The sequence below is a fragment of the Nocardia sp. NPDC051981 genome, from assembly GCF_040680715.1.
Classification (GTDB): domain Bacteria; phylum Actinomycetota; class Actinomycetes; order Mycobacteriales; family Mycobacteriaceae; genus Nocardia.
Genome location: NZ_JBFAXK010000024.1, coordinates 1 through 54,691, shown reverse-complemented (window position 1 = coordinate 54,691; position 54,691 = coordinate 1). Strand labels below are relative to the sequence as shown.

Annotated in this window: 60 protein-coding genes, 1 rRNA gene and 4 pseudogenes (1 of these 65 cut by a window edge); 31 read left to right on the top strand and 34 right to left on the bottom strand. The window is 68.3% G+C overall.

Going from position 1 to position 54,691, the window contains the following annotated elements; translation table 11 throughout:
* Positions 1-481, top strand: partial view of a VIT family protein gene (locus AB0L60_RS32300; RefSeq protein ID WP_364621739.1) — the 3' portion only. The gene continues 248 nt to the left of window position 1, outside the view; 481 of the gene's 729 nt are visible here — the last part of the coding sequence; its start codon lies off the left edge, out of view; the stop codon is at positions 479-481.
* Here AB0L60_RS32300 and AB0L60_RS32295 read toward each other — a convergent pair.
* From AB0L60_RS32295 to AB0L60_RS32285, 3 genes are all read right to left on the bottom strand, one after another.
* Entirely contained in the window at positions 478-900 is a 423-nt protein-coding gene (locus tag AB0L60_RS32295) for a hypothetical protein (protein WP_364621736.1), read from the bottom strand. The two genes, AB0L60_RS32300 and AB0L60_RS32295, sit on opposite strands and share 4 nt — an antisense overlap.
* Before the next feature lie 33 nt (positions 901-933).
* A complete protein-coding gene (locus AB0L60_RS32290; protein WP_364621733.1) occupies positions 934-1,497 on the bottom strand; it encodes a hypothetical protein in 564 nt (187 codons plus the stop codon).
* Between the two features lie 157 nt (positions 1,498-1,654).
* Positions 1,655-2,698: an NAD(P)-dependent alcohol dehydrogenase gene (locus tag AB0L60_RS32285; RefSeq protein WP_364621730.1), complete on the bottom strand. Its 1,044-nt coding sequence runs from the start codon at positions 2,696-2,698 to the stop codon at positions 1,655-1,657.
* Positions 2,699-2,830: 132 nt separating this feature from the next.
* Here AB0L60_RS32285 and AB0L60_RS32280 point away from each other — a divergent pair, with 132 nt between their 5' ends.
* The 3 genes from AB0L60_RS32280 to AB0L60_RS32270 all read left to right on the top strand — a co-directional run bounded on the left by AB0L60_RS32280 (position 2,831) and on the right by AB0L60_RS32270 (position 5,765).
* Positions 2,831-3,628: a helix-turn-helix transcriptional regulator gene (locus tag AB0L60_RS32280; RefSeq protein ID WP_364621727.1), complete on the top strand. Its 798-nt coding sequence runs from the start codon at positions 2,831-2,833 to the stop codon at positions 3,626-3,628.
* Between the two features lie 85 nt (positions 3,629-3,713).
* On the top strand, positions 3,714-4,376 hold the full coding sequence (locus tag AB0L60_RS32275) for a PadR family transcriptional regulator (protein ID WP_364621724.1): 663 nt from the start codon (positions 3,714-3,716) through the stop codon (positions 4,374-4,376).
* A 189-nt stretch (positions 4,377-4,565) separates the two neighbouring features.
* The gene (locus AB0L60_RS32270; protein ID WP_364621721.1) at positions 4,566-5,765 is read left to right on the top strand and encodes an NAD(P)/FAD-dependent oxidoreductase; all 1,200 of its coding nucleotides are present in this window, start codon (positions 4,566-4,568) and stop codon (positions 5,763-5,765) included.
* Positions 5,766-5,837: 72 nt separating this feature from the next.
* On the opposite strand, the gene AB0L60_RS32265 is transcribed toward AB0L60_RS32270, so the two are convergent.
* Positions 5,838-6,071: a hypothetical protein gene (locus AB0L60_RS32265; RefSeq protein WP_364621718.1), complete on the bottom strand. Its 234-nt coding sequence runs from the start codon at positions 6,069-6,071 to the stop codon at positions 5,838-5,840.
* 74 nt (positions 6,072-6,145) lie between these two features.
* Positions 6,146-6,802: a TetR/AcrR family transcriptional regulator gene (locus tag AB0L60_RS32260; RefSeq protein WP_364621715.1), complete on the bottom strand. Its 657-nt coding sequence runs from the start codon at positions 6,800-6,802 to the stop codon at positions 6,146-6,148.
* A gap of 123 nt (positions 6,803-6,925) precedes the next feature.
* Between AB0L60_RS32260 and AB0L60_RS32255 the strand changes: the two genes are divergently transcribed.
* The 3 genes from AB0L60_RS32255 (at position 6,926) to AB0L60_RS32245 (ending at position 8,772) form a co-directional block, all read left to right on the top strand.
* Positions 6,926-7,801: an oxidoreductase gene (locus AB0L60_RS32255; RefSeq protein WP_364621712.1), complete on the top strand. Its 876-nt coding sequence runs from the start codon at positions 6,926-6,928 to the stop codon at positions 7,799-7,801.
* A gap of 99 nt (positions 7,802-7,900) precedes the next feature.
* Positions 7,901-8,368 carry a transcriptional regulator gene (locus tag AB0L60_RS32250; protein WP_364621709.1) on the top strand — a complete coding sequence of 156 codons (468 nt, stop codon included), beginning with the start codon at positions 7,901-7,903 and terminating at the stop codon, positions 8,366-8,368.
* A gap of 47 nt (positions 8,369-8,415) precedes the next feature.
* A complete protein-coding gene (locus AB0L60_RS32245) occupies positions 8,416-8,772 on the top strand; it encodes a DUF3817 domain-containing protein (RefSeq protein WP_364621947.1) in 357 nt (118 codons plus the stop codon).
* 70 nt (positions 8,773-8,842) lie between these two features.
* Here the strand turns inward: AB0L60_RS32245 and AB0L60_RS32240 are convergent, their stop codons facing one another.
* The 10 genes from AB0L60_RS32240 to clpS all read right to left on the bottom strand — a co-directional run bounded on the left by AB0L60_RS32240 (position 8,843) and on the right by clpS (position 15,744).
* A complete protein-coding gene (locus AB0L60_RS32240; protein WP_364621706.1) occupies positions 8,843-9,451 on the bottom strand; it encodes a non-canonical purine NTP pyrophosphatase in 609 nt (202 codons plus the stop codon).
* A complete protein-coding gene (gene rph / locus AB0L60_RS32235; RefSeq protein ID WP_354850219.1) occupies positions 9,448-10,218 on the bottom strand; it encodes a ribonuclease PH in 771 nt (256 codons plus the stop codon). The genes AB0L60_RS32240 and rph overlap by 4 nt, the downstream gene beginning before the upstream one ends.
* Positions 10,219-10,290: 72 nt before the next feature.
* Positions 10,291-11,055 (bottom strand): cyclic nucleotide-degrading phosphodiesterase, encoded by a 765-nt coding sequence (locus AB0L60_RS32230; RefSeq protein ID WP_364621702.1) that lies wholly within the window; start codon positions 11,053-11,055, stop codon positions 10,291-10,293.
* Between the two features lie 68 nt (positions 11,056-11,123).
* Positions 11,124-11,828, bottom strand: coding sequence for a rhomboid family intramembrane serine protease (locus tag AB0L60_RS32225; RefSeq protein ID WP_364621699.1), 705 nt, complete (start codon positions 11,826-11,828; stop codon positions 11,124-11,126).
* Positions 11,829-11,916: 88 nt separating this feature from the next.
* Entirely contained in the window at positions 11,917-12,879 is a 963-nt protein-coding gene (locus tag AB0L60_RS32220) for a cysteine synthase (protein WP_364621696.1), read from the bottom strand.
* Between the two features lie 2 nt (positions 12,880-12,881).
* The gene (locus AB0L60_RS32215; RefSeq protein WP_354850207.1) at positions 12,882-13,160 is read right to left on the bottom strand and encodes a MoaD/ThiS family protein; all 279 of its coding nucleotides are present in this window, start codon (positions 13,158-13,160) and stop codon (positions 12,882-12,884) included.
* Positions 13,161-13,210: 50 nt separating this feature from the next.
* On the bottom strand, positions 13,211-13,642 hold the full coding sequence (locus AB0L60_RS32210; protein ID WP_364621692.1) for a M67 family metallopeptidase: 432 nt from the start codon (positions 13,640-13,642) through the stop codon (positions 13,211-13,213).
* A gap of 115 nt (positions 13,643-13,757) precedes the next feature.
* On the bottom strand, positions 13,758-14,825 hold the full coding sequence (locus tag AB0L60_RS32205; RefSeq protein ID WP_364621689.1) for a P1 family peptidase: 1,068 nt from the start codon (positions 14,823-14,825) through the stop codon (positions 13,758-13,760).
* Positions 14,826-14,858: 33 nt separating this feature from the next.
* Positions 14,859-15,428 (bottom strand): DUF2017 domain-containing protein, encoded by a 570-nt coding sequence (locus AB0L60_RS32200; RefSeq protein WP_364621944.1) that lies wholly within the window; start codon positions 15,426-15,428, stop codon positions 14,859-14,861.
* Positions 15,429-15,450: 22 nt separating this feature from the next.
* Complete coding sequence (clpS, locus tag AB0L60_RS32195) at positions 15,451-15,744, bottom strand: ATP-dependent Clp protease adapter ClpS (protein WP_364621941.1); 294 nt, start codon at positions 15,742-15,744, stop codon at positions 15,451-15,453.
* A 200-nt stretch (positions 15,745-15,944) separates the two neighbouring features.
* On the opposite strand from clpS, the gene AB0L60_RS32190 reads away from it, so the two are divergent.
* Positions 15,945-17,255, top strand: a complete 1,311-nt coding sequence (locus AB0L60_RS32190; RefSeq protein ID WP_364621938.1) for a nicotinate phosphoribosyltransferase — start codon at positions 15,945-15,947, stop codon at positions 17,253-17,255.
* Here AB0L60_RS32190 and AB0L60_RS32185 read toward each other — a convergent pair.
* Positions 17,185-17,517, bottom strand: coding sequence for a hypothetical protein (locus tag AB0L60_RS32185; protein ID WP_364621687.1), 333 nt, complete (start codon positions 17,515-17,517; stop codon positions 17,185-17,187). The two genes, AB0L60_RS32190 and AB0L60_RS32185, sit on opposite strands and share 71 nt — an antisense overlap.
* Before the next feature lie 59 nt (positions 17,518-17,576).
* On the opposite strand from AB0L60_RS32185, the gene AB0L60_RS32180 reads away from it, so the two are divergent.
* Together AB0L60_RS32180 and AB0L60_RS32175 are read left to right on the top strand one after the other, a co-directional pair.
* Positions 17,577-18,146, top strand: a complete 570-nt coding sequence (locus tag AB0L60_RS32180; RefSeq protein WP_364621685.1) for an isochorismatase family protein — start codon at positions 17,577-17,579, stop codon at positions 18,144-18,146.
* Positions 18,147-18,261: 115 nt separating this feature from the next.
* Positions 18,262-20,313 (top strand): ATP-dependent DNA helicase, encoded by a 2,052-nt coding sequence (locus AB0L60_RS32175; RefSeq protein WP_364621683.1) that lies wholly within the window; start codon positions 18,262-18,264, stop codon positions 20,311-20,313.
* Positions 20,314-20,471: 158 nt separating this feature from the next.
* Here AB0L60_RS32175 and AB0L60_RS32170 read toward each other — a convergent pair whose 3' ends face one another.
* Together AB0L60_RS32170 and AB0L60_RS32165 are read right to left on the bottom strand one after the other, a co-directional pair.
* A complete protein-coding gene (locus AB0L60_RS32170; protein ID WP_364621681.1) occupies positions 20,472-20,990 on the bottom strand; it encodes a DoxX family protein in 519 nt (172 codons plus the stop codon).
* A 160-nt stretch (positions 20,991-21,150) separates the two neighbouring features.
* Positions 21,151-22,512 (bottom strand): NCS2 family permease, encoded by a 1,362-nt coding sequence (locus AB0L60_RS32165; protein WP_364621679.1) that lies wholly within the window; start codon positions 22,510-22,512, stop codon positions 21,151-21,153.
* A 270-nt stretch (positions 22,513-22,782) separates the two neighbouring features.
* Here AB0L60_RS32165 and AB0L60_RS32160 point away from each other — a divergent pair, with 270 nt between their 5' ends.
* The gene (locus AB0L60_RS32160; RefSeq protein ID WP_364621677.1) at positions 22,783-24,837 is read left to right on the top strand and encodes an AMP-binding protein; all 2,055 of its coding nucleotides are present in this window, start codon (positions 22,783-22,785) and stop codon (positions 24,835-24,837) included.
* A gap of 3 nt (positions 24,838-24,840) precedes the next feature.
* Here AB0L60_RS32160 and glgP read toward each other — a convergent pair whose 3' ends face one another.
* Positions 24,841-27,435, bottom strand: coding sequence for an alpha-glucan family phosphorylase (gene glgP, locus AB0L60_RS32155; RefSeq protein WP_364621674.1), 2,595 nt, complete (start codon positions 27,433-27,435; stop codon positions 24,841-24,843).
* 91 nt (positions 27,436-27,526) lie between these two features.
* On the opposite strand from glgP, the gene AB0L60_RS32150 reads away from it, so the two are divergent.
* Genes AB0L60_RS32150 through glgB form a run of 3 tightly spaced genes read left to right on the top strand, consistent with a single transcriptional unit; the run spans position 27,527 to position 32,380 of the window.
* Positions 27,527-28,186, top strand: coding sequence for a PaaI family thioesterase (locus tag AB0L60_RS32150; protein ID WP_364621671.1), 660 nt, complete (start codon positions 27,527-27,529; stop codon positions 28,184-28,186).
* A 22-nt stretch (positions 28,187-28,208) separates the two neighbouring features.
* Positions 28,209-30,212 carry an alpha-1,4-glucan--maltose-1-phosphate maltosyltransferase gene (locus tag AB0L60_RS32145; protein WP_364621668.1) on the top strand — a complete coding sequence of 668 codons (2,004 nt, stop codon included), beginning with the start codon at positions 28,209-28,211 and terminating at the stop codon, positions 30,210-30,212.
* Complete coding sequence (gene glgB, locus AB0L60_RS32140; RefSeq protein WP_364621665.1) at positions 30,209-32,380, top strand: 1,4-alpha-glucan branching protein GlgB; 2,172 nt, start codon at positions 30,209-30,211, stop codon at positions 32,378-32,380. The genes AB0L60_RS32145 and glgB overlap by 4 nt, the downstream gene beginning before the upstream one ends.
* Before the next feature lie 59 nt (positions 32,381-32,439).
* Here glgB and AB0L60_RS32135 read toward each other — a convergent pair whose 3' ends face one another.
* Positions 32,440-33,060, bottom strand: coding sequence for a TIGR03086 family metal-binding protein (locus AB0L60_RS32135; RefSeq protein ID WP_364621663.1), 621 nt, complete (start codon positions 33,058-33,060; stop codon positions 32,440-32,442).
* A gap of 156 nt (positions 33,061-33,216) precedes the next feature.
* Here AB0L60_RS32135 and AB0L60_RS32130 point away from each other — a divergent pair, with 156 nt between their 5' ends.
* Both AB0L60_RS32130 and AB0L60_RS32125 read left to right on the top strand, forming a co-directional pair.
* The gene (locus tag AB0L60_RS32130) at positions 33,217-33,591 is read left to right on the top strand and encodes a DUF4158 domain-containing protein (protein WP_364621661.1); all 375 of its coding nucleotides are present in this window, start codon (positions 33,217-33,219) and stop codon (positions 33,589-33,591) included.
* Positions 33,507-33,791 (top strand): annotated as a pseudogene (locus tag AB0L60_RS32125) (Tn3 family transposase); the annotation flags it as partial. The gene AB0L60_RS32130 and the pseudogene AB0L60_RS32125, both read left to right, overlap by 85 nt.
* On the opposite strand, the gene AB0L60_RS32120 reads toward AB0L60_RS32125, so the two are convergent.
* Positions 33,765-34,076, bottom strand: coding sequence for a hypothetical protein (locus AB0L60_RS32120; RefSeq protein ID WP_364621659.1), 312 nt, complete (start codon positions 34,074-34,076; stop codon positions 33,765-33,767). The pseudogene AB0L60_RS32125 and the gene AB0L60_RS32120 sit on opposite strands and share 27 nt — an antisense overlap.
* Complete coding sequence (locus AB0L60_RS32115) at positions 34,073-34,423, bottom strand: MerR family transcriptional regulator (RefSeq protein ID WP_364621657.1); 351 nt, start codon at positions 34,421-34,423, stop codon at positions 34,073-34,075. Before AB0L60_RS32115 ends, AB0L60_RS32120 begins: the two co-directional genes overlap by 4 nt.
* Positions 34,424-34,569: 146 nt before the next feature.
* Between AB0L60_RS32115 and AB0L60_RS32110 the strand changes: the two genes are divergently transcribed.
* On the top strand, positions 34,570-34,992 hold the full coding sequence (locus tag AB0L60_RS32110; RefSeq protein ID WP_364621935.1) for an HSP20 family small heat-shock protein: 423 nt from the start codon (positions 34,570-34,572) through the stop codon (positions 34,990-34,992).
* A 657-nt stretch (positions 34,993-35,649) separates the two neighbouring features.
* Here AB0L60_RS32110 and AB0L60_RS32105 read toward each other — a convergent pair.
* The gene (locus AB0L60_RS32105) at positions 35,650-35,862 is read right to left on the bottom strand and encodes a hypothetical protein (protein WP_364621655.1); all 213 of its coding nucleotides are present in this window, start codon (positions 35,860-35,862) and stop codon (positions 35,650-35,652) included.
* Between the two features lie 46 nt (positions 35,863-35,908).
* Here AB0L60_RS32105 and AB0L60_RS32100 point away from each other — a divergent pair, with 46 nt between their 5' ends.
* Positions 35,909-36,292 (top strand): cold shock domain-containing protein, encoded by a 384-nt coding sequence (locus tag AB0L60_RS32100; protein ID WP_364621652.1) that lies wholly within the window; start codon positions 35,909-35,911, stop codon positions 36,290-36,292.
* Positions 36,293-36,413: 121 nt separating this feature from the next.
* On the top strand, positions 36,414-36,686 hold the full coding sequence (locus AB0L60_RS32095) for a hypothetical protein (protein ID WP_364621649.1): 273 nt from the start codon (positions 36,414-36,416) through the stop codon (positions 36,684-36,686).
* Between the two features lie 421 nt (positions 36,687-37,107).
* On the opposite strand, the gene AB0L60_RS32090 is transcribed toward AB0L60_RS32095, so the two are convergent.
* Both AB0L60_RS32090 and AB0L60_RS32085 read right to left on the bottom strand, forming a co-directional pair.
* A complete protein-coding gene (locus tag AB0L60_RS32090; RefSeq protein WP_364621646.1) occupies positions 37,108-37,638 on the bottom strand; it encodes a hypothetical protein in 531 nt (176 codons plus the stop codon).
* A 271-nt stretch (positions 37,639-37,909) separates the two neighbouring features.
* Positions 37,910-38,005, bottom strand: a pseudogene (locus tag AB0L60_RS32085) (zinc finger domain-containing protein); the annotation flags it as partial.
* 198 nt (positions 38,006-38,203) lie between these two features.
* Between AB0L60_RS32085 and AB0L60_RS32080 the strand changes: the two are divergent.
* Entirely contained in the window at positions 38,204-38,599 is a 396-nt protein-coding gene (locus tag AB0L60_RS32080; RefSeq protein WP_364621644.1) for a hypothetical protein, read from the top strand.
* Between the two features lie 502 nt (positions 38,600-39,101).
* Here the strand turns inward: AB0L60_RS32080 and AB0L60_RS32075 are convergent.
* Positions 39,102-40,241, bottom strand: coding sequence for a serine hydrolase domain-containing protein (locus tag AB0L60_RS32075; RefSeq protein ID WP_364621642.1), 1,140 nt, complete (start codon positions 40,239-40,241; stop codon positions 39,102-39,104).
* Between the two features lie 564 nt (positions 40,242-40,805).
* On the opposite strand from AB0L60_RS32075, the gene AB0L60_RS32070 reads away from it, so the two are divergent.
* From AB0L60_RS32070 to AB0L60_RS32060, 3 genes are all read left to right on the top strand, one after another.
* The gene (locus tag AB0L60_RS32070) at positions 40,806-41,009 is read left to right on the top strand and encodes a hypothetical protein (protein WP_364621639.1); all 204 of its coding nucleotides are present in this window, start codon (positions 40,806-40,808) and stop codon (positions 41,007-41,009) included.
* 569 nt (positions 41,010-41,578) lie between these two features.
* A complete protein-coding gene (locus AB0L60_RS32065; RefSeq protein WP_364621636.1) occupies positions 41,579-41,983 on the top strand; it encodes a hypothetical protein in 405 nt (134 codons plus the stop codon).
* 2 nt (positions 41,984-41,985) lie between these two features.
* Positions 41,986-42,135: a hypothetical protein gene (locus AB0L60_RS32060; RefSeq protein ID WP_364621955.1), complete on the top strand. Its 150-nt coding sequence runs from the start codon at positions 41,986-41,988 to the stop codon at positions 42,133-42,135.
* 351 nt (positions 42,136-42,486) lie between these two features.
* Here the strand turns inward: AB0L60_RS32060 and AB0L60_RS32055 are convergent, their stop codons facing one another.
* Positions 42,487-43,368 (bottom strand): alpha/beta hydrolase, encoded by an 882-nt coding sequence (locus AB0L60_RS32055; RefSeq protein WP_364621633.1) that lies wholly within the window; start codon positions 43,366-43,368, stop codon positions 42,487-42,489.
* A 340-nt stretch (positions 43,369-43,708) separates the two neighbouring features.
* Here AB0L60_RS32055 and AB0L60_RS32050 point away from each other — a divergent pair.
* From AB0L60_RS32050 to AB0L60_RS32025, 6 genes and pseudogenes are all read left to right on the top strand, one after another.
* Positions 43,709-44,239, top strand: a pseudogene (locus tag AB0L60_RS32050) (recombinase family protein); the annotation flags it as partial.
* A gap of 354 nt (positions 44,240-44,593) precedes the next feature.
* Positions 44,594-44,824, top strand: coding sequence for a hypothetical protein (locus AB0L60_RS32045; protein WP_364621630.1), 231 nt, complete (start codon positions 44,594-44,596; stop codon positions 44,822-44,824).
* Positions 44,825-45,087: 263 nt separating this feature from the next.
* A pseudogene (locus AB0L60_RS32040) lies at positions 45,088-45,374 on the top strand (recombinase family protein); the annotation flags it as partial.
* 107 nt (positions 45,375-45,481) lie between these two features.
* A complete protein-coding gene (locus AB0L60_RS32035; RefSeq protein WP_364621626.1) occupies positions 45,482-45,706 on the top strand; it encodes a hypothetical protein in 225 nt (74 codons plus the stop codon).
* Positions 45,707-46,170: 464 nt separating this feature from the next.
* Positions 46,171-46,536, top strand: a complete 366-nt coding sequence (locus tag AB0L60_RS32030) for a MerR family transcriptional regulator (RefSeq protein ID WP_364621623.1) — start codon at positions 46,171-46,173, stop codon at positions 46,534-46,536.
* Between the two features lie 200 nt (positions 46,537-46,736).
* Entirely contained in the window at positions 46,737-48,098 is a 1,362-nt protein-coding gene (locus AB0L60_RS32025) for a TrpB-like pyridoxal phosphate-dependent enzyme (RefSeq protein ID WP_364621620.1), read from the top strand.
* Positions 48,099-48,169: 71 nt separating this feature from the next.
* Here AB0L60_RS32025 and AB0L60_RS32020 read toward each other — a convergent pair whose 3' ends face one another.
* From AB0L60_RS32020 to AB0L60_RS32010, 3 genes are all read right to left on the bottom strand, one after another.
* Positions 48,170-49,030 carry a tetratricopeptide repeat protein gene (locus AB0L60_RS32020; protein WP_364621932.1) on the bottom strand — a complete coding sequence of 287 codons (861 nt, stop codon included), beginning with the start codon at positions 49,028-49,030 and terminating at the stop codon, positions 48,170-48,172.
* Between the two features lie 58 nt (positions 49,031-49,088).
* Complete coding sequence (locus AB0L60_RS32015) at positions 49,089-49,460, bottom strand: DUF3817 domain-containing protein (RefSeq protein ID WP_354850166.1); 372 nt, start codon at positions 49,458-49,460, stop codon at positions 49,089-49,091.
* A gap of 138 nt (positions 49,461-49,598) precedes the next feature.
* Complete coding sequence (locus tag AB0L60_RS32010; protein ID WP_364621616.1) at positions 49,599-50,783, bottom strand: acetyl-CoA C-acetyltransferase; 1,185 nt, start codon at positions 50,781-50,783, stop codon at positions 49,599-49,601.
* Between the two features lie 113 nt (positions 50,784-50,896).
* Here AB0L60_RS32010 and mce point away from each other — a divergent pair, with 113 nt between their 5' ends.
* Complete coding sequence (gene mce / locus AB0L60_RS32005) at positions 50,897-51,367, top strand: methylmalonyl-CoA epimerase (protein ID WP_354850160.1); 471 nt, start codon at positions 50,897-50,899, stop codon at positions 51,365-51,367.
* Positions 51,368-51,453: 86 nt separating this feature from the next.
* Positions 51,454-52,425 (top strand): hypothetical protein, encoded by a 972-nt coding sequence (locus tag AB0L60_RS32000; protein WP_364621612.1) that lies wholly within the window; start codon positions 51,454-51,456, stop codon positions 52,423-52,425.
* Between the two features lie 277 nt (positions 52,426-52,702).
* On the opposite strand, the gene AB0L60_RS31995 is transcribed toward AB0L60_RS32000, so the two are convergent.
* The 4 genes from AB0L60_RS31995 to rrf all read right to left on the bottom strand — a co-directional run.
* Positions 52,703-53,008 (bottom strand): ATP/GTP-binding protein, encoded by a 306-nt coding sequence (locus AB0L60_RS31995; protein WP_364621610.1) that lies wholly within the window; start codon positions 53,006-53,008, stop codon positions 52,703-52,705.
* Positions 53,009-53,018: 10 nt separating this feature from the next.
* Positions 53,019-53,696, bottom strand: a complete 678-nt coding sequence (gene nucS / locus AB0L60_RS31990) for an endonuclease NucS (RefSeq protein ID WP_364621607.1) — start codon at positions 53,694-53,696, stop codon at positions 53,019-53,021.
* Between the two features lie 23 nt (positions 53,697-53,719).
* Positions 53,720-54,442: a rhomboid-like protein gene (locus AB0L60_RS31985; protein WP_364621604.1), complete on the bottom strand. Its 723-nt coding sequence runs from the start codon at positions 54,440-54,442 to the stop codon at positions 53,720-53,722.
* Between the two features lie 157 nt (positions 54,443-54,599).
* A 5S ribosomal RNA gene (gene rrf, locus AB0L60_RS31980) occupies positions 54,600-54,691 on the bottom strand; the annotation flags it as partial.

The following is a 54,691-nucleotide window of genomic DNA, read 5'->3' as shown; positions in this document are numbered from 1 at the left end:
CCAGCGCGACTCCGAGCGCGCCCTGCTGTCCAAGGAGAAGCGGGAGCTGGCCGAGGAGCCGGAATACGAACTGGCCGAGCTGACCCAGATCTACCGGGCCAAGGGACTGTCCGCCGAGACCGCCCGCCAGGTGGCCCGGGAACTCACCGCGCACGACGCCTTCGCCGCCCACGCCGAGGCCGAATTGGGTTTGGACCCACACGAACTCACCAATCCGTGGCAGGCGGCGCTGTCGTCGGCCGTCTCCTTCACCATCGGCGCCATCCTGCCGATCCTGGCCATCCTGCTGCCCCCGACCGAGTGGCGCATCCCCGTCTGTTTCGCTGCCGTGCTGGTGGCGCTGGCCCTGACCGGATCGGTGAGCGCCCGGCTCGGTGGCAGCAATCCACGCCGCGCCGTGCTCCGGGTGGTCATCGGCGGTGCGCTGGCCATGGCCGTCACCTACGGAATCGGCCAGCTGGCAGGCATTTCCGGACTCTAGCCGGAGTGCCGGCCCGAATCCTCCGGCGGTGCGAGCGGATTCGCCGGCCTACCATCCGGGCCCACCAACGCCGGGATATTCACCGGATGCGGTGCGACGGGCGCCGGAATCACCACTGGCGGAGCCGGATCCGGGGCCAGCCCCGGAGCGGACGGAACCTGTTCGGCGGGAGTGACATTGGGCGGGCGCGGGGCGGGCGCGACTTTGGGCGGATGCGGAGCGGGCGCGAAATGGTCGTGACGCGGGCGGGGGACATTCACGATCGAGGTATCGGCGATCGGGCGATCACCGGACGAGGTGAGCCAGATGCCCGCCCCGACAGCCATCGCCATGAGGACGGCGGCCAGGACCACGCGGACCAGCCGCCGGGGGTCGATATCGCCTTGGTCGCGCCGGATCTCGTCTGCCGTGCCCAGCATGGCTGTCCTCCTTCGGATTCCGGGCCGCGACAACTAGGGAGCGGGCGGGGGCGGGGGTGGCACCAGGAACGGGAGGATCGGGGCCAGAATGTCCGGCAGTGCGGGGGCCGGTGGGGGAGGCGGCGCGACCGGAGCGGGTGCGGGCGGCTCGGGAGCCACCTGGACCGGCGCGGGCGGCGGGACGTATTGCTCGGTTTGCGGGGCGGGGGCAGGTGCAGGAGCAGGGGCGGAGGCAGGTGGGGGCGCCGGGGCGGGCGTGGGATTCTGTGCTGCGGCCGGGGCGGGCGGTGGCGGTGACGGAGCGGCGGAGGTGGCGGACGGGGGCGCCTGGGGCTGCGCCTTGACCGACACCGGGGCCGTGGACGTGGAAGCCGGTGGGGTGTCCGGTGTTTCGGCGCCACCGGGCCTCTCGAGCGCGGCCCACATGGTGCCGCCGATGAGGGCGACGATCACGCTGAACGAGAGGACCAGGAGGCCACCGAGCACCTTGGCGGGCATCGTCCCCACCGCTGTCAGACCGGGGGTCCCGTCATTCGCTCCAACGGCGGGCTCCTCCCCCGCCGCACCGGGTCTCTCGCGTACCGCGTCCACCGCCATCGGGGAACTCCTTCGGCTCGAAGCGAACGCTCGCAGATCCGAAATGCTTCTCCTTCAAGGCACGGTACACAGATTTGCTGATTATCTGAACCGGCTACACGGTAAGGAAATAGTTCCAGGTAGATATCTATCCGAACCGATTGCTAATAAGTTGCGCTCAATCCAGGGTGAGCACCACCTTGCCGAACGGGTCACCGGTCTCGAAGTATTCGAACGCCTCGACCGCCCGCTCGAACGGATACACCCGATCGATCACCGGCCGCATGCCGTGCTCGGCCATCGTGCGGTTCATGAACTCCAGATCCGCCCGGCTGCCCACCGCGATGCGGCGCAGGCCGACATACTTGCCGCCCAGCGGATCGGCGGGCTGCTGCCCCGGCTCGGCCGGGAAGGCCCCGATCAGCACGACCTCGCCGTTGTAGGCCGTGGCCGCAAGGGATTTCGCCAGCGTCCGCTTGCCCACCGCCTCCACCACGCGCCCTACGCCCAGGCCGTCGGTGAGCTCCAGCACCACCCGCTCCCAGTCCGGGGTCGCCGTTCGGTCCACCACGTCGTCCGCGCCCAGCTTGCGCAGGCGCTCACCCTTCTCCGGCGACGAGGTGAGGGAGATGACCTGCGCGCCCAGCATTTTCGCGTGCTGCACCGCGAAGATGCCGACCGGACCCGAGCCGACCGTGAGCACGGTGTCGCCCGGGCCGACCGGCACCGGCTTGGTCACCGCGGCCCAGGCCACCAGACCCGCGCAGGTGAGGGCGGCGGCTTCCGCGTCGGTGAGATACGGCGGCACCTGCACCACCGAGTCCTCTTCCAGCAGCACGTAGGTCGCGAGCCAGCCGTCGTGGGTCGCGCCGTACTGCTCACCGCTCAGCGCCTGGGTCTGCGGACCGTCGTTCCAGCCGACGAAGTAGGTGCCCATCACCCGGTCGCCCAGCGCCGCGCGGGTCACGCCCGCACCCAGGCCGATCACCTTACCGACACCGTCCACCAGCGGCACCACGCCCGGCCGGGCCGGCACCGGGTAGGTGCCCTCCATCAGCATGATGTCGCGCCGGTTCAGGGAGGCGGCGCGCACCCGCACCAGCACCTGGTGCGGTCCGGGGTCCGGCGCCGCCTGCACCGCCGTGCTCAATCCGGCCATGCCGCGCAGCGGATCCAGGTGGTAGGCAACACCATTCGGGTTCTGATCATGTCCATCGCTCATGGCCCCGAGTCTGTGCCGCGCCGGCCGCCACCGCGATTCCCTGCAGGGAATGAGCAAGACGCGGCTCCCCTGCCGTGTGACGATTCCCTGGAGGGAATCGCGACGCGACGCCCCCTCGAACACAGTGGAGGTATGACGACCATGGCCCCGGCCACGACCACACCGTTCGCACAGCAGCTCCGCGGCTGGCGGACACGGCGGCGGCTGAGTCAGCTCGATCTGGCCATCGCCGCCGAGACCAGCCAGCGGTATCTGAGCTTCCTGGAACAGGGGCGCTCGCAGCCGGGACGGATCATGGTGGTCCGCCTGGCCGAGGTGCTGGGACTGTCCCTGCGGGAGCGCAACGCCATGCTGCTGGCGGCGGGCTATGCGCCGATCTTTCCCGAATCCGCGCTGGACGCACCGGAACTCGACGCGGTCCGGCATGCGCTCGACACCATCCTGCAGGGGCATCTGCCGTATCCGGCCGTGGTGACCCGGCCATTCGGGGTGCTGGTGGCGGCCAATCCCGGATTCGAGCTGCTGACCGAGGGCTGTGCGCCGGAACTGCTGGAGCCCCCGATCAATGTGCTGCGGCTGGCCCTGCACCCGGACGGGCTGGGCCAGCGGGTGGAGAACCTGCCGGAGTGGGGGCGGCACGTCACCGACAGCCTCCGCAACCGCGCGGGCCGCAGCCCGGATCCCGCACTGGACGCGCTCATCGCCGAACTCGACGGCTATCTGCCGCCGGTGGAGCCGGGCCCGGGACATCTGGGTTTCGCGGTACCGCTGCGACTGCGGTCCGAGGCGGGCGAGCTGCGGCTCATCACCACAGTCACGTCGTTCGCGACAGCCACCGACATCACCCTGTCCGAGCTGCATCTCGAGGCGTTCCTGCCCGCCGACCAGGCCACCTCCGACCACCTGCGGGCCCGCTTCGCCCACGCGTAGACGCCGATCGGAGCTCGATTCCGGCCGAATGCTTGTCGCCGAATACTCGTAGCCGTATATTCGTAGACGAGTAAGGGGGTGCCGGATGGCCCGCAAGCGCAAGGTCGCCAATCTGATGGGGCTGGCGGTGCTGTCCGCCGTCGTCGTCAAACCCATGCATCGATACGAGATCGCCGCGCAGTTGCGGGCATGGGGCAAGGACAACGACATGAGCGTCAAGTGGGGCTCGCTCTACACGGTCGTGGACAACCTCGCCAAGCACGGCTTCCTCGAGATCGCGGGCAGCGAACGCGACGGCGCCCGGCCGGAACGGACCATCTACCGGATCACCGACGCCGGGCGCGCCGAACTCACCGACTGGACCAGGGAACTCATCGCCGATCCCGAGCCCGAGAAGCGCCGTTTCATGGCCGGGCTGTCCGTCGCCTCCGTGCTGCCGCCCGACGAGGTCGTCGACCTGCTCACCCAGCGAATCACCAAGCTGGACCGGACCATTGCCGAGAACCGCGCCCAATTGGCCGCCCTGGACGGCACCGTGCCGCGGCTGTTCCTGATCGAAGATGACTACGAGCTGGCCATGCTGGCGGCGGAGTCCGAATGGGCACGCGCACTGCGCGATTCGCTCGCCGACGGCAGCTTCCCGGACGTGGAGGGCTGGCGGGCCTGGCATCGCGACGGCGTCATGCCCGCCGACATCGCAGAGCTGGCGGAAGGGGGAGCCGACACACCGCAGTCCCAGCACGACTGATCCACATGGACCGGGCCCCGGCGAGGGTGCTGCAACACCGCCGCCGAAGCCCGGGAACACACCGTCTCGAACCGCGTCCGTGCAGGCGAACCCGGCGCCGAGTTTGGCAACTACAGGATAACTGGGTTCTCCATGCGTGGGACGGTTCGGGGTTTTCGACACCCTGCGAACACTTCTCGGGAGAGAACCATGTCCATTCGTTCCGCACTCGTCATCGGCGGCGGCATCTCCGGCCCCGTCACCGCCACCGCACTCCACAAGTCCGGTATCGATGTCACCGTCTTCGAGGCCTATCCGGGTCCCGCCTACGGCATCGGCTCCAACCTGGCGCTCGCACCCAACGGCGTGGCCGCGCTGGACATCGTCGGGGCCGGCGACGCGGTGCGCGCCCACGCGGTGCCGATCAGCCGATCCTCGATGTCGGTCAACGGCAAGCGATTCGAGCTGCCCGGCATGACCGATATCGAGCCGCTGCGGGTGATCGACCGCGCCGACCTGCACCGGGTACTGCACGACAGTGCCATCGCCGCCGGGGTGCGCTTCGAGTACGACAAGCGGCTCATCGAGGTGGAGGAGCACGCGGGCGGGGTGACCGCCATCTTCGCCGACGGCAGCAGCGCGACCGCGGATGTCCTCATCGGCGCGGACGGAATCCGCTCCACCGTGCGCACCCTGGTCGATCCGAAGGCCCCCGGGCCGACGTACCTGCGCATGCTCAGCTTCGGCGCGTACACCGACTGCCCGATCGACCTGGAGCCGGGCATGATGACCTTCGCCTTCGGGCGGCGCGCCTACTACCTGTACTGGGCCATGCCCGACGGGCGGGTCTCGTGGGGCGCGAATCTGCCCAGCGAGCAGTACTACTCGCTGACCGAGGCCCGGGCCGTCCCCGCCGAGCGGTGGCTGCGCACGCTGCGCGAAACCTACGCCGGGGAGGATCCGGGCGAGCAGCTGGCCCGCAGCACCACCCCGGCGCAGCTGGCCGTGATCGGCGCGCTGCACATCATGCCGCCGGTGCCGCACTGGTACCGGGGCCGGCTGGTACTCACCGGCGACGCCATCCACTCGCCCAGCAACACCTCCGGGCAGGGGGCCTCGCTGGCCATCGAGAGCGGGATCGAGCTGGCCCGCTGCCTGCGGGATATCGACGATCCGGCACGGGCTTTCGCCACCTACGAGGCGCTGCGGCGGCCGCGGGTGGAGGGGGTCGCGGCCCGCGTCGCCCGGATGAACCAGACCAAGGCCGCCGGGCCCGTCGCCCGCAAGGCCATGCAGCTGATGATGCCGCTGCTGTTCAAGCGGATGGATCCGGAGAAGCTGCTGGGCGGTGAGCAGCGCTTCCGGATCGACTGGGACGCCACCGTGCGGCCCGCCACCGTGCCGGTCTGATCGTCGAGCGGCCCGACCGCCGAAAGCCGATGCCACGCTGCGGATTCCGCAGCGGGGCATCGGACGCCACGATCAGCGCACCGGCAGGACGTCCGGGCAGTCGGCCTCGTCGAGCAGCTTGGTGGCGATATTGTCGATGGCCTGATCCAGCAGGACCGGATCGGCGGCATCGTGGGGAGCAGTTCTCCATGCCGGACTCCGCCGATCGATTGGTGCAACTCGAGCGGTGCGTCGCGCGGGCGAGGCGGGGCAGGCTGCTCGGCGGCGGCGCTGGCACCGGTCATCGGTCCCGTATGTGCCGCTCACCAGCCACTCTGTGGCAATGACACGGCGCCTCGGCCATTCCAGCAGAGCGACCGATCAGTTCGGTGCGGCACCGGTCAGTTCGCGCGCACCGCGTACCCGCCGAGCGCGGGTTCGAGGGTGTCGAAGGCCGCGGCCACCCGCTCGCCCAGCAGTGCGGCGATGGCGTCGTTCGACTCGCCCGCGACCGTGCGCCGCAGCACCTCCTCGAACAGGGTGCGATGCACGCCGCCCAGCAGCGCGGCCGCGAGCCTGGCCGTGAAATCATCTGCGGCGCAACCGGTTTCCCGCGCCAGCACCTCAGCCAGCCGCCGCTCCCGGTCCTCGTGGAACTCCCGCAGCCGCGCCACCAGCGCGGGGCTGCCGGTGATCAGGGCGGCGAAGTCCGGCCCGGAGAATCCGGCGAGCACGGCATCCTTGTCCGCGACGGCGGCCAGATACGCCCGCCGCAGCGCGGCCAGCGCCGACTCACCGGCCCGCCGCTCGCGCACCGTGACCGCCGGACCCGCGACGAAGGCGTCGTGAATATCCAGCACCAGGTCTTCCTTGCGCGGGAAGTAGTTGGTCACGGTCATCTTGGCGACCTCGGCCGCCTCGGCGATCTCGGCGATGGTGACATTGTGGTAGCCGCGGGCCAGGAACAGCCGGGTGGCGGTGTTCGAGATGTTCTGTCTGGTCTGCAGCTTCTTGCGCTCGCGCAGGCCCAGCGGCGCGGCGGCGGGCGGGGATGCCATGAACCCATTATCATCACCATTTTATGACTGTCACAAGTTTGCCCCCGGCCCGCGAGGGCTACCGCCGGAACTTACTCTGAAGTAAGGTCCAAATAAACGACTCGAATTGTGAGGTCAGCAGCCATGGCATGGAAGCCCAGCGAAATCCCGGACCAGACCGGACGCACGTTCGTGATCACCGGCGCCAACGGCGGGCTCGGCGAGCAGACCACCAAGGTGCTCGCGGGCAAGGGCGCCACCGTCATCATGGCCTGCCGCAATGCCGCCAAGGCCCAGGAGGTGGCCGACCGCATCGAGGGTAACGTGAAGGTGGCGAGCCTGGACCTGGCCAGCCTCGACTCGGTGCGGCAGTTCGCCGAGGGCACAGGCGATTTCGACGTGCTCATCAATAACGCCGGCCTGATGAACATCCCGTTCTCCCGCACCAAGGACGGCTTCGAAACCCAGTGGGGCGTCAACCATCTCGGCCACTTCGCCCTGACCGGGCTGCTGCTGGACCGGATCGGCGACCGGGTGGTCACCCTGGCCTCCATCGCCCACAAGCAGACGCCCAAGCTGTGGATCGACGACCTCAACTACGAGCACCGCCGCTACCAGCGCAATCTCGCCTACGCGCAGGCCAAGCTGTCGAACCTGATGTTCGCCCGCGAACTGCAGCGGCGGCTGACCGAGGCCGGTTCGGCCAAGCGCTCCTACGCGGTGCACCCGGGCGTCTCGGCGACCGACCTGTTCGCCCACACCGAAACCATCCTCGACAAGGTCTCGAAGCCGTTCATCCGGATCGTGGGCCAGTCCCCGTACCACGCGGCGTACTCCTCACTGTTCGCCGCGACCAAGACCGACGCCGACCCGACCGTCTACTGGGGTCCCACCCGCTTGTTCGGCAGCCAGGGCCCGGTCGAGCCCTCGCCGTCGAGCAAGATCTCGCGGGATCCGGAACTGCTGCGCCGGCTCTGGACCGAGTCCGAGCGTCTGACCGGGGTCACCTACAAGTTCTGAGCCTCGTGCCCGGGGCCCGTCGCATCATCCGGTGCGGTGGGCCCTGCTGTTACCCACCTCCTACTACGCAGTGCGTAGTCCCCAGGTACCGTGGAGTGCGTGTCCGCTCCCCATCGCCGCCCGGCCCTGATCGTGTTCGTGGTCGTGGCGTTCGCGGCATGCCTGGGGCTGGGCTACTGGCAGTGGACCCGTTTCGAGTCCGGCGGCGGCACCTATCAGAATCTCGGCTACGCGCTGCAATGGCCGTTGTTCGCCGGATTCGTGGTGTGGGCCTACGTCCGATTCGTGCGCCTGGAGCAGGAAGCCGAGCAGGACGACGCTCCGGCGTCCGAACCGGCTGCCGCGTCCACGCCGGCCGGCGCCCCCGCCGACCGGCCGCGCCGGCCGAAACCCACGGCGCCGCGCGAAATCCCGGCGGGCCTGCTGCCGGAGCGCCCGAAAGCCGCCCGGGACGAGGATCCCGAGCTCGCCGAATACAACAGGTACCTGGCCAATCTGCACGCCCGCGACATGGACGACAAGGTCCGTGACGCCGGTCTGCACCACACCGAGAGGAGCGCCGGTTGAGCACCCGCGACAACTCCACACCATCCCCCGTCGCCGGTGACACCACGCTGGCACCCCGCCCACTCGGCGCCGCCGCGCCCACGAAGATCCGCGGCGCGCTGACCCGCTACCGCGCCCTGGCCTACATCACCGGTGTCTGGCTGCTGGTGCTGTGCGGTGAGATGGTCTACAAGTACCTCATCCTCGACGACAGCAGCACCGCCCCGCACTGGCTGTTCTACATCGGCCAGGTGCACGGCATCTTCTACATGATCTACCTGGTCTTCACCATCGACCTCGGCATCAAGGCCCGCTGGAAGCCCGCCACCACGGCCCTGACCTGCATCGCGGGCACGATCCCGTTCCTGTCCTTCGTCTTCGAGCACTACCGCACCCGCGAGGTCAAAGCAGCCTTCGGCCTCTGACAGCGCGACACACGAACAACCGAAAGGGGTTCGGGACCAGGTCCCGAACCCCTTTCGCGTCTACGGGAATTCAGTTGCCGGCGAGGGTCGCCAGCGCCGGGAGGAGCTGACGCAGGGCGCGGCCGCGGTGCGAGGCGGCATCCTTCTCGGCCGGGGTGAGCTGGGCGGAGGAGATGTCGCCGCCGTCCGGGAAGAACAGCGGGTCGTAGCCGAAACCGCCGTCGCCCACCGGCTTCCGGCCGATCACACCCGGCCATTCGCCGCGCACGACCTCCTCGACGCCGTCGGCGACCAGGGCGCAGGCGGAGACGAAGCGGGCGCCGCGGCGCTCGTCGGGGACGTCGCCGAGCTGGGCCAGCAGCAGGGCGTTGTTGGCCCCGTCATTGCCGTGTGTGCCGGACCAGCGCGCCGACAGCACGCCGGGCATCCCGTTGAGCGCATCCACCTCGAGACCGGAATCGTCTGCCACGCAAGGCAATCCGGTGGCGGCGAAACCGTCGCGGGCCTTGGCTACGGCATTGCCCTCGAAGGTGGCGGCGGTCTCGGGGGCCTCGTCGTAGGGCGGCACGTCGTTCAGCCCGACGATCTCGATGCCCGCGATACCGGCCTCATCCAGGATGCGGCGCAGCTCGTTCAGCTTCTTGGCATTGCGACTGGCGACCAGGACGCGGCGGGTCATCGCTTCTTGGACTCCCCGGGCTCCGGCAGCACGCCCGGGTAGGGCAGCGCCAGGGCGGCCTTCTGCACCACGAACAGCTGCTCACAGCCCGCCAGCGCGGAGTCGAGCAGCTTGTCCAGGGTGGAGCGCGGGAAGGTGGCGCCCTCGCCGGTGCCCTGGATCTCCACCAGGGTGCCGGTGTCGGTGGCGACCACGTTCATGTCGACCTCGGCGCGCGAATCCTCCTCGTACGGCAGGTCGAGGCGCACCCGGCCGTCGACCACGCCGACGCTCACCGCGGCGATGGCGCAGGAGATCGGTTGCGGGTCGGTCAGTTTCCCGGCCGCGCCCAGGTAGGTGATGGCGTCCGAGAGCGCGACATACGCGCCGGTGATAGCGGCGGTGCGGGTGCCGCCGTCGGCCTGCAGCACATCGCAGTCCACCGCGATGGTGTTCTCGCCGATGGTCGACAGGTCGATGCAGGCGCGCAGCGAACGGCCGATCAGCCGTGAGATCTCCTGGGTGCGGCCACCGACCTTGCCCTTCACCGACTCTCGTCCCGAACGGGTGTGCGTCGCGGCGGGCAGCATGGCGTATTCGGCCGTCAGCCAGCCCAATCCGGACTCGCGCCGCCACGGCGGCACCCCGTCGGTGACGCTCGCGGTGCACATCACCCGCGTCTGCCCGAACTCCACCAGCACGGACCCCGCCGGGTGCGTGGTGAAACCGCGGGTGATCCGTACGTCGCGGAGTTCGTCATCCGCCCTGCCATCGGCTCGTTTCGACACGGCCCTCAGCGTAGTGGCCCACGATCCGCTGTCACCCGCGCCCCGCTGAATAGCGTCGGCGCGTGCCGAAGATCAGATGTCGAAGACCTCGCCCGGGGAGACCGCGTGCACGGGACCGCTGAAAACCGCCTTGGCTTCGGCGATGACGTCCTCGCGGGAGGTCCACGGGGGAATGTGGGTGAGAAGAAGTTCGCCGACACCGGCCTGGGCGGCGATCAGGCCCGCCTCGTGGCCGGAGAGGTGGATGCCCGGCGGGCGGTTGGCCGGGTCATGGGTCCAGGAGGCCTCGGAGAGCAGAACGTCTGCGCCGCTGGCCAACTCGAAGACCTCGTCGCACAGGGCGGTGTCGCCGGTGTAGACGAGGGTGCGGCCGGCGGCGGTGGAGATGCGCAGGCCGTAGGACTCCGGCGGGTGGTACATGCGGCGGGCCTCGACGGTGTGGCCGAGGCCGAAGGGCGCCGGAACATCCGCCTGCCAGACCCGCATGTCGATCACGTCGGACCAGTCGTCGGTCTCGCCGCCGATCTCCGCCGAGGCGTTGCCGATTCGCAGCGCGGTGTCGGTGGGGCCGTAGACGACGGCCTTACCCGTGGGCGGATTGGGGTGGTAGCGGCGCCACACCAGCAGGCCCGGCAAATCCAGGCAGTGGTCGGCGTGCAGGTGGGTCAGGAAGATGTCGACCTCACCCGGATCCAGGTGGCGCTGCAGCGCGCCGAGTACCCCGGGGCCGAAATCGATGACGGTCGGTGTCATATCCGGGCCGGTCAGCAGGTAACCCGACGCCGGGGAATCCGGGCCGGACACGCTGCCCGAGCACCCGAGGACGGTGAGGCGCATTCCCCCATGCTGCCACGCTGCATTCTCACTCAAGGAGGGATCCCCCAAATCGCCGACCGCGTCCAGCGTCACCCCTGCGACGCGAGACGGCCGGCGTCAGCCCCACGACGATGACGACGTTCACTCCCAGAGAGTACCCATCCGGCAACCACTCCACCTATCGCCCCGAAAAGATGTCCTTGCCAAGAGATTTCCGGGTTGCCGGGCAGAACGCCCCACAGGATCGAACCGTAGAGCACCGCCACCGCCACTCCGACCGCGATCTGCAACACATTTCGCGCGAACCAGCCCCAGCAGATCAGATATGTGAGCCAGCCGAACACCAGCACCGAGGCGCCGACCGATACGCTGTGCGGCGGCGCCGTGAACCACTGGCCCACCCCGGCGATCACCCAGATGATGGCCGTCGCCGTCAGCCCCCGCCCGATCCCGGTCAGCAGGGTGAGCAGCCCGAGCACGATCACCGGCAGCGTGTTTCCGAACAGATGCCCCCAATTCGCATGCAGCACAGGCGCGAACAGAATGCCGGCCAGCCCGTCCTCGCTGCGCGGCTTCACCCCCGCCTGATCCAGCTCATTGTTCGTGAGGCTGTTGATCCCCTCCACGAGATACAGCAACGCCGTGAATCCCAGGGTCAGCGCAATGGCGCGCTGCCACAGCAACTTCAGAGCACCATTCCCGCCCGACCCGCCCGCCGGTTTCGCCAGCTGCCCCCGCAACCGTGCGATCCGATCCGGATCGAACGACGCACCCATCCCGCTCCCGCCGCTCATAGCAAGACCTCCTAGCCGCCCTGCCCCGAGCCTACCGCCGCACCGAGTCGGACCGCCTCGGGGAAATCCCCGAGGCGGCGGGGCCGAGTCAGGCCCAGAGCTGGCCGTCGAGCCTCTCCTCGGCCTCTTCGAGGGTGCCGTCGTAGGCGCCGGTGGACAGGTATTTCCAGCCGCCGTCGGCAACGATGAAGGCGATGTCGGCGCGCTTGCCCGCCTGCTGCGCCTTCTTGGCGACGCCGAGGGCGGCGTGCAGGATGGCGCCCGTGGAGATGCCCGCGAAAATGCCCTCTTCGAGGATCAATTCGCGGGTGCGGCGGACGGCGTCGTAGGGGCCGACCGAGAAGCGCGAGGTCAGGACGGACTCGTCGTAGAGCTCCGGGACGAAGCCCTCGTCGAGATTGCGCAGGCCGTAGACCAGTTCGCCGTAGCGCGGCTCGGCGGCGACGATATCGATGCCGGGGACCCTTTCACGCAGGAAGCGGCCGGTGCCCATGAGCGTGCCGGTGGTGCCCAGACCCGCCACGAAGTGCGTGATCTCGGGCAGGTCGGCGAGGATCTCGGGGCCGGTGGTCTCGTAGTGCGCCAGCGAGTTGGCCGGATTGCCGTATTGGTAGAGCATCACCCAGTCCGGATTCTCGGCGGCGATCTGCTTGGCCAGCGCCACAGCCTGATTGGAGCCGCCCTCGGCCGGCGAGTCGATGATCTCGGCGCCGAACATGGTGAGCAGCTGCCGCCGCTCCACCGAAGTGTTCTCCGGCATCACGCACACCAGGCGATAGCCCTTGAGCTTGGCCGCCATGGCCAGCGAGATACCGGTATTGCCGCTGGTGGGTTCGAGGATCGTGCAGCCGGGCGTGAGCCGCCCGTCGGCCTCGGCCTGCTCGATCATGCGCAGCGCCGGGCGGTCCTTGATGGATCCGGTCGGATTGCGGTCCTCGAGCTTGGCCCACAGCCGCACGTGCTCGTCGCCGTCCCACCGCGGGGACAGGTTCTTCAACCCCACCAGCGGGGTGTTGCCCAGTGTCGCGATCAGCGACTCGTAGCGCGCCACGATTAGCGTGCGCCGCCGGCGACCGCCGGGAGGATGGTGACGGTGCCGTTCTCGGGCACCTCGGCCTCGAGCCCGCCGCTGAAGCGCACATCCTCGTCGTCGACGTAGATGTTCACGTAGCGGTTGAGCTTGCCGTCCTTGAGTAGCTTCGCCTCCAGGCCCGGGTAGTTGGCCTCCAGGTCGGCGATGAGGGCGGCCAGGGTCGCGCCCTGGGCCTGAACCCGCTTCTCGCCCTTGGTGATCGGGCGCATGATGGTCGGGATGGACACGGTGACCGGCATGAGGGGGACTCCTTGTGTTGTTCCGGCGGGCGGGGTGCGGTGAAAGTCGTTCAGGCGTCGGCGGATTCGCTGTGGACGGCAACGATCTCGACGGGCTCCTCGGCGACCTCGCCCTCGAGGATCCGATAGCTGCGCAGGTCGTGCCGCTCCGGATCGCGGGTGGAGATCAGCACGTAGTGGGCATTGGGCTCGGACGCGAAGGCGATGTCGGTGCGGCTCGGGTACGCCTCGGTGGCGGTGTGCGAGTGGTAGATGACCACCGGCTCCTCGTCGGCGGCGTCCATCTCCCGCCACAGCCGCAGCTGTTCACCCGAGTCGAACTCGTAGAAGGTGGGCGAGCGCGCGGCATTGATCATGGGGATGAACCGCTCGGGCCGATCGGAGCCCTCGGGACCGGCGATGACACCGCACGCCTCGTCGGGGTGGTCGGCGCGCGCGTGCGCGACCATCGCCTCCACGAGGTCGGCCCTGATCACCAGCACAGTCGCATCCTTCCGCTCGACGCCCCCGGCCGAACGGCCGAAACGCTGTCGTCAACAGGTGAGACCAGGTGGCTATTCCCGATGAACCTGGTCACACCCCGGTGCCCCGCACCCGTCACGGCGGCGACCCGAACAGGTCACGGTAGGCGGGGATGCCCGCCACCGAGGTCGCCGACAGGATCGCGTCCACGATCGCGCGCTCCACGCAGACCGCCGCGGCCGTGCACAGCTGGTCCAGGATCAGCAGATCAGCGGGGAAGGCCGGGGGCATCGGAAGCGCCGGCGGCTGCTCGGCGGTGCCGGTGGACAGCGCGAACAGGGTGTCGCCGTCCAGCGGCGAATGCGCGGGCCGGACGGCCCGGGCCAGCCCGTCGTGCGCGGTCGCGGCCAGCCGCTTGCAGGCCGCGGGATCCAGCGCCGCGTCGGTCGCGACCACGCCGATGGTGGTGTTGAGTACGGTTCCCTTCACCGCGAGGCCATTCGCGGCCGCCAGCTGTTCGGCGGTGGCCGGGCGCAATCCGAAATGCTCGGGGCCGTCGGTGCCCGCGCCCCACGGCAATCCGGTGCGCGGGTCGAAGACCGAGCCGACGGGATTGGCCACGATCACCGCCCCGACGGTGATGCCCGCCGCCGGGCCGTCGGTGAAACGCACACTGGCCGTACCGATCCCGCCCTTGATCGACCCCGCCCGCGCGCCCACGCCCGCACCGACCGACCCGCGCTCGAACGCCGGGTCCGCGGCCTCCGCCGCCAGGAAACCGAAATCGGCGTCGGGCCGAATGTTCCACGCCCCCACCGGAAGATCGAAGATGACCGCCGCGGGCACGATCGGCACCACGCGGGACGGGTCGGCGGGATCCATCGGGATCCCCTCCCGGTGCTCCTCCAGCCAGCGCATGACGCCATCGGCGGCGGCCAGCCCGTAGGCGCTGCCGCCGGTGAGCAGGATCGCATTCACCTGCCGCACAGTGTTTCCCGGGTCCAGCAGGTCGGTCTCGCGGGTGCCCGGACCGCCGCCCCGCACGTCCACCGCGGCCACGGCCCCGTCCGGCACCCGCACCACCGTGCAGCCGGTGGCCGCGCCCGAACCGAGGGTGGCGTTCGCATCCAGCACGTGGTACTGGCCGACCAGGACGCCGTCGACGTCGGTGATCGAATTACGTGGTCCCGCACCACTGTTCACGGGAGTTCCTCCTCGGTGGCCACGTCCGCTGCCCTAGGGCGCGAGCGCCTGGATCAGTGAGTCCTGCATCCAGGTGAGCCAGTGGTAGACCTCGAGGCTCGGCCCGCGCGGATCATCGTCCGGGAAATGGTCGGGCGTGTCGGTGGTGATGTCCAGAGCCGTGCCGAGGGCCAGCCGCACGTCGTTGAGCGCGGTGAGCCAGGCGTGCGCCTGTTCCTGGCTGATGATGATCTTGCCGCCCTGCGGCGGCAGCGTTTCCAGAATCACCAGCCCGGCGGCCACCTTGGACTCGATGATCTCCGGCTCGTGCAGGCTGCGCAGGGCGCTGTTGAGGCCGGCGCGCTCGGCGTCGGGGGAACCGGGTTCGGGGCGATGGAAGTCCGGCAGCAGCCGGGCCAGCCGCGGATCATCGGGCGGCTCGGTATTGCCCGTCTGTAGCCCGGTCAGCTCCGCGAGGTCGTCCTCGGGTGCCGAACGGGCCCGATCGGTGAGCAGTCCGGTGACGGCCCCGACCAGCGAACGCAATACCTCCGCCTCGTGGGCGTCCATTTCCGAACGCAGTTTCGGCCCGCCCAGGGAGGTCTTTCTGCTCCACTTCCGCACGGGGTTACCGTAGTCGTCCTGTTCACTCGTCACGTTGCATGGTGGCCCACAGCCCGGCCGCGTGCAGCCGCTGGACGTCGTGCTCCATCCTGTCGCGCGAGCCAGCGGACACCACGGCCTTGCCCTCGTTGTGGACCTTCAGCATCAGCTCGGTTGCCTTGCCTTTGCTGTAGCCGAAGAGCTTCTGGAAGATGTAGGTCACGTAGTGCATGAGGTTGACCGGATCGTCCCATACGACGGTCACCCACGGCCGGTCCTCGGCCTCCAGAATCTCGGAATATTCAATGGCCTCCGGTGTCGCCTGTGCCGCCGACATAGTCACGTTGACGCCCGCCGGACCGGCGGCGACCCGGACAACGTCCTGATTACACAGACCCATAACAACCAGGGTACGACCTGAGAACACAGAAACAACAGCCCGCGCGACACGCCGTCCCGACGTGGACGTGAGATCGATGCCCGGGCGTGGCGCACGGTCGGTGGGACGGCCGTCGATGTGCTTAGAGTGTTCCCGTGATGATCGCGGACGGACTGACCAGTACGGCCTTGCTGACCGACCAGTACGAGCTCACCATGCTCTCGGCGGCGCTGGCCGACGGTTCGGCCCAGCGGCAGTGCACCTTCGAAGTATTCGCTCGCAGGTTGCCGAACGGCCGGCGCTACGGCGTGGTCGCGGGGACCGGGCGGTTGCTGACGGCCCTGAGTGAATTCCGTTTCGGCGAACCCGAACTCGCGGTCGCCGAGCGTTTCCTGGACAACCACACCCTGGAGTGGCTGCGCGACTACCGCTTCCGCGGCGACATCGACGGCTACCCCGAGGGCGAGCTCTACTTCCCCGGCTCCCCGATCGTCACCGTGCGCGGCACCTTCGCCGAATGCGTGCTGCTGGAAACCCTCATCCTGTCCATCTACAACCACGACAGCGCCGTCGCCGCCGCGGCCGCCCGCATGGTGAGCGCCGCCGGCGGCCGCCGCATGATCGAAATGGGTTCGCGCCGAACACACGAACTCGCCGCCCCCGCCAGCGCCCGCGCCGCCTACCTGGCCGGATTCGACGCCACCTCCAACCTGGAGGCGGCCCGCAGCTTCGGTGTCCCCAGTGGCGGCACCAGCGCACACGCCTTCACCCTGCTGCACAGCGGCGCGGACGGCGCGCACGAGGCGGCCGCCTTCCGCAGCCAGGTCGAGGCGCTGGGCGTGGGCACCACGCTGCTCGTCGACACCTTCGACATCACCCGCGGGGTGGCCACCGCCATCGAGGTGGCCGGGCCCGAATTGGGCGGTGTGCGCATCGATTCCGGTGATCTGGGTGTGCTGGCCCGGCAGGTGCGCGAGCAGCTCGACGCGCTGGGCGCGGTGCGCACCCGCATCGTGGTGTCCGGTGACCTGGACGAATACGCCATCGCCGCGCTGCGCGCCGAACCGGTGGACGTCTACGGCGTCGGCACCGCACTGGTCACCGGCTCCGGCGCGCCGACCGCGGGCATGGTCTACAAGCTGGTCGAGGTGGAGGGCATCCCAGTGGCGAAACGCAGCTCCCACAAGGAGTCTCGCGGCGGCACCAAGCGCGCGGTCCGGCTGGCGCGGCGCACCGGCACCATCGTCGAGGAAATCGTCTACCCCGCCGCCGCGGCCCGCCCCGACCCGGACGGCTTCGACATCCGCGACGTCCAGGTCCCGCTGGTCCGCGCCGGCGAGGTGCTGACCGGCCGGCCCACCCTGGCGCAGAGCCGGGAACTGGTGGCCAAGAGCCTGATCAGCCTTCCCTGGGAGGGCCTGAAGCTGTCGGCGGGCGAACCGGCGATTCCGACGACGTTTCTGAGCTGACCCGCCACCACAGCCCCGCCGCGATCACCGCGGCGGGCGCGGCGAACAGGGCCGTGCGCACCAGCGCGCCCAGCAGGTCGTCGGCCTCGAACGAGATCTCGTGCCACGCCAGATTCGCCACCACACTGGCGATCTCGAACGCCACGAAGAACCGCAGGGCCATCAGCGCGGCACTTTTCATCATTTCCCCCGTTGCATCTTTCGCCTCGGCCGCGATGGAGCGACCGATGCTGCCGTGGACCGGCCGGGCGCCGGACGGCACAATGCAATACGAGCGGCGCGCCGTCGTGGTTCAGCCGCCGATTCCCGGGAGGTCCGCTCATGAGCCGAGCCCTGATCGTCGTCGACGTCCAGAACGACTTCTGTGAAGGCGGATCGCTGGCCGTCGCGGGCGGTGCGGCCGTGGCCGAGCGCATCACCGAATACCTGGGGGTCTCCGACTACACCGCCATCGTCGCCACCCGCGACTTCCACATCGACCCGGGCGCGCACTTCTCCGAGCAGCCCGACTACGTCGACACCTGGCCCCCGCACTGCCGCGTCGGCACCCCCGGCGCCGACTTCCACCCCAGCCTGAACACCGGGCCCATCCAGGAGATCTTCTCCAAAGGCGCGTACACCGCGGCCTATTCCGGCTTCGAGGGCACCGCCACCGACGGCTCTACCACTCTCGCCGGCTGGCTGCGCGCCCACGCCATCGACGCCGTCGACGTCTGCGGCATCGCCACCGACCACTGCGTCCGCGCCACCGCCCTGGACGCCCGCGCCGCAGGCTTCGACACCCGGGTCCTCCTCGGTCTCACCGCCGCCGTCTCCCCCGTGACGCTGGCCACCGCCCTGGACGAACTCCGTGCCTCCGGTATCGAACTGGCCGGAACACTGGAGAACTGACTCACTACCCGGGCGGGTGAGAAGTCCTGCCCCTGATCGGCGGAAATCGGTCCTGCCGGGCGGCCCGTAGAGGTTTGCGCGAGGGTTGTCGGGGCGGCGCAGTAATCTGGCCGCCGTGCCCGAACTGCCTCCCGTCCCGAAGCTGTTGGCCACCGCTGTGCAGGCGTTGGGGGGTAAGGAGCGCAAGGGGCAGCAGACGATGTCGGCGGCTGTCGCGCACGCCATCGATACCGGCGAGCACCTGGCGGTGCAGGCGGGGACGGGTACCGGGAAGTCGCTGGCGTATCTGGTGCCGAGCCTGCGGCACGCGGTGCGGACCGGGCGGACCGTGGTGGTGTCGACCGCGACCATCGCGTTGCAGCGGCAGCTGGTGGACCGGGATCTGCCGCGGCTGGCCGATGCGCTCGCGACGCCGCTGGGGCGGGTGCCGCGGTTCGCGATTCTCAAGGGGCGCAACAACTATCTGTGCCTGAACAAGATCAACAGCGCGATTCCGGAGGAACCGGAGGCCGAACTCTTCGACGCCTTCGCCATTTCCAAGCTGGGCCGCGAGGTGCAGCGGCTGAACGAGTGGGTGTCCGACACCGAGACCGGCGACCGGGACGAGCTCGCCCCCGGCGTCAGCGATCGGGCCTGGCGGCAGGTCAGCGTGAGTTCCCGGGAATGCCTGGGCAAGTCGCGCTGCCCGTTCGGGCAGGACTGCTTCGCCGAGAAGGCCCGCGCCGAATCCGGGCAGGCCGATGTGGTGGTCACCAACCACGCACTGCTGGCCATCGACGCCATCAGCGGCATCCAGGTGCTGCCCGAACACGATGTGGTGGTCGTCGACGAGGCGCACGAGCTGGTGGACCGGGTGACCGGCGTGGCCACCGCCGAACTGTCCACCTCGGCCATCAGCGCCGCGGCCAAGCGGTGCTCGAAACTCATCGACGAGCAGGAGGTGGACCGGCTCGAGGCCGCGGCCGAGGCCTGGCACGAGCTGCTCGACGACCTGCGGCCCGTACGCTGGGACCGGATGCCGGACGGCGCGGCCCCCGTGCTCGCGCTCATCCGCGACGCGGCCTGGAACGCGCGCACCGCCCTGGCGCCGCAGGGCGGAAGTTCCGCCACCGGCGACCCGGAATCCGCGGCCGCCCGCAATCAGGCGCTGGCGGCCGTCGAGGAGGTGCACGACGCGGCGGTGCGGGTGCTGACCACCTTCGAGGAGTCCGATCCCGCCGCGCACCGCGATGTCATCTGGCTGGCGTCGGAGGATGTGCGCGGAGTCGCGCGCCGCACGCTGCACATGGCTCCGCTGTCGGTGGGCGGGCTGCTGCGCAGCCGCCTGTTCGGTACGGCCACCGTGGTTCTCACCTCGGCGACGCTGCAGATCGGCGGCTCGTTCGACAATCTGGCGGTGACCTGGGGCCTGCCGCCGCAGTCCTCGGCGACCGTGGACCCGGCGCTGGCCACCGGCACCGAGGCCCCGTCGGACGAGAAGACGCTGCGCTGGAATTCGGTCGACGTGGGTTCGCCCTTCGACCACGCCAAGTCCGGAATCCTTTATGTGGCAAAGCATTTGCCCGCGCCGGGACGGGACGGGCTGCCGCAGTCGTATCTGGACGAGATCGAACGCCTCATCCGCGCGGCGGGCGGGCGCACCCTCGGGCTGTTCTCGTCCATGCGAGCGGCCAAGGCGGCCACCGAAATTCTGCGGGAGCGTCTCGACACCCCCATCCTGTGCCAGGGCGACGACGCCACCGGCGCCCTGGTCCGGAAATTCGCCGAGGACCCGGAAATCTCCCTCTTCGGGACACTTTCACTGTGGCAGGGCGTGGACGTTCCCGGCCCCTCGCTGAGTCTGGTGATCCTGGACCGGATTCCGTTCCCGCGCCCGGACGACCCGCTGCTGGTGGCGCGTCAGCGCGCGGTGGAATCACGAGGCGGCAATGGATTCCTGTCGGTCGCGGCCAATCATGCGGCACTGCTGCTGGCGCAGGGAACGGGCCGTTTGCTGCGCAGTGTGGACGATCGCGGCGTTATCGCAATTCTGGATTCGAGACTGGCGACGGCGCGCTATGGCGGTTATCTCCGGGCATCATTACCACCATATTGGGAAACATCCGATCCCCAAGTTGTGACAAAAGCTCTCGAAAGACTGACAAATAGTGTCGCGCAAATGAAATGAGCTTGTGAGAACAGTCACAGGGGTGGTTCCTACTTCCGATCAGAAGTAAATTAGCCTTCGATACTCCGGTGAACCCCCAATTCCCACATCGGATGTGTCCGTCGTCCCCGCGCCAAGCCCTGCACGCGGCGCGGGGACACCGAAACTTTCTTCCCGGCCTACTTCACCGCGAGGGTGACGAGCGCGGCCACCACGCCCAGCGCGATCGCCCCGGCGCCCCAGACCAGACCCTGGCGCTGCCACGGGCGGCCGGAGTCCAGCGACAGCCGGCCCGGCCCCGCGAAGGCGAAGGCGACGGCCGCCACGGCGTACACCGCCGGCAGCTCCCACATCGCGAATCCGCCACTCCAGGTGGCGTGCACGGCATTGATCATGGTGCCCAGAGCGATGGCACCGGCCAGCGGCGTCAGCAGTCCCAGCATCAGCAGCAGGCCGCCGGTGAGCTCGCTCAGACCGGCCAGGGTGGCGAAGAACTTGCCCGGGTCGTAGCCCATGCCCTGGAAACCCTGCGCGGTCGCGTCCAGGCCGTAGCCGTTGAACCAGCCGAACAGCTTCTGGGTGCCGTGCACGACCAGTCCGCCGCCGAAGCCCAGCCGGGCGACCAGCAGGCCGATGTCGGTGCCGCCGAGTCCGTTCGAGGCGGTGGCTCGGGCGGCGGCGTTCACGGTTGCGGTCATGTCGGGGTCCTCGTCTCTCGGGTCTGTACGGCTCGGCGCGATCCTATCCGGACCATGGTCCGTTTTGCAGCCTACAGCAGGTCCCCAACGAGTCCGGGCGCGAGGCTATTCCGCCTCGCGCCCGGAAAGGGATTTCGGGGTCGACCCCTGAGAGTCGGCTCTACTTGGCCAGATACCAGAAGTAGTAGAGGAACACGGCCATCAGCGCCCACATGACCGGGTGCACCTCGCGCGCACGCTTCTTGGCCACCATCACGATCGGGTAGAACAGCAGGCCCATGGCGATGCCGTTCGCGATCGAGTAGGTCAGCGGCATCATGATCACGGTGATGAACGCCGGAACCGCGTATTCCAGCCTGTTCCACTCGATTTCGCCCAGCGCCCGGGACATGAGCACGCCGACCACGATGAGCGCGGGCGCGGTCACGGCCGACACGTCGGCGAAGGTGGCGAAGATCGGGAAGAAGAACAGGGCGATCAGGAACCAGCCGGCCGTGGTCACCGCGGTGAGGCCGGTGCGGCCGCCCGCCGAGACACCCGCGGTGGATTCGACGTACGCGGTGGTCGAGGAGGTGCCGATGATCGCGCCCGCGGCGGTGCCGACCGAGTCGGCGGCCAGCGCCTGGCCCGCGCGGTCCAGCTTGCCGTCCCTGGTGAGCAGCCCGGCCTGGTTGGCGACGCCGATCAAGGTGCCGGAGGCGTCGAAGAAGTCGACGAACAGCATGGTCAGCACGACGACCACCATCTTCCCGGTGAAGGCGTCGGGCAGGTGGACGATGGCCTGGCCGAAGGTCTGATCCAGCCCGTGCGGCATGGCGGCGACCGAATTCGGCAGCTGCACCAGGCCGGTGACGATGCCGAGCACGGTGGTGCAGAGGATGCCGTAGAGCACCGCGCCGTGCCAGCCGAGCGTCAGGAAGACGACGGTCACGACCAAGCCGAAGAGCGCCAGCAGGGTGGTGCCGTGATGGAAATTGCCCAGGTGCACGAGCGTGGCCGGGTCGGAGGTGACGATGCCCGCGCTCTTGAGACCCAGGAACGCCACGAACAGGCCGATGCCCGCGCCGACCGCGAGCTTCATCTGCATGGGGATGGCTTCGATGATCTTCTCGCGCACCTTGGTGACGGCGAGGACGAAGAACACGACACCGGAGATGAGGGTGCCCGAAAGTGCTTGCTGCCACGGGATTCCCATGTGCAGGACGACTGTGTAGGCGAAGAAGGCGTTGAGGCCCATGCCCGGCGCGAGCGCGACCGGATACTTGGCCCACAGACCCATGACCAGGGTGCCGAAGATGGCGGCGACGGCGGTCGCGGTGAAGACGGCCTGGAACGGCATGCCCTTGTCGCCGAGGTCGCCGTGGTCGCCCAGGATCCGCGGGTTCACGGCGAGCACATACGACATGGCCAGGAACGTGATGGTTCCCGCCATGACCTCGCGCTTGAAGGTGGATCCGTGTTCGCTGATGCCGAAGTACGCGTCGACGCGCCCCTTGGTACGCGTGAGGACGTCGGTGGTCATATGGGGTGTCTCCAGTCGGCGGGAGGGTAGAAGGCTGCCGTGGGCACCGTACTGGTCCGGATGGCACGATCTGTCACTGACCCCGCGAATTGTGGGCAATCACACCTGCCTCAGCGTTGTATTTCCGGTGCCGCCCACGCAATTCGTCGGCTATTTAAATAACTACTGGCCGGTAATTAAAGAGTCTTGACCCCTATTGCCTGGAACGTTACAAATACGTATTCCGCCGGAGGTGTTCAGGGGAACCGGCCAGGCAGAAGTAGTACGCCAGTGGTAACCGATGTCATCGACGCGGTCGCGGACTTCGCGATCGACCGCCAAGCGATCTGGGATGTCCTGGTCGACCCGCAGACCTACGCCCGGCTATTTCCCGGAATCGGCGCGTGCGAACAACTCGACACCGTCGATACGCATCCCACGCTGAATATGCGCGTCGGCGGCAATGGCATCGAAATCCGGGTGCTGCGAGTGCAACTGCACCTCACCCGCGCCGGCGAGAGCTTCGAGCTGCACTGCCCCGAACAGGGCAGCTTCGCGACCGTGCGCCTGCACGGCGACACCCGGCACACCCGGATCTACGTCACCTACTTCAAGGCCGGGCTGGTGCATCCGCTACCCGCGCAGCTGCCGAACTCGGCGGTGGTGGCCTGGACGCTGGCCGGGCTCCGGCGGGTCGGCGACCTGGTCCAGGGCACACCATCCTCGCTCATCGTCAATGGCGAGGATTCGCGGATGCGGCTGCAGGCCGGGGTGGTCAAGCGGATGGTGGCCTCCGGTGTGGTGCGCACCTACCGGCCGGACGTGGGTCTGCGGCAGATCGGCGGACTGGCCAAGTGGGGCTTCAGCCTGGCCGGCGGCTATGCGGCGGGGGCCGCGCACTCGCCCCAGCGGCCGGCCGTCATCGACGACCGGTATTCCAGCACCTTCGACCAATTGCACGCGCGCAGTAGCGCTCTGGCTGGCGCATTCGCCGCGCTGGGGTTCGGGCCCGGCACCGCGATCGGGCTGCTGTGCCGCAATCACACCGGCATGGTCGAGTGCATGGTGGCGGCGGGCAAGGCGGGGGCGGACGCGGTGCTGCTCAATACCGGGCTGCCCGCCCGGCAGGTCGAGGAGATCGTGGAGCGGCATCGGCTGTCGGCGCTGTTCGCGGACAGTGAATTCGAGCAGCTGGTGCGGTATCTGCCCACCGAGCTGCCGCGCTTCACCACCGACGACGCGGCAGCGGATCCCGGGCGCACCACCATCGAGGAACTCATCGCCATGCGCCAGGAGCCGCCCCGCAAGCCGCCGCGGCCGGGCCGGCTGGTGGTGCTCACCTCGGGGACCAGCGGCACGCCGAAGGGCGCGCGGCGGCCGCATCCCAGGGGTTTCGGGACGGTGGCGGCGCTGCTGTCGCGAATTCCGTTCGGCACCAACGAGACCATGTTCATTCCGGCTCCGCTGTTCCACACCTGGGGGCTGGGGGCCCTGCAGATCTCCACGGCCGTCCGGGCGACAGTGCTGCTGGGTGACCGCTTCGACGCCGAGGACTGCCTGCGCCGCATCGCCGAGCACAAGGTGACGGCGTTGATCGTGGTGCCGATCATGGTCAACCGGATCCTGGACCTGCCCACGGATGTTCGCGCCCGCTACGACCTGTCCAGCCTGCGCATCGTGGCCAGTTGCGGGGCGCCGCTGGCCGGCGCGACGGTGCTGGCGTTCCTCGACGCCTTCGGCGAGATCCTCTACAACGTGTACGGCTCCACCGAGGTGTCGTGGGCCTCCATCGCCGATCCGGCGGATCTGCGCGTGTCCCCCACCACCGCGGGGCGGCCGCCGCTGGGCACGAAACTCGCGGTGCTGGGCCCGGATCGGCGTCCGGTGCCGGTGGGGGCGACCGGGCGCATCTTCGTCGGCAATCACATGCTGTTCGACGGCTACACCGACGCCACCCCGCCCGACGAGGCCGACGGCATGCTCGACACCGGCGACATCGGCTACCTGGACGCCTCCGGCAAGCTGTTCGTGGCCGGCCGCGACGACGAGATGATCATCTCCGGCGGCGAGAACGTCTTTCCACGCGCCGTCGAGGAGGCCCTCTCCCAGCTGCCACAGGTGAGCGAGGTCGCCGTGGTGGGCGTCCCGGATCACGAATTCGGCCAGCGCCTGGCCGCTTTCGTGGTCAAACGGCCCGGCTCCGGCCTCGACTCCGACATGGTCCGCAACTACATCCGCCACCGCGTCAGCCGCTTCTCCGTCCCCCGCGACGTCACGTTCCTGGATGCGTTGCCCCGCAACCCCACCGGGAAGATTCTCAAACGGACGCTGATCGCGCCCACCTGATCGTCAGGGACTGGGCGTGGCGATCAGGCCGAGTTCGGCGTCCGTGGCGAGGAGCGGGTGGTGCGGCAGGATGCGGATCGTGTATCCGACCGCGCCGGACAGCGGGACGGGCGTCTGGATGGTGAAAATGTCGGCGCCGGAATCGGTTCCGGCATGGCGCATGGAGAAGGTGTGGACGTCGGTCAGGTCGTCGGTGGGTGAGACCCGGCCGAGCACGGCCTGCACGCTGACGTCGGCGGGGGCGAGGCCGCCGAGGTCGATGCGGGCGCGCAGGTCCAGGTCCGCGCCGATGACCGGGATGTCGGGCAGGCCGGAGCTGTCCACCTGCAGGACTTTGACCGTGGGCCAGGCGGATTCGACACGGCGGCGGTACACCGACAGGTCCTGTGCGCCCTTGAAGTCGTTGGCGGACACCGCTTCATAGGCCGCGGCGGCGGGCGCGTAGTAGTCGACGGCGTAGTCGCGGACCATACGCGAGGCCAGCACCTTCGGGCCGAGCGTCCGCAGGGTGTGGCGGACCATTTCCATCCAGCGGGCCGGCAGGTCGTCGTGGTCGCGGTCGTAGAAGCGCGGCAGCACAGCGCGTTCCAGCAGGTCGTAGAGGGCCGAGGCCTCCAGGTCGTCGCGGCGATGCTCGTCGCGGACGCCGTCTGCGGTGGGAATGGACCAGCCGTTCTCGCCGTCGTACATCTCGTCCCACCAGCCGTCGCGGACGGACAGGTTGAGGCCGCCGTTGAGGGCCGACTTCATGCCGGAGGTGCCGCAGGCCTCGAGCGGGCGCAGCGGGTTGTTGAGCCAGACGTCGCAGCCCCAGTACAGGTAGCGGGCCATGGACATGTCGTAGTCGGGCAGGAAGACGATGCGGTGGCGCACGGCCGGATCGTCGGCGAAGCGGACCACCTGCTGGATGAGCGCCTTGCCGCCCTCGTCGGCCGGATGGGATTTGCCGGCGACCACCAGCTGCACCGGATGCTCCGGATCGAGCAGCATGGCGCGCAGGCGTTCCGGGTCGCGCAACATGAGGGTGAGGCGCTTGTAGGTGGGGACACGCCGGGCGAAGCCGACGGTCAGCACGCCCGGGTCGAAAACCTCGTCGATCCAGCCGAGTTCGGCGCTGGCGGCGCCGCGTTCGAGCCACGAGTTGCGCAGCCGGCGGCGCACCTCCTCGACGAGGATGCCGCGCAGGGCATTCCGGGTGGACCACAGTTCACGCAGGTCCACATCGCACAGCCGCTCCCAGCCGCGGGCCTCCTCGACCAGTTCCGCGCCGATGAGCTCGCGGGCCTTGTCGATCCATTCGCGCGCGGCCCAGGTGGGGGCGTGCACGCCATTGGTGACCGAGCCGATCGGGACTTCGCTCGCGTCGAAGCCCGGCCACAGCGGCGCGAACATGGCGCGGCTGACCTCGCCGTGCAGCTTCGACACGCCGTTGGCGCGCTGGGCCAGGCGCAGGCCGAGGTGGGCCATGTTGAACACCGACGGATCGGCCTCGCGTCCCATGGCCAGGATGCGGTCCACGGAAACGCCCGGCAGCACCGGTGATTCCCGTTCGCCGTGCGCGCCGCCGAAGTACCGGCGCACCAGGGAGCCGGCGAAGCGGTCGATGCCCGCGGGGACCGGGGTGTGGGTGGTGAAGACGGTGCCGGCGCGGACCGCGGCCAGCGCGGAGTCGAAATCCATTCCGGCGGCCATGAATTCGCGGATACGCTCGATGCCGAGGAATCCGGCGTGGCCCTCGTTCATGTGGAAGACGTCGGGATCGGGCAGGCCGTTGGCGCGGGTGTAGGCGCGTACCGCCCGGACGCCGCCGATGCCGGCCAGGATCTCCTGCTTGATGCGGTGGTCCTGATCGCCGCCGTAGAGCCGGTCGGTGACGGCCCGCAGTTCCGGGTCGTTGTCGGCGATATCGGAGTCCAAGAGCAGCAGGGGAATCCGGCCCACCTGGGCGATCCACACCCGGGCCCGCAGCACCCGCCCCTCGGGCATGGCCACGTGCACGAGCACCGGCGCGCCGGCTGTGCCTTCCCCCGCCCCACCACCCCCGCCGGTGAGCAGCCGCAGCGGCAGCCCCATCGGGTCCAGGGCCGGATAGTGCTCGGCCTGCCAGCCGTCGGCGGTCAGGGACTGCCGGAAATAGCCGGAGCGGTACAGCAATCCGACGCCGATGAGCGGCAGGCCCAGATCCGAGGCGGCCTTGAGATGGTCGCCCGCCAGAATCCCGAGCCCGCCCGAATAGTTGGGCAGCACCTCGGTGACGCCGAACTCCATGGAGAAGTACGCGATCCCCCGCGGCCCCCGCTGCTGCTTCTGGAACCAGCGAGGGCGGTCCAGATAGTCCTGCAGATCGGCCGCCGCGGCATCGACCCGCCGCACGTAGGTCTCGTCCGCGGCGAGCTCGTCGAGCCGGGCCGCGGGCACCTCCCCCAACATCCGAACGGGATCGTGCCCGACCTCGGTCCACAGCCGGGGATCCAGCTCCGCGAAAACATCCTGGGTAGGCCCATGCCACGACCAGCGCAAATTGGTCGCCAGCTCGGTCAATGCGGACAACCGCTCCGGCAGATGGGCACGAACGGTGAATCGACGCAATGCCTTCACCCCTGTAGACCCTACCTGGGGATCCGTCTGCCCAGCTCACTACCGGTGCCCCGGCGCGAGCATCCGGTAAGCAACCGATAACGTGTTTCACATGAGCGAGCAGCAGATCGAGGCGGTCGAAGGACAGCCCACCCAGGAGCATCACGAGGGCGGGTTCCGGCCGATCCGAGAACTGGGCCGCGACAACACCAAGGGTGGAGCGCACTACGGGGAGTTCATCGACGAGGTCCGGGGGCTGATGGACCGGGTGCGGCTGGCCGATCCGGCCGACGCGCTGGCGCTGGACGTGATCGCCACCCTGAAGGAGCTCAACGACAAGCTCGACGCGGCGGTCGTCGACGAATGGGACGCGCCGGCGTGGCATCGCAACGACCTGCCCGCGCGCGGCAACATCACGCTGCCGCCGTTCGAGGTCGACGCCGCGGGCGAGGACGGGGTGCGGGCCCGCATCACCTTCCGCACCTTCCACCTGGGCGGCAACGGTGCGGCCCACGGCGGCCACATCGCCCTCGGCTTCGACGACCTGCTCGGCATGACGGCGGCGCTGTACACCAGGCAGGCCACCCGCACCGCCTTCCTGCACGTCGACTACCGGTCCATCACGCCGCTGAACACCGAGCTGGTGCTGCGCGGCTGGGTGGAGCGGCAGGAGGGCCGCAAGGTGTTCGTGCGCGCCACCCTGCACGATGGCGACCGGCTGTGCGCCGAGGCCCACGGCCTGTTCGTGCTCCTCAAGCCGGGCCAGCAGTAGCCACTCCGGTAAGTTCGAGGGCGTGACCGGCCGCATCGCCATCGATGACACCGCCCCCGTGATTCCCGGCGGCCGGCCGACCAAGGCCGTGGTCGGTGAGGTCGTCCCGGTGCGAGCGGTGGTCTGGCGCGAAGGCCACGAGGCGGTCGCCGCCACGCTGGCGGTGCAGGCCCCGGGTTCGACACGCACGCACCGCATTCGCATGAGCCCGGAGTACGAGCCGGACGTGTTCAACGCGGTGTTCACCCCGACCATGCCCGGGCGCTGGACCTTTCGGATCGAGGGCTGGAGCGATCCCCTCGCCACCTGGCGGTCCGGGGTCGAGGCCAAGCTCGCCGTCGGCCAGAGCGCCGTCGATCTGGCCAATGATCTGGAGACCGGGGCCCGGCTGCTGGAGCGGGCCGCGCTCGCGGTCCCGAAGCGGCAGTGGGAGATCCTGCGCGCCGCGGCCGCCGCGCTGCGCGGCGACGCGCAACTGCCCGCCCGGGTCGCCGCCGCCTTCGGCGCCGAGGTCGGCGAGATCCTGCGGGCAACACCGTTGCGGGAGTTCGTGACTCACGGACCATTGCACACCGTGCAGGTGGAGCGGCAGCGGGCGCTGGTCGGGGCGTGGTACGAATTCTTCCCGCGGTCGACCGGCGGCTGGGACGCCGAGGGCCGGCCCGTGCACGGCACCTTCGCCACCGCCGTCAAGGATCTGCCCCGCATCGCCGGCATGGGCTTCGACGTGGTGTACCTGCCGCCGATCCACCCCATCGGCACCGTGAATCGCAAGGGGCCCAACAACTCCCTGACCGCGGGACCCACGGATGTCGGCTCGCCGTGGGCCATCGGCTCGGCAGAGGGCGGGCACGACGCCATCCACCCGCTGCTGGGCACCGAGGCCGATTTCATCGACTTCGTCGCGGCCGCACGGGAATTGGGTATGGAGGTGGCGCTGGACCTGGCGCTGCAGTGCGCGCCCGACCATCCGTGGGTGGCGGCGCATCCGGAGTGGTTCACCACGCTGCCCGACGGCACCATCGCGTACGCGGAGAATCCGCCGAAGAAGTATCAGGACATCTATCCGCTCAATTTCGACGACGAGCCCGACGGGCTCTACGCCGAGGTGCTACGGGTGGTGCGGCATTGGATCGGCCTGGGCGTCACCGTGTTCCGGGTCGACAATCCGCACACCAAACCGGCGGACTTCTGGGAATGGCTGATCGCCGAGGTGCACCGGAAGAATCCGGAGATCATCTTCCTGTCGGAGGCATTCACCCGTCCCGCGCGCATGTACGGTCTGGCGCGGCGCGGATTCAGCCAGTCCTACACGTATTTCACCTGGCGCACCCACAAACACGACCTCGAGGAATTCGGCCGGGAATTGGCCGCCAAGGCCGATGAGGCCCGGGCCAACCTGTTCGTGAACACCCCCGACATCCTGCACGAGAGCCTGCAGTACGGCGGGCCCGGCATGTTCGCGATTCGCGCGGTGCTGGCCGCGACGCTCGGGGCCACCTGGGGCGTGTACTCGGGCTTCGAGCTGTACGAGCACCAGGCGGTGCAGCCGGGCAGCGAGGAGTACCTGGACTCCGAGAAATACCAGCTGCGGCCACGCCGCTTCGCCGAGGCGGCCGCACGCGGGGAATCCCTGGAGCCGTGGCTGACCCGGCTCAACGAGATCCGGCGCGCGCATCCCGCGCTACAGCAGGTGCGCTGCATCCACTTCCATTACGTGGACAACGACGCGCTGCTGGCGTTCTCGAAGTTCGACCCCACCACCGGCGACGCGGTGCTCGTGGTGGTGAACCTGAACCCGTTCGGCGCCGAGCAGGGCATGGTCTCGCTCGACCTGCCCGCCATCGGACGCGAATGGCACGACCGGCCGACGGTGTACGACGAGGTCACAGGCGAGGAATACCACTGGGGCCAGAGCAATTACGTGCGCCTGGACCCGGCCCGGGTGGCGGCCCACATTCTCGTGCTGCCGCCGGTGCCGGCCGCCGCGCGCACCGAGCTCGCCCATCGCCGATCGTTCCGATGAATCGGCGCGACCTTCTGCTGCTGGCGGCGGGCACGCACCCCGATCCGCACACGGTGCTGGGGGCGCATCCGCATCCCGGCGGGACCGTCATCCGGGTGCTGCGGCCGCACGCGGAGACGGTCGCGGCCCGGATCGGCGGCGTGGATCATCCGCTGGCACACCGCGAGCACGGCGTGTTCGAGGCCGTGGTGCCGTTCCCACAGCTGTGGGACTACCGCCTGGTCACCTCCTATCCCGGCGGGCGCACGGTGGTGGACGCGGACGGGTACCGCTTCCTGCCCACCCTCGGTGACGTCGATCTGCACCTGCTCGGCGAGGGCCGGCACGAGCGGCTCTGGGAGGTGCTGGGCGCGCACCCGAAGCGCTACCCCACCCTCGACGGCGAGGTGTCCGGCACGGCCTTCGCGGTGTGGGCACCCAATGCGCGGGGCGTGGCGGTGATCGGGGATTTCGACGGATGGAGCGGAAACACCGCCCCCATGCGGAAACTCGGCGATTCCGGGGTGTGGGAGCTGTTCCTGCCCGGCATCGAGGCCGGGGCGCTGTACAAGTACCGCGTGCGCGGGGCGGACGGACGCACCGTCGACCACGCCGATCCGATGGCCTACGCCACCGAGGTCCCGCCCGCGACCGCATCGGTCGTCACCGCGAGCGAATTCGCCTGGGGCGACGCCGAATGGCTGCGGGCGCGGGCCCTAACTGATCCGCTGCGCGCGCCGGTCAGCGTCTACGAGGTGCATCTGGGTTCGTGGCGGCCGGGGCTCGGGTATCGCGAGATCGCCGAGCAGCTGGCGGAATACGTGCTCGCCCAGGGCTTCACGCATGTCGAGCTGCTGCCGGTGGCCGAGCATCCCTTCGGCGGCTCCTGGGGTTACCAGGTCACCTCCTATTACGCGCCGACCGCCCGCTTCGGCTCCCCCGACGACTTCCGGTTCCTGGTGGATCACCTGCACCGCAGCGGAATCGGCGTCATCCTCGACTGGGTGCCCGCGCACTTCCCGCGGGACGAGTGGGCGCTGGCCAGATTCGACGGCACCGCCCTCTACGAGCACGCCGATCCGCGCCGCGGCGAGCAACTCGACTGGGGCACCTACGTTTTCAACTTCGGACGCCACGAGGTCCGCAACTTCCTGGTCGCCAACGCGCTGTACTGGATCGGGGAGTTCCACATCGACGGCCTGCGCGTGGACGCCGTGGCCTCGATGCTCTACCTGGACTACTCCCGCCCCGACTGGGAGCCGAACATCCACGGCGGCCGCGAGAATCTGGAGGCCGTCGCCTTCCTGCAGGAAATGAACGCGACCGTGCACAAGCACCATCCGGGCGTGCTGACGGTGGCCGAGGAGTCCACCACCTGGCCGGGGGTCACCCGCGCCACCGAGGTCGGCGGCCTGGGCTTCACCATGAAATGGAATATGGGCTGGATGCACGACACGCTCGGGTATCTCGCACACGACCCGGTGTACCGGACCTGGCACCACAACGAGGTCACCTTCTCGCTGACGTACGCCTGGAGCGAGAACTACGTGCTGCCCATCAGCCACGACGAGGTGGTCTACGGCAAGGGGACGCTGTGGACCCGGATGCCCGGCGACGATTTCACCAAGGCGAGCGGGGTCCGCGCGCTGCTGGCCTACATGTGGGCGCATCCGGGCAAACAGCTGTTGTTCATGGGCCAGGAATTCGGTCAGTTCCGGGAGTGGGACCACGATCGCGGACTGGATTGGCACGAGCTGGAAAACCCTCTGCACCAGGGCATTCAGCGGCTGGTCGGGGACCTCAACCGGCGGTATGCCGCCAATCCCGCACTGTGGAGCCAGGATACGTCGCCGGGCGGCTACTCCTGGATCGACGCCGACGACCGCGACAACAATGTGTTGTCGTTCCTGCGCTACGGCACCGACGGATCCATTCTCGCCTGCGTCTACAACTTCTCGGGCCGTCAGCTCGACGGCTATCGCATCGGATTGCCCGGGCCCGAACCGGATTCGTGGTACGAGGTACTGAACACCGATGCCATCGCCTATGGCGGCAGCGGCACGGGCAATGCCGACGCAATCGCCGCCGAGCCCGTGCCCTGGCACGGCCGCCCGGTGTCGGCCGCCCTGACCCTCGCGCCGAACAGCGCCCTCTGGTTGTCGAAGACGCCACCCGCCGGCACCGGGTAGGACGACCGGTTCCCCACTGGACGGGAGTGAGGAACCATCCACGGAAGGGCTCCCTCCGATCACTCCGGCCAGCCGGGCGCGCGGCCCAGCACAGCCAGGATCCGATCCAGCCCGGACGCCTCCGGCAGGGCGACCTCGGGCGCGAACGACGAGCCCGGCCGTTCCCGCTCGGGACCGCGCGGCACCGCCTCGGCCACCGGCAGCCCGGCGCTCAGCAGGTCCGCGTCGAATTCCACGGTCTGCCCGAGCGCCCGCGCCACATCCCAGGCGTGCACGATGTAGTCGATGAAGTGAAAGCTGATGGCCAGCGGCGCGGGAATCACGATGCCGTCGCGGACCTCCGGCAGTGGGAACTGCCGTTCCAGGACGCCCGGCTCGGCGAAGGTGGCCAGCACGTGCTCGGCCGCCGCCCGGTACTCACCGATCGGATCGTCGCCGAGCGGCTGCGGCTTCCACAGCGCGAGATCGCTCTCGCCGCGGGCGGCGGCCGCGAAACCGTAGTGCTGAACGATCATGTGCTCCAGCAGGTCTCGCAGTGTCCAGCCTGCGCAGGGCGTGGGTGCGTCCAGATCGGCGGGCGTCAGTCCCGCCACCACCTCGATGCTGGTGCGCACCGCGCGGGCATCCAGCGCGAGCAGTTCGGTTCCCGAGGCCAGCAATTCTTCGTATGTGCTTATCATACGCACTAGCTTACTAACTTCCGCACGATTGGGGGATTCCGGACTGGTAATCGCGCGGAAACCAACACATATGGCTGGACCAGCGACGATTGTGGTCGGTTCTGGCTGCGGGCGGGTGCGGTAGGTGCTTGGTTTGGCTGCCGATGAGGTTGGTCGGTGTGCTGGAGGTCGGGTTTCGTGGCGACGCAGGTGTTCGCGGCTGAGGAGTTGGTGAGCCTGCGGGAGTTTCCGGAGATCAGCCGTGAGGAGCTGTTCCGGTTCTTCACGCTGACTCCGGCCGATATTGCGTTTTTTGCGCCGGGGCGGGGTCGCGGTCCGGAGGATCAGCTCGGTCTGTCGGTGGCGTTGTGCACACTGCCGTGGCTGGGGTTCGTTCCGAACAAGGTCGCGGCCGCGCCGCCGGTGGTGGTAGCGCGGTTGGCGGATCAGCTGAAAGTCGATGTGTCGCAGATCAAGGAGCCATCCGCGCCCGTCACCTGGAAGCCCAGACCGAGCAGGCATGGTGTCTGCCCCTGGTCACGAACGCCCTAATCACCTGGACCACAGAGTATTACGGGCTCGTGGTCGAGCAGATGCGGCGGGCAGGACGGCGAGTCGACGACGATGTGCTGGCCCACATCTCACCAGCGCACAGCGAGAACATCAACTTCTTCGGCGCCATCGAGGTCGACATCGACGCCCTCGGGCCGACCGGTTACCGACCGCTACGGGTGCGCGACACCCTGTTCTGATCCCGATCCCGGCGGACGAGGTGACGTGGGGAGAGTATGTGGGCGCACGGGTTCGGGGAGTGCATGGGCATGAGCGAGATCCTGTGCCAGCGTTGCGATCTCGACGCGCAGGTCGGTGGCGATGGTCTCGGTGCAGGCGAGTGTGATCTGGTGCTGGCGCTGGATGTGTTCGAGCTGGCGCAGGGTGGCCAGGTCGCGGGCGATGTCGTGGAGCACCGGGCCGATCCGCTCGAGCACCGCGGTATCGGTGGCGTGCGGGCCGATCCGCCGGGGTGTGCCGGTCATGGCGTGTCGCGGAGCCGGTCGCGTTCGGCGGTGAGCGCGGCATTGGAGTGGCGTAGTGCGGTGTTGGTGTCTTCGAGGTCGAGGATGCGCGCGATGGCGGCGAGGTTGATCCCTTGGCCGGCCAGCGCGGCGATGCGCGCCAACCGGGCGAGATCGTCGTCGCTGTAGCGGCGGGTACCTCCCGCGCTGCGGGCCGGGGTGACCAGACCGTGCTGCTCGTACAGGCGCAGCGAATGCGCCCCCATCCCGGCCAGCTCGGCAGCCACCGAGATCCCGTACACCGCCTGCCCCGGGCCCGGCCGGTGATCACCACCCGGGCCGGGCAGGGGGTCGTGTCGATCCAGCATCCTGCTCCTCATTTCTCGATGCCATCAGATTACCTCAGCGCGCTGCTTGCACTCTCCTCGGTGGAGTGCTAAAACAAATCTCAGCCAGATGACAGAGGTTATCTGAGCACCACCGAGAGAGAATGGAGTGAGTGGAGGTGGCGACCATGCTGATGCGCACCGATCCGTTCCGGGATCTGGATCGCCTGACCCAGCAGATGTTCGGCACATCGGCCCGCCCAGCAGTCATGCCGATGGACGCCTGGCGCGAGGGCGACGACTTCTACGTCGAACTCGACCTGCCCGGCATTGACCCCGAATCCCTGGACCTGGACATCGAACGCAACGTGGTGACCGTCAAAGCGTCACGCCCGCAACTGGACCCGGACCGGTCGATGCTCGCCGCCGAACGCACCCGCGGCGTGTTCTCCCGCCAGCTGTTCCTCGGGGAGAACCTCGACACCGACGCCATCCGCGCCGACTACCGCGACGGCGTGCTGCGCCTGGTGATCCCGGTCGCGGAGAAGGCCAAACCCCGCAAGATCGAGATCACCCACCACACCGGCGAGCATCAGGCCATCAACGCCTGAGCCCGGCGCCATCACGGGAGGCCCTGTGATGATCCTCGTGACGAGATGCTCGACCGGTCCCGCACCGAGCGAGACCTCCGAAGAATTGTGGTGGCTGGATCCCCAGCTACTGGGCTTGGATCCTGATCTCGAGGGATTGTTCGCCGAGATCGACGACATCCTGCGCCGCGCCGTCGACCGCTGGGGCTGCCCGCCGCGCCGCGAACCCCGCACACCCCGGCCACGGCTGGGCCGCCGGTGGCCGACCACCCGGCACCATGGTCACCGGCCCGGCCCCGCGAAGGGTCGAGGACGCGGCCCGCCCACAGCACACCCGAGCCCGGCTCGGCGCGGTATTCGACGACCAGTGAGAGCGAGGTGATGCCTGTCAGACGCATCGACAAACAACGCAGATCACACGAAACGTTCTCCTACACAACTGTTCTCGCGACCAAGGGCCGACGACCGTGTCCGGGCCTGCGCACCGGCACCAGCACCTCACGGACACCCCTCGGTCCGGCGCGTGCACAGCGACGGCGAGTGGCACCCCGGCAGACAGGGCACGGATTCGTCGGCCCGCGCGAGAACACCTCACAGGGAAGTCCTGTTCAGATTCCTTCCGTCGACGGGTGAGCCCGGTCAGCTGTGGTTCTTCCGGGCTCACCCGGCCCTTTCGCTTCATCGACCACGATCGACAAACGAGGAGGGGAAAGCAATGGGCAGCACCGCGACCTTCGCCCCGGCAGGCAGCGACTTCGACCGCGCCGAACAGAACCTTCCCGTCGGCGACAGCGACGGCGAGGCCGGACTGGACCCGACGACACTGGCACCGCCGCGGAAATCGTGCGCGGCGCGCTCGAGCACGCCGGGATCACCGACCGTATCGACCAAGCTTGGATCACCCCACTGGACTGCGATGACGACTACGACCACGACAATGCCAACTGACAGCCAAATCCTCGCCACCTCCCGGCGCGAACCCCACACCCACGACGCGCAGCAGCTGCCGCGCTGGCAGCACGGCCACGTCGCCTGGTTCAACACCGAGAAGGGCTTCGGATTCCTGACACCCGACACCGGCCCCGCGGTGTTCGTCGACTACCAGGTGATCGACGTCCCCGGACTCAAAACCCTCACCGCCGGGCAACCGGTGGTGTTCACCGCCACCGACACCAGCCGCGGCCCCGAAGCCACCCGCGTCGTGCCCTACACCCGCACCACCAGCGTCCTGCCCACGCCCGCGGCGGCCACCGGCCGGCCGCACCCACGAACCCGACCCGATCGGCCGTATCGATCCCGCTGCCGCGCACGCGCCGCATGAACTCGACACCAGCGGGCGGTGGCCAGCCCGCCACCGCCCGCATGGACCACCCGCCCGTAACCGTACGAAACGCGACCACATCACAGCTGCTCCCCACCACAGCCCGACTCCGGTAATCGCCATGACTTCCACACACCCGCCCCAGGCCACCGGCCACCCGCGCCCTCGCGCCGCCGGGCACCGGATACCCGCCGCCGCAACCGATCCCGACGACTCCCGCGTGGTGTACTGGCCCGAACCCAGCCCCCTGCGTCCGTGGTGGGACACGATCATGCAGCCCGCCATGCCCGCCGATCCGGCCGCACCTCGATCCCCCGACCCCCGTCATCCTCACGCCCGCAACCCCTACCCACGCCGCACCCGACCCGCCGCAAGCGCAACTACCGGTCACTGACCCAACTGTCGGGTCGCCTGTAGCCGGGCAGTCCGAAATTGGGGTTGCCGAAAACCGGGCGGATGTGGCGTAGCCGCCTGCTGGGTACCGGTTTTCGCGCTCGGCATGTGCGTGGGGCTAGTTGGTGCTTGGCTGCCGATGATGATGTTGGTCGGCCGTGAGGACTGGCCGACGGTTGGTTTCTGGTTGTGCCCGTGGCGGTTTGGTGTGGTGGTGTCGTGCACCGGGTGCTGTGGAGTGTCAGCCGAGGGCTGTGGTCCACCGGCATCCTCCCGGAAAATCAACTCCCGTACGAAGGGGCGTTGAACGAGATGCGCTACCTGTGAACGGTCAACGCGGCGGTGCGCCGTGAAGGTGGACGCCCGCGTAGGTCGGGTCCGGACCCCGGGTCCGGACCCGACCAATGCCGAAACCCGTTCTCCTAGTGACTCGATCCTTGACTCGAGCCGCTGGTCAATGCGCCGAACAATCCGGAGAGCACGCTGCCACCCAGTGCGCTCGGCAGACCGTTGCTGGAGCCGGACGCGAAGCCGCTGGCCGATCCGGTCAGATATCCGCGACCTGGACCGGTGGTCGAGCCGGTAAAGCCGTCGGGCGCATCGTTGTTCAGTTCGTCGAGACCACAGGCGGCGAGTCCGCCGCCGGACCCACTGGTCAGAGCACTGAGAATCCCGGCCGCCAACCCGGCGGCGGATCCGGCCTGCGGTCCACCGGAGGATCCCCCGAGGAACCCGGTCGCGGACCCGGTAACCGACCCGGTCGCAGCCGATTCGGCCCAGCCGCTGAGGAAACTCTGCAGACAGGCCTGGCCCGGCGGCAGCGCCACATCGGTCGTCGCATCGACCGGTGTCGCGCTGGGATCCTCCACCGTGAGCGGTTCGGCGGTGGCGGGTCCGGCCCCGACAGCGAGGGCGAGGGCGAGGGAAGCGGTGATCAGAATGATGTATCGCATGGAAAATCTGCTCTCGTGTGATTCACATCGAAACGCCTACTGCTCGATTACCGTGCAGGACAGTCGATTTCGAGTACAAGCGATGAACCGTCCAGCGATCTCCTGGACGTGTGACCAATTTAGCCCCACCATCACAACTTCGCAGGGCGAATGTGAAACGGAGATGCGTACCTTTAGTGATTTCTGCGGCAAACGCCGCTCGGCGCCGAGGGCATCGAGCGATTCATGCTCGGCGTACCGGACCTGACGGGAGGAGGTTCGACAGGAGCAGTCAGGCGAGCTGACAGGTGGGGCACCAGAACAGGTTTCGGGCGTCGAGGACCGAGTGGAGGACGGTGCTGCCGCACAGGCGGCAGGGGTCGCCGGCGGCACGGGCCCGGGTCGCGGTGTGGGTGTGTAGGTGGCGCGTCAGGCTGCTGTCAGGTCGCTATCAGCGTGACTGGCGACAGTAGTCACATCGACACGGGCAACCCAGCCCGGCGGGCCACGAAAAGTCCACGCGGACAATCCAACCCGCTCGTCCACCGAGCCGCTTGGCGCACCACACCACCAGGAGTCCACGACCATGAGCACCATCACCCTCACCGACCAGGACAAGACCACCCTCCGCACCGCCGCCTACGGCGCCGTCGCCCTGGTCGCCGCGGCAGGAGCCACCGGCGGCTCGCCGCACAAGGCCGCCACCCGCGGCTCGGTCGCCTTGTGCTCGGCCACCGGCACGGTCGGGCACGTCCTGGCCGAGAAGAAACGTGACGTCAACGTCTACGGCAAGTCCGTGGCCGCCCTCGCCGACCAGGTACTGCCCGCGCTGAGCGCCTCGATGCACCTGCTGGGGCAGCAGGACCCGGCCGAGGCCACCAACTTCGCCACCACCGTGACGATCGCTATCGACGCCGCCGCCCAGCCCGGCCCTGCCACCGCCGAGATGACCCGCAAGATCACCGCCGCCCTCGCCGCCTGAGGCGAACAGCTACCCGGTCCGGTCGCAACGAAGGCCCGCAGATCGCTTCTGCGGGCCTTCCGCGTGTTCGGAAAACGATCAGCGGGTGATCTTCGACCAGCGTTCGTGAGCCGATTGGCGAGTGATGTTCGCGGACGTGACCGCCGACGATGCCGATCAGTCGGCCCTGACGGTTCGCTGCCTCAACCACCCGGGCACACACATCCGGTTCTCGGATCGGCAAATCCTCGGGGCTTACGAAACCACCGTAGTCGTCGAACGGCGCACGACAACCATCTACACCGTCAGAATCCCGAAACCACCTCTCGCGCCCAGCCCTCACGACCACCTCGCCGACGAGATCCCGAACCCGGGGTGTCCGAGCCGGAGGCGTCGCCCCGGAAACCACCTGGGGTCAGTCATCGGACCACAGACCTCCTTCCAGTCCGTCCCGGCTGCGCCGGGGATACGACAACGTGCCTCGTGGCGCACCGCGGTAATGCCGCCGATCGCGCTGTGCCGGTCATTGCGCCAAACCGCGGTAGACGGCGTCGCGCAGCTGCAGCGTGTAATCACTGAACATGCCCGCGGGTGTGGTGTTGCTCAGCGAGACCACGGTGATTTCGTGGGTGGAATCAATGAACCAGTTGTGTCCATAAGTACCCGCCCAGTTGAGAGTCCCCCTCGATTGAGGGCTTCCGTTCCGCACCGGATCATCAAGCACCGCCCAGCCAATACCGAAGCCGACGCCGGGACCAGTCGGGATCTTGTCCATGCCTGCTTGCACGGTCAGCATGCGACTCCACGATTCCGCGTCGAGTAGACGACCGGTGCGAACCGCTTCCAGGAAGGTCCACACCCCCGCCACGGTCCCCACCATGCCCGCGCCACCGGAGTGATATGACATCGGGTCGAGAATGCGCCCCGGAGCGACGCTGGTTCGGTCCGTACCTGCGACGATCACTGAGCCCTCATGCACCACCTGCGGTTTCGGGGAGGCATTGGTGTAGTAGGTAACCAGCCGCGCTGCGTCGGACACCACGAAACCCGTGTCGACTATGCCGAGCGGACCCGTGATGTATTCGGCCACGGACTCGCCCAGCCGCCGGTGAGTCACGGCTTCGATGACCCAGCCGACCACATCCATCCCGGTGGAGTACTCCCAACTGGTGCCGGGCGCGAAGCGCATCGGCACCTTAGCCAACCGGTTCGCCGCATCGGTTGAGTTCAGCCCCGGCACATCCATCCCGTTGCTCGCACCCGCGACGTGGAAAGCCGCGTAGTCCTCGGGAGACATTCCGTATGACAGCCCGGCTGTATGGGTGAGCAACTGCAGGACGGTGATGTCCGGACGGTTCCCATCCAACAGGGCTGGACGAAAATCGGGCAAGTATTCGCTGACCGGTGCCGCCAGGTCGAGTTGCCCGGCCTCAGCGAGCTGCATGGCCAGCACCGACACAAACGGTTTCGTAATCGAGGCCAGCAGGAAGATCGCATCATCGGGGAGTGGCCGGCCAGTGTTTCGATCCGCCAACCCAGCGCTACGGCGATACAGGAGCTTGCCGCCCACGCTGACCATGACACTGACACCGACCAGCCGTTGTTCGACAACGGCCCGCTCGACGACCGCATCTACTTCTGCCGCCATCAGATGTGCTGCCACAACTACTCCTAGAAGTTCCTCGTCTGCAACAGAGCTTGTCTGTTTGCGAACCCAGGAACCGCCCGGCCGCTCGCAGAAGAAGCCCGCAAGAAGTAGTCGCTGCGTGCCACCGTACAGGTGCTCTGGCTTCGCTTCCACCACATCACCCGCGTCGAGGCAGCCACGATGCTCGCAGCGCCTGTGATCGCAGTAGTGGTGTAACTGAACGGGATCCGGCGCTAAGGATTCGGGATCTGACGTGGCCGGGGCGGACCGCTTGGTTTGATTCGCAAATCGTGAGCGTGGTTGGGCGCTGCTGGTTTCATGTGCGGCTGTGCGTGGTGAGGACGCTGTGGGGTATGGGCGGTTCGGCGTGTTGTCCCGAATCGAATTGGAGCGCTTTCCATCTCGATGACGAGGATCGCAAGTTGATCGCGGCCCGGCGCCGGGATCCGAACCGGCTGGGGTTCGCGCTCCGACTGGTCAACGCTGTCGATCGCCTACGCCGAAAACAGACCCGTCGTCAGCGGTTTCGATCCTGTGTGGCATGCACCGCCACCCTCACGTCGAAAACATTGGCGCGGAATGACACTACTTCCGGATGGAATCGACCGGGCGGTGTACCGGTTGGCGCTGAGTATGACGCGCGCGCAGGACATTGCCGGAACCCTCCGCGTCGGTGACATCGAGATCACTCCCTGCTGGCTGGGTACGGTATCGAGATTGCCGATGAAATCCTCAGTCGGCCAGGCGTTTCCGATGCATGGGCATGCCATCGAGATCATCTGAATCCGGATGGGAGCATTGCACTTCCGGTCGGCGGCTTCCTGGTGCGAAGCGGCGACCAGGTTAGGCTGGTCGATGCGGGCGTCGGCCATAGAACGACGGGAAATGCGCAGGCGGCGGACTGCTGGATGCCATGCGCTCCCACGGTATCTCGCCCGAGCCGGATGAAGCGGAACCTCCTGGCAGCACGGAAATGGCCAGTTACCGTGTGCGCCAAGAGGTTCCGTCATGTCGTTCTGCCCTTGCGTCGCTGCTGCCGTCCTCGGTGCCGCCGAGAAAGCTGCCTGTGTGTGGCCTGCTTGCTCGGGCATGGCGCCCGCCAGCCGGTGCGGAAGCGCGCCGCAACACCTGCGATACCAGCGACGCTCAGTGGCGGGTTATCACCGCCCAGCTGCCGTGGCCAGCCTGGCTCGACGGTCCCGCCGTGCCCGGCAGCGCTCCTCGGAAGACCCCAGAATTTGGCAGAATCGGACCGGATATCACAAGTCGTCGGCGGCGGCCCGAACTTGCCGACCAGCAGCCGACAATATGCACGCGTCGAGCCAGACGCGGCGGACAGCCCGGAGATGTCGATGGATCGAGTCCCGGCGGACCGAGTCGGCTACGAAGGCGACGGTCTCCACTACCTGGACGGCGTGCCTTTCACCGGGGTCGCGTTCACGGAGAAGGGCGGCGTCGTCGGGTCCGAGGCGACCTACCGGGAGGGTCTGCGATGGGGGCCGACGAAGGAGTGGTACCCGTCGGGACAGCCCATGGTGGACTCGACGTTCGTACGGGGTGCGCTGCATGGACGGGCTCGTGAGTGGCACAGGAACGGGCAGCTCGCGGAGGACGGCGAGTACGAGTACGGCATTGCGCTGTGGGCCAAGCAGTGGGATGAGAACGGTGTCCTCGAGGACAGCCACACGCTGACGGAATCCGACTCGGACCATCAGACGCTGCTGCACTTCCGGGCGCTCTACGGCAGAGCGTCGTGACTGTGACGGGGCTGCCACTCCTTTCCAACGAGACAACCACCAGCGCTGCGATCACCCATACCGCCCACCACAAACGCCCCGTGATCGCCAACGTCGCCGTGGCCCGTGAACTCGCCGGCTGGTGCTGGTCACTGGCGGTCCTCGACACCTGACCGATCACCACCAGACCGCGGCCGAGCGGCGAAACCCGGACCGGCGTGCGGGACGACCCGCGATCGCTCTATGGGCAGCAACGCTTTTCGCGTCGCGACGCCCGACCCTAGACAAGCGGCACCGTCCCATCGAACAGTCGTCCTGTGGTAACCAACCCACGCATATCAGTCTGACCACGCCGTCGCCAGCCACGACACGGCCCGAACAGACCACTCGACCGCACACGAAAGCGGTCCCGGCGGCCGACGACGCTACCGGGACCGCTTTCACCTGCCACTTGACAAAACAGCCCACATATCAGCCCGGTCGACCCGTGCGCGCGCCCCGCGCTGCGCTGCGGACGTACCGGATCAGCTGGTGTGTTCCACCACCGCATCGATCAGCCTGCACCAAAGCTCGCGTGGGCGGTCGTGGCCCATGTCGGGGATCAGCAGGAGCTCGGCGCCGGGCACCAGGTCCGCGGTGCGTTTCCCGCCGCTCGGGTCGATCAGCGTGTCGTCCAGGCCGTGGATCACCAGCGTTGGCATCAGGAGTTCGCGAAGTGCGTCCGCGCGTGAACCGCTGAGGATCATCGCACCGAGCTGTCGGCCGATCCCCGCGGGGTAGTAGGCGCGGTCGTAGCTGTCGGCGGCCAGCTCGCGCAACACCGCGGTGTCGCCGTATCGCTTGGAGGCCCACACCAGTTCCTTCTCCGCTGCCGCGACGTACCCCTCGCGGTCTGCGGGCTTCGAACCGAACAGCACCGCCTGGGCCTCCGGGCTGGGCTGGCCGTATTCGCTCTCGCCTGTCGAGGACATCATCGACGTCAAGGTCAGCACCCGCTCAGGGCAGGACAGGGCCATCATCTGGGCGATCATTCCTCCCATCGAGGCGCCGACCACGTGGGCTCGTTCGATACCGAGCGCAGTCAGCAAGCCAAGGCCATCGCCGGCCATATCGAGAAGCCGGTAGGGAACCATCGCGAGGGCGCCGGGAATGTCGCCCGAGCTCACGGCGGCAATGAACGTGCCCAGGTCGACGGGGTAATCGTCGAACTTGGTGGACAGCCCGCAGTCACGGTTGTCGTATCGGATCACGTAACGGCCGCGATCTGCCAGCGCCCGGCAGAAGTCCTCGTGCCAGGCGAGCATCTGCGCGCCAAAACCCATCACGAGCAGGACAGCGGGATCCCCAGGGTCGCCGAAGCTCTCGTACGCGATGGACACCTCGGGAGACACGTCAACGATCGACATACACGGAGCCTGCCATGGCCGACCATGGAGCGCACCCAGAATATCGGCGCGTGACCTGTACACGATCGATGGTCAGCCGGGTGACGGTGGCGCTGAGCGGTGCGGTCGAAGAATCGCTGCGATCGGTACCGGTGACCAGTTGTGCCGATTGATGCCCATGTTCTGGCTGTCGGCGGGTGCGACGGTGGTGAGCAGTTGGAGTCCCGGCAGAAGCGGCCCGGAAAACAACGAAGTTCGCCTGACCGGCACATTCGTCGCGCACGCAGGCAGGTTGCCGGGTTCGGCGGTGTTCCGTTAAGACCTTCGACCGCCGGAACATCGCCACCGATACCTATATTCGCTGGTCACAGTTTCCGGCGGCGACCAGAACACCGAACGGCAACTCGACGGGATCCGCGTCGACAAGACCTTCACCGACAAGGCCTCCGGAAAAGACCGCGAACGCCCGCAACTGACCGCCTTGCTGGACTACGTCCGCGATGGCGACACCGTGGTCGTGCACTCCATGGACCGGCTCGCCCGCAGTCTCTACGACCTGCGCCAGCTGGTACGCGGGCTGACCGAGGACGGGATCAAGGTCGAGTTCGTCAAAGAGGGCCTCACCTTCACCGGCGAGGACACCCCGATGGCCAACCTGCTGCTGAACATGATGGGCACGGTCGCCGAATTCGAACGCGCCCTCATCCTCGAACGCCAACGCGAAGGCATCGCCAAAGCCAAAGCCCGCGGTGTCTACAAAGGCCGCAAACCCGCCCTCACCACCGAACAGGCCCATACCCTGCGCACCCGCGCCGCGGCCGGCGAGCCGAAAGCCACGCTGGCCAGGGAATTCGGAGTCCACCGCGACACCGTCTACAGCTACCTCAACACCCCGCTGGCCCTCCCCGAGGATCACCGACCAATGCCCGACATCGCGGTATCGGACCGGATACTCCTGGGATCTATCCGAGGTTGGTTTCAGGCCAAAACGGCACCGTTTCTCATGTCGTGCGATTCGTTTTCGAGGGGTCGAATCGGCTGTAGCGCAGGATGTCCGGCCATGGCCGACGAGTTATCCAACGCCTTCCTCGTGATGTGCTGCTACGGAGTGGTTTTCACCTTCTCAATAGCGAATCCGGGCTGGTAGCACTCGGCTTGGCTGCCGAGGCCGGCCTGCTCTACTGTTGTCGAACTCGGGCCCTCCGAGTCCTCACAACCCCCCTGAGCCCTCACAGCAAGGAAGCCCATGATCAAGATTGCCACCGCCGTTGTCTCCGGCCTGCTCACGGTCGGTGCCGCTGCCACCCTCGGAATCGGTGTCGCCCAGGCCGACCCCGGCGGTGACTACATCGGCAACTACGCCACCCAGGCCGCATGCGAGGCCGACGGCCAGGACCCGAGCACCGGCGGAACCCACTACGTCTGCGAGCAGCAGCCCGACGGCAGCTTCGACCTGTACACCGGCGTCCTTGCCTGAGCCAGGCCATCCATAGCCCCCGAAAACAACGGTCCCCCAGCCCCATTCCCAGGCGGGCAGCCGATTGCGCACGCGAGCGGTTCCAGTCCTCATGGGCCTCGGCGGGGGGCTCGGGGGTCGAGGGACAGATCCGCGAAAAGTCGCGCTAACCGGTTTGGCTATCAATCCAGCGTGCTGCCACGGATGAATTCCGGAGTCGCCCGCGCGGGCGACGCGCGACGGAAACACCTGGCAGCCCACCTCTGCGGGATCCGGCTCTAAGGATGTTGCCGCAGATAATGCGGCGCCTGCCCATTTCTACCGTCGATCAGAACACCGCCCGCCAGGAGGACCTCGACGTCGAGAAGACCTCCTCGACAAAGCCTCCGGCAAGGACACAGCCCGCCCGAAACTCGACGAGCTGATCGGGTTCGTCCGCGAGGGCGACACCGTGCGTGTGCACTCGATGGACCGCCTCGCCCGCAACCTCGACGACCTGCGCCGGCTCGTGCGCGCCCTCACCGGCAAGGGCGTGCGCGTGGAGTTCGTCAAGGAGAACCTGACCTTCACAGCCCCGAATGTCGGCCGCCGAGCACGCCTACGACCTGCCCCAGCGCGTCCACGAACTCAGCCGCCGCGCCGGTGCGGAAGTCCGCGCTGAGATCGCCCGCGCCATCCATGAACGATTCCTCGGACGCCCCGGCGTGGACCGTGCCGTCTACGCCAGGCCGCGGCCCCGAGGACTGCCTGATCGAGGAACTCACCGAAAACCCTGCCATGCAAGCTGTCCCGGCTCTCGCCGCTGCGCCGGAGCGCCTCGATGAGGACGGCGTCACCGACGACTTCCGCGCCGGCGTCGCGTTCGTGATCGCCCTGCTCGCCGATCCGGCCTTCGGTTACTGACCGCCGAAGCCAACCGCGCCCCGGCCGCAACGTCCGCTGGCTGATCGGCAGTGCCCGGAAAAATTCTGTAGTGGAAGCTCTAGACATTCCGTATGTGGCTGTGTAATTTCACTGTCGTTCAAGTGAGAGATCGAGTGACTGGGCAGGTGAACTGCCTGGTATGCGGTACCCCCGCCCCCTCCGGGGCAGGCGAGAATCCGGCTGGCCCTCTGGCTGCTGGACCGCCGCCGGAGGGGCGGGGCACAGCAAGGCAACGTTTTTCGCAGGCAGGACCCGAACGTATGGAGGTGGTGGCCACTGAGTAGTCGACAACCCTGTTCCGCGACCCGAGACGTCTCGGGTGTGGTGTACGCCATCGGCCTGTGGAGGCCGATGAACAGTTCGACCCTTTCATTCATGTAGACCCCAGGCCCCGGCGCACCCGCGCCGGGGCCTCCCGTCGTTTCACAACCCCGAGAGGTGCTGTGCAGCAACCAGATACGACTCCCACCGGCGGCGCGGGTGGGACAGACAGACTCGATGACGAAGATTTCCCCGCCTACAGCATGGGCCGCGCGGCGGAGATCCTCGGCGTCACCCAGGCGTTCTTGCGCACCCTCGACGCCGCACGCCTTTTGACCCCGCAACGCTCGGCGGGCGGACATCGCCGCTACTCGCGCTATCAGCTGCGCATCGCCGCGCGCGTGCGCGGGCTGATCGACGCCGGCAATTCCCTGGAAGGGGCGTGCCGAATCGTGATCCTCGAAGACCAGCTCGCCGAGGCCCAAGCCCTCAACGCCACCCTGCAACACGCCCTCGACGAGCACGAAACACACGATCCGGGGCACTGATCGAGACTCCTTCACCCGGGCAGGGACTGGTGGAGCCGCCGCCTGGCGCCTGCGCGGGTGACACCAGCAGCGCGGGTGACACCAGCAGAATGCATACAGCCCAGGCCCCGCTCGACAGAGACAATCCGGCGAATTCCACACCAACGGGTCCGCTGCGAGAGCAGTCTGGACAGACAGCCGTTTCGAGCCGGGAGGGTTCCGTGGACGAGCGCACCAAGATCACGCTGGACGAATCCGAGATCCCGAGGCGTTGGTACAACGTCATCCCGGACCTGCCCGCACCACCTCCGCCCCCACTGCACCCCGGCACCGGACAGCCGGTCGGGCCCGAGGATCTGGCCCCGCTGTTCCCGATGGAGCTCATCCGGCAGGAGGTGAGCGGCGACCGCTACCTCGACATTCCGGACGAGGTCATCGACGTCTACCGGCTCTGGCGGCCGACGCCCCTGTTCCGGGCACGACGGCTGGAGCAGGCGCTCGGCACCCCGGCCCGGATCTACTACAAGTACGAGGGCGTCTCCCCCGCCGGCTCACACAAGCCGAATACCGCTGTGCCGCAGGCGTTCTACAACGCGGCCGAGGGCACCCGGCGACTGACCACCGAGACCGGCGCGGGCCAGTGGGGCAGCGCCCTCGCCTTCGCCTGTGCGCAGTACGGCATCGACTGCGAGGTGTGGATGGTGCGCGCCTCCTACGACCAGAAACCGCACCGGCGCACGCTCATGCAGACCTGGGGCGCGACCGTGCACGCCAGCCCCTCGCCGATCACCGCCGCGGGCGCGAAAATCCTTGCCGACCATCCGGATTCACCCGGCAGCCTGGGCATCGCCATCAGCGAGGCGGTGGAGGTGGCCGCGGCCGATCCGGCAACCCGCTACGCGCTGGGCAGCGTGCTCAATCATGTACTCCTGCACCAGACCGTCATCGGGGAGGAGGCGCTGAAACAGTTCGCCGCGGCGGGTGAACGCCCGCCCGATCTGATCATCGGCTGCACCGGCGGCGGCTCCAACTTCGCGGGACTGTTCCTGCCCTTCCTGCGCGAAAAGCTCGCGGGCCGAGCCGATCCGGTGATCCGGGCGGTCGAGCCCGCCGCGTGCCCATCGTTCACGCGTGGCATCTACGCCTACGACTTCGGCGACACCGCCGGCTTCACCCCACTGATGAAGATGCACACCCTGGGCCACGACTTCATCCCCGATCCGGTGCATGCGGGCGGGCTGCGATATCACGGCATGTCGCCGCTGCTGTCGCACATGTACGAGCTCGGATTGTTCGAGGCGGTGGCGAAGCAGCAGCGCGAATGCTTCGCCGCGGCGGTCACTTTCGCGAAGGCCGAGGGCATTCTTCCGGCCCCCGAGCCCTCCCACGCGCTGGCGGCCGTCATCGAAGAGGCCAAGCGCTGCAGCGAATCCGGTGAAGAGAAGGTCCTGCTGACCGCCCTGTGCGGCCACGGCCACTTCGACATGACCGCCTACGAGCGCTATCTCGCGGGCGAAATCCCCGACTTCGAACTCCCCCAGTCCCGTATCGACGCCGCTCTCGTCGGCCTCCCCACCGTCTGAACAAGATCAGGGAGCCCTCTCTGCGGGTTTCGTCCGAATCCCCGCGGTGAGAGCGCCCTGATCTCCAGTCATCAGTACAGGGCGGCGGCGAGCTTGCGGCGGGCGGCGACCACGATGGGCTCGGCGGGGTCGAAGAGCTCGAAGAGCTCGAGCAGGTGGGTGCGGACCTTGGTGCGGTCGTCGCCGGCGGTGCGCTTGACCTGGGCAACGAGGCGGTCGAAGGCGGCCTCCGGCTGCTGGTTGAACATCTCCAGGTCGGCCGCGGCGATGGCGGCGTCCAGATCGGCCGGGTCGGCGTCGGACTTGGCGACGGCGGCGGGGTCGAGATCCTGTACGCGGGAAAGGAATTGGACCTGACGCAGGGCGGCCTTGGCCTCGGCGTTGTTCGGCTCGGCGGCCAGGATGGCCTCGTACGCGGCGATCGCATTGTCGAATTCGCCGCGCTCCAAGGCCTCTTCGGCGGCGACGAAGCGGGGATCCTCGGGAGCCTCGGACTCGGCCGCGGCGGCCTCGGCGCCGACGCCGGGAAGCTTGCCGCGTACGGCGTCCACCACGGCGGCGATCCACTGGGTCACCTGCTCCTCCGGCTGATTGCCGGTGAAGTCGGCGAGCGGCTGGCCCGCGGCCACGGCGACCACGGTCGGAATGCCCTGCACGCCGAAGGCCTGCGCGATGCGCATATTGGCCTCGGCCTCGACGGTGGCCAGATCCCAGTCACCACCGCTCTGGCCGACCAGCTGCTCCAGCAGCTTCACCAGCTCGATGCTCCCCGGGCTGCGCTGCGAGTACAGCGCCACCACCACCGGCACCTGAGTGGAGCGCCGTAGCACTCGATCTTCGAAATTGGCCTCGGTGACGGCATGGTCGCCCGGGACATCTCCCGCGGCGGCGGCCGGCTGCTTGAGAGCGGACAGGTCCACCGCGCCCGACATGGCGGCGGCTGCGGCGGCGGAGGGACGGCGTGCAGGTCGAGTCACGACATCCAGTTTGTCACGACCGTGCGGCGGCGGGTGCCGCGGCTTGGCTCAGTTCACCCAGCTGACCGGAGTTGATCGCCCACCGCTCGAAGAACACGGACGTGAACGGGACCACCGACGACAGCAGCGCCAGACCCGTGGTCTTGCCCGGCCATTCGAACTCGCGCGAGGCCAGCAGGCAGTTGATGGCGTAGGCCAGGAACACGATGCCGTGCAGCATGCCGAACACCATCACCGGCCACTTGATCGGCTGATCGGCGATCCCCAGCGCATCCGCGCGCTTCAGGGCCGAGCCGATGAACAGCAGCACCCACGAGGGCACCTCGAGCAGGCCGAAGAAACGCACGCGCTTAGCGACCGTGGACAGGTCGAACAGATCACCCATGGCAACCATTCTGCCCGATGCCTACGACGCCCTGTAGTGGACCTGGTCACATCTGGGACGGGCGCGCTGGATTCCTGGTATGAGAACCGGATCAGCCCCGGCTCACGAGCCGGGGCTGATCCTCATGAGCAGTTGTCCCTACTTCACACGGACGATGAGGGCGTCGCCCTGGCCGCCGCCACCGCAGAGCGCGGCCGCGCCGACGCCACCGCCGCGGCGCTGCAGCTCGAGCGCCAGGTGCAGCACGATACGGGCGCCGGACATGCCGAGCGGGTGGCCGATGGAGATGGCGCCGCCATTGACATTGACCTTCTCCGGGTCGATGCCGAGCTTGCGGGTGGAGGCGATGCCGACCGCCGCGAACGCCTCGTTGATCTCGACCAGATCCAACTCGGCGGGCGAAATGCCTTCCTTGGCACAGGCTTTGGCGATGGCGTTGGCGGGCTGGTCCTGCAGGGTGGAGTCGGGGCCGGCCACGACGCCGGCCGCGCCGATCTCGGCGATCCAGCTCAGGCCCAGCTCCTCGGCCTTGGCCTTGGACATGACGATCACCGCGGCCGCGCCGTCGGAGATCTGGGAGGCGGAACCGGCGGTGATGGTGCCGTCCTTGCGGAAGGCCGGACGCAGCTTGCCCAGCGATTCGGCCGTGGTGTCGGCGCGGATGCCCTCGTCCTCGGCGAACTGGATCGGGTCGCCCTTGCGCTGCGGGATCGAGACCGGGGTGACCTCGTCGGCGAAGAGGCCGTTCTTCCAGGCGGCGGCGGCCTTCTGGTGCGAGGCGGCGGCGAAGGCGTCCTGCTCCTCGCGGCTGATCGCGTCGGCGTCGTTGCGCTGCTCGGTGAGCGCGCCCATGGCCTGATCGGTGAAGATGTCGTGCAGGCCGTCGTAGGCCATGCTGTCGCGCAGGTTGACGTCGCCGTACTTGTAGCCCTCGCGGCTCTTCTCCAGCAGGTGCGGGGCGTTGGTCATGGACTCCTGGCCGCCGGCCACCACGATCTCGTACTCGCCGGCCCGAATCAGCTGGTCCGCCAGCGCAATTGCATTGATACCGGACAGGCACACCTTGTTGACGGTGAGCGCCGGGACATCCATCGGAATACCGGCGGCGACCGCGGCCTGCCGGGCCGGGATCTGGCCCGCGCCCGCGGTGAGCACCTGGCCCATGATCACGTAGTCGACCTGCTCGGGCGCCACCCCGCCCTTCTCCAGCGCCGCCCTGATGGCGAACCCGCCCAGGTCGGAGCCGCTGAAGCCCTTCAGCGATCCGAGCAGCCGGCCCACCGGGGTGCGCGCGCCGGAGACGATGACGGAGGTGGTGGTCACGATGAGCCTCGCTTACGTCGTTTGGTGACTGCTCCGCCAACCATCGGAGCCGTACTCAAAGGTAACGTGCGGCGCTCCGGCATCCTTCCGAGGGGCGCGCTACCGTCACTGGTGTGAGCAACACAGAGAACACCGGATTCATCCCGTCGGAATACGTCACCGCCGTCGATCATGTCGGAATCGCTGTGCCAGATCTCGATTCGGCGGTGGCCTGGTACCGGGACAATCTCGGCATGGTGGAGACGCATCGCGAGATCAACGAGGCGCAGGGCGTGCACGAGGCCATGCTGTCCGTGCCCGGCACTCCGGCCGGCTCGGTCGCTCTGCAGTTGCTGGCTCCGCTCAACGAGGAGTCGACGATCGCGAAGTTCATCGACCGAAACGGGCCTGGCCTGCAGCAGCTCGCGTATCGTGTCACCGATGTCGAGGCTGTTTCCGCGCAACTGCGGGAACGTGGCTTGCGTTTGCTGTACGCAGAGCCGCGCGGCGGCACCGCTGGTTCCCGCATCAATTTCATCCACCCGAAGGATGCTGGCGGTGTGCTGGTGGAACTCGTCGAACCGGCGGCGAAAACTACCCACTAGTACCGCGTTCCGCCCTCCTAAAGAGGGCGTAACAACATTCGCGGTCGGGTCACCATTGGGTGTCGTCAGGCTGTAGTTTGTGGGTCATGTCGTCCACTGAGCCCGATCGTAATCGCTTCGTCGCGCTGCCCTTTACCGTTGTGCGGAAGGGCTATGACCGTGACGAGGTGCGTAACTACTTCGACCGTTTCGATGCCGAGCTGAGGGTCACCGCCACCGACCGCGATGCCGCCGCAGCCCAGGCCCGCAACCTGGCGGCCCAGCTCGAGGATGCCCGGGACGAGATCGACGAGCTCCGTAAGGAGGTCGACCGGCTCTCGGTGCCGCCGACCACCGCCGAAGGCATGTCCGATCGCATCTCCCGCATGCTGCGTCTGGCCTCGGATGAGGCCTCCGAGGTCCGCGCCCAGGCGCAGGCCGAGGCCGCCGAGATGATCTCGATTGCCGAGCAGCAGGCCACCGAAATGCGTGGGAAGTACGAATCGCTCCTCTCCGAGACCAAGGAGAAGCGCGAAGCGCTCGAAATCGAGTTCGAGCAGACTCTCGCGAACGCCCGCTCCGAGTCCGCCAAGATCGTCGAAGCCGCCAATGCCGAGGCAGACCGCCTCACCAAGGAGTCCGAGGCCAAGCGCAAGGCCACGCAGCAGGACTTCGAGGTCACCATGGCGGAGCGGCGCACCAAGCTGACCCGCGCCATGGAGGAGCTGGAAGCCACCTCGCGCGCCGAGGCCGCCCAGCGCATCAAGGAAGCCACCGACGAGGCCAACCGCCTCATCACCTCGGCGACCAACACCGCGGATCGAAAGATCGCGCACGCCAAGGAACTTGCCGAGGAGATGCGTGTGCTCCGCGGCCGCGTCCTGGCCCAGCTGCTCGGTATCCGCGGCCAGCTCGACTCGGTCCCGGCCATGCTCGCCGCCGTCAACCGCGAGAGCGAACTGCTCGACGGCGCCCCGGAACAGCGCTCCATCCAGAAGGGCGGCCGCAAGGCCATCGCCGACGCTCGCGACGAGGACGAGATCGTCGACGAGCGCGAGAACGCTGACGTCTCCAGCTAATTCACCGACCGGGCGACAACCCGCATCCGTTCGAAGGCCGCTTCTCCTCCGGGGGAAGCGGCCTTCCCTATGCAAACCCGCTGGAGCCGTTGACGATCAGGACCCGCGCGGGCTCCACGGTCACTGGCCGACATCGTCACCGGGCTACCGCCCATCGGCTTGCCGTGGTCCGTAACCGCGACCGTCACCGACGATTGCGGGCAGGGCAGGAGCCGCGATACCGCAACCGCCCCGAACGCACTCAGCGCCAGCACGATTCGTTTGTGCCGCCCGGGGATCAGGACCAGCGGCGGGTGATGGTGCGGGTGTTGCGGCCGTTCCAGCAGCCGGTATGCCAGTGGCGGCGATCGTCTTCGCCACCGTGGACTGCCCAGGCGACGATGTGCGGTGTGCCCGGTGGGATGACGTGGTCGCAGCCGGGGCACCGGTAGGGCTTGGTGGCGCGGGTGCCGGGGACCGTGCGGACGATGAAGGTCTCGTCGGTCCCGGGACCATGCTCGGTGCGGCCGAAGACGTCGCCCAGGGGGCGCGGGTCCGAGTGGGATCGCGCCGAGTCCTTGGGGCGGGGTTTCCGGCGGGGCATGGTATCGAGGTTAGAACAGCCGGAACTCGCTGGAGTCGGTGCTGCGCAGGGCATCGTAATCCAGTGTGAGGCAGCGGATGCCGCGGTCGGCGGCCAGGGTCTTGGCCTGCGGCTTGATCTGCTGGGCGGCGAAGACGCCCGCGACGGGAGCCAGCAGCGGGTCGCGGTTGAGGAGTTCGAGGTAGCGGGTGAGCTGTTCGACGCCGTCGATCTCACCGCGGCGTTTGATCTCCACCGCCACCGTCGCGCCGTCGGCGTCACGGCACAGGATGTCGACCGGGCCGATGGCGGTCATGTACTCGCGGCGGATCAAGGTGTAACCGGGGCCGAGGGTTTCGATGTGCTCGGCGAGCAACTCCTGCAGGTGCGCCTCGACGCCGTCCTTCACCAGCCCGGGATCGACGCCCAGCTCGTGCTTGGAATCCAGCTCGATGTCCTCGACGGTGATGCGCAGTTCCTCGCCGGCCTTGTTGGACACCACCCACAGTTGGGTTGTCTCGGAATCGGTTTCCCGTTCCTCCAGCCAGCACGGCGGACTCATCCAGTTGAGAGGCTTGTAGGAGCCGCCATCGGAATGGACCAGCACCGAACCGTCGGCCTTCATCATGAGCAGACGACGGGCCATGGGCAGATGGGCGGTCAGACGGCCAACGTAATCGACCTGGCAACGAGCAATCACAAGGCGCACCGGTCGAGTCTAGTGACCGGGCATCAGCCCAGCAGCATCAGGCAGGCGAAAACGGAACCGGCCGCCAGCAACAGGTACTCCGGCACGTTCAGCGGCCGCACCGCCCCGCCCTGTCGGCGGATCGTCAACCGCCCGATGCCCAGACCCAGGCACAGCGCCAGAAAGTGACCCACATTGGTGAAGGTGTGCCAGAGCACCACCCCGCCCAGCGCGAACGCCAGCCAGGTACTCGCCCACACCCACCGGCGATGCGGCGGCAGCACCGCCACCAGCGCACCCACCACGGCCATCGCGCCATAGCTGACGCCGACATCCTCGACCATCGCGATACTGCCCGGCACCAGTTGCGACTGCACCGCCACCCACAGCCCCACCGCCACCAGCACGGTCGCGCCCACATGGCCGACGAAGAAGGTGTGCACCAGCTTCAGGGTCCCGAAGCGCCGCTCCGCCAGAGCGAGCAGGCAGGCCAGCATCGGCACGATCAGGAACACCGTCGCCGCGCCCTCACCCACCAGGAAGGCGCTCGAGAACAGCGTGCCGAGGCGGCCCTCGGTCAGATTGTTCAGGTTCGTGCTGGCATGCAACACGATTCGCGACTCCCGCGGCGCGCTGACCATGGTCAGGGCCACGGCGCCCAGCAGCAGCAGACCCACATAGCTGTAGGTGGCGGGCAGCCACAGAGCAGCCCAGCGGAACCGGCGGGCCTGGTCGGCCGGCCGTTGTGGCGCGAGCTGGTGAATCATGCTGTCGATCATTGTCTTCCCGGCCCCATTTGAACTGATTGTCCGCTGGGAGCCTGCTGTGTATCCATACCCTATCCATATGTACCCGGGATACACGCAGGTACCCCCGGATACACAGAAGGCCCCCAGCATGAGCTGGGGGCCTTCGCGAAGAATGTTCCGGCGGTGTCCTACTCTCCCACACCCTGTCGAGTGCAGTACCATCGGCGCAGGTGGCCTTAGCTTCCGGGTTCGGAATGGGACCGGGCG

Excerpts from the sequence above, each read along its gene's own strand:
- AB0L60_RS32000 (WP_364621612.1), top strand. The coding sequence starts at position 51,454 with ATGTCGTCCACTGAGCCCGATCGTAATCGCTTCGTCGCGCTGCCCTTT.
- AB0L60_RS32055 (WP_364621633.1), bottom strand. The coding sequence starts at position 43,368 with ATGTCGATCGTTGACGTGTCTCCCGAGGTGTCCATCGCGTACGAGAGC.
- AB0L60_RS32115 (WP_364621657.1), bottom strand. The coding sequence starts at position 34,423 with ATGCTGGATCGACACGACCCCCTGCCCGGCCCGGGTGGTGATCACCGG.
- AB0L60_RS32275 (WP_364621724.1), top strand. The coding sequence starts at position 3,714 with ATGGCCCGCAAGCGCAAGGTCGCCAATCTGATGGGGCTGGCGGTGCTG.
- AB0L60_RS32170 (WP_364621681.1), bottom strand. The coding sequence starts at position 20,990 with ATGACCGCAACCGTGAACGCCGCCGCCCGAGCCACCGCCTCGAACGGA.
- AB0L60_RS32285 (WP_364621730.1), bottom strand. The coding sequence starts at position 2,698 with ATGAGCGATGGACATGATCAGAACCCGAATGGTGTTGCCTACCACCTG.
- AB0L60_RS32270 (WP_364621721.1), top strand. The coding sequence starts at position 4,566 with ATGTCCATTCGTTCCGCACTCGTCATCGGCGGCGGCATCTCCGGCCCC.
- AB0L60_RS32100 (WP_364621652.1), top strand. The coding sequence starts at position 35,909 with ATGCCAACTGACAGCCAAATCCTCGCCACCTCCCGGCGCGAACCCCAC.
- AB0L60_RS32225 (WP_364621699.1), bottom strand. The coding sequence starts at position 11,828 with ATGAGCGGCGGGAGCGGGATGGGTGCGTCGTTCGATCCGGATCGGATC.
- AB0L60_RS32290 (WP_364621733.1), bottom strand. The coding sequence starts at position 1,497 with ATGGCGGTGGACGCGGTACGCGAGAGACCCGGTGCGGCGGGGGAGGAG.
- AB0L60_RS32080 (WP_364621644.1), top strand. The coding sequence starts at position 38,204 with ATGAGCACCATCACCCTCACCGACCAGGACAAGACCACCCTCCGCACC.
- AB0L60_RS32180 (WP_364621685.1), top strand. The coding sequence starts at position 17,577 with ATGAGCCGAGCCCTGATCGTCGTCGACGTCCAGAACGACTTCTGTGAA.
- AB0L60_RS32190 (WP_364621938.1), top strand. The coding sequence starts at position 15,945 with ATGATCGCGGACGGACTGACCAGTACGGCCTTGCTGACCGACCAGTAC.
- AB0L60_RS32045 (WP_364621630.1), top strand. The coding sequence starts at position 44,594 with ATGATCAAGATTGCCACCGCCGTTGTCTCCGGCCTGCTCACGGTCGGT.
- AB0L60_RS32015 (WP_354850166.1), bottom strand. The coding sequence starts at position 49,460 with ATGGGTGATCTGTTCGACCTGTCCACGGTCGCTAAGCGCGTGCGTTTC.
- AB0L60_RS32230 (WP_364621702.1), bottom strand. The coding sequence starts at position 11,055 with ATGCGCCTCACCGTCCTCGGGTGCTCGGGCAGCGTGTCCGGCCCGGAT.
- AB0L60_RS32020 (WP_364621932.1), bottom strand. The coding sequence starts at position 49,030 with ATGTCGGGCGCGGTGGACCTGTCCGCTCTCAAGCAGCCGGCCGCCGCC.
- AB0L60_RS32135 (WP_364621663.1), bottom strand. The coding sequence starts at position 33,060 with ATGATAAGCACATACGAAGAATTGCTGGCCTCGGGAACCGAACTGCTC.
- AB0L60_RS32110 (WP_364621935.1), top strand. The coding sequence starts at position 34,570 with ATGCTGATGCGCACCGATCCGTTCCGGGATCTGGATCGCCTGACCCAG.
- AB0L60_RS31995 (WP_364621610.1), bottom strand. The coding sequence starts at position 53,008 with ATGCCCCGCCGGAAACCCCGCCCCAAGGACTCGGCGCGATCCCACTCG.
- AB0L60_RS32070 (WP_364621639.1), top strand. The coding sequence starts at position 40,806 with ATGACACTACTTCCGGATGGAATCGACCGGGCGGTGTACCGGTTGGCG.
- glgB (WP_364621665.1), top strand. The coding sequence starts at position 30,209 with ATGAATCGGCGCGACCTTCTGCTGCTGGCGGCGGGCACGCACCCCGAT.
- AB0L60_RS32240 (WP_364621706.1), bottom strand. The coding sequence starts at position 9,451 with ATGACCCGCCGCGTCCTGGTCGCCAGTCGCAATGCCAAGAAGCTGAAC.
- AB0L60_RS32165 (WP_364621679.1), bottom strand. The coding sequence starts at position 22,512 with ATGACCACCGACGTCCTCACGCGTACCAAGGGGCGCGTCGACGCGTAC.
- AB0L60_RS32065 (WP_364621636.1), top strand. The coding sequence starts at position 41,579 with ATGGATCGAGTCCCGGCGGACCGAGTCGGCTACGAAGGCGACGGTCTC.
- AB0L60_RS32280 (WP_364621727.1), top strand. The coding sequence starts at position 2,831 with ATGACGACCATGGCCCCGGCCACGACCACACCGTTCGCACAGCAGCTC.
- AB0L60_RS32090 (WP_364621646.1), bottom strand. The coding sequence starts at position 37,638 with ATGCGATACATCATTCTGATCACCGCTTCCCTCGCCCTCGCCCTCGCT.
- AB0L60_RS31985 (WP_364621604.1), bottom strand. The coding sequence starts at position 54,442 with ATGATTCACCAGCTCGCGCCACAACGGCCGGCCGACCAGGCCCGCCGG.
- clpS (WP_364621941.1), bottom strand. The coding sequence starts at position 15,744 with ATGTCGGCGGCACAGGCGACACCGGAGGCCATTGAATATTCCGAGATT.
- AB0L60_RS32255 (WP_364621712.1), top strand. The coding sequence starts at position 6,926 with ATGGCATGGAAGCCCAGCGAAATCCCGGACCAGACCGGACGCACGTTC.
- AB0L60_RS32150 (WP_364621671.1), top strand. The coding sequence starts at position 27,527 with ATGAGCGAGCAGCAGATCGAGGCGGTCGAAGGACAGCCCACCCAGGAG.
- AB0L60_RS32120 (WP_364621659.1), bottom strand. The coding sequence starts at position 34,076 with ATGACCGGCACACCCCGGCGGATCGGCCCGCACGCCACCGATACCGCG.
- AB0L60_RS32215 (WP_354850207.1), bottom strand. The coding sequence starts at position 13,160 with ATGCCGGTCACCGTGTCCATCCCGACCATCATGCGCCCGATCACCAAG.
- AB0L60_RS32260 (WP_364621715.1), bottom strand. The coding sequence starts at position 6,802 with ATGGCATCCCCGCCCGCCGCCGCGCCGCTGGGCCTGCGCGAGCGCAAG.
- AB0L60_RS32295 (WP_364621736.1), bottom strand. The coding sequence starts at position 900 with ATGCTGGGCACGGCAGACGAGATCCGGCGCGACCAAGGCGATATCGAC.
- AB0L60_RS32035 (WP_364621626.1), top strand. The coding sequence starts at position 45,482 with ATGAACGATTCCTCGGACGCCCCGGCGTGGACCGTGCCGTCTACGCCA.
- AB0L60_RS32095 (WP_364621649.1), top strand. The coding sequence starts at position 36,414 with ATGACTTCCACACACCCGCCCCAGGCCACCGGCCACCCGCGCCCTCGC.